General features: G+C 40.7%; 48 protein-coding genes, 1 tRNA gene and 2 pseudogenes (1 of these 51 running past the window's edge). 24 read left to right on the top strand and 27 right to left on the bottom strand.

Annotation, left to right across the window (positions count from 1 at the left end):
- Positions 1-1,899, bottom strand: partial view of a copper-translocating P-type ATPase gene (locus CL667_13425; protein MAL18698.1) — the 5' portion only. Its footprint begins 696 nt before the window's first position; the window shows 1,899 of its 2,595 coding nt (coding positions 1-1,899); the start codon lies at positions 1,897-1,899; the stop codon falls past the left edge of the window.
- Between the two features lie 112 nt (positions 1,900-2,011).
- Positions 2,012-2,380 carry a hypothetical protein gene (locus CL667_13420; GenBank protein MAL18697.1) on the bottom strand — a complete coding sequence of 123 codons (369 nt, stop codon included), beginning with the start codon at positions 2,378-2,380 and terminating at the stop codon, positions 2,012-2,014.
- A 189-nt stretch (positions 2,381-2,569) separates the two neighbouring features.
- Between CL667_13420 and CL667_13415 the strand changes: the two genes are divergently transcribed.
- Positions 2,570-3,190 carry a rhomboid family intramembrane serine protease gene (locus tag CL667_13415; protein ID MAL18696.1) on the top strand — a complete coding sequence of 207 codons (621 nt, stop codon included), beginning with the start codon at positions 2,570-2,572 and terminating at the stop codon, positions 3,188-3,190.
- A gap of 18 nt (positions 3,191-3,208) precedes the next feature.
- On the opposite strand, the gene CL667_13410 is transcribed toward CL667_13415, so the two are convergent.
- The 10 genes from CL667_13410 to CL667_13365 form a co-directional block, all read right to left on the bottom strand.
- A complete protein-coding gene (locus tag CL667_13410; protein ID MAL18695.1) occupies positions 3,209-3,862 on the bottom strand; it encodes a hypothetical protein in 654 nt (217 codons plus the stop codon).
- A gap of 43 nt (positions 3,863-3,905) precedes the next feature.
- Positions 3,906-4,343, bottom strand: coding sequence for a hypothetical protein (locus CL667_13405; protein MAL18694.1), 438 nt, complete (start codon positions 4,341-4,343; stop codon positions 3,906-3,908).
- Between the two features lie 122 nt (positions 4,344-4,465).
- Positions 4,466-5,032, bottom strand: a complete 567-nt coding sequence (locus tag CL667_13400) for an AraC family transcriptional regulator (protein ID MAL18693.1) — start codon at positions 5,030-5,032, stop codon at positions 4,466-4,468.
- 153 nt (positions 5,033-5,185) lie between these two features.
- Complete coding sequence (locus CL667_13395) at positions 5,186-5,506, bottom strand: P-II family nitrogen regulator (GenBank protein ID MAL18692.1); 321 nt, start codon at positions 5,504-5,506, stop codon at positions 5,186-5,188.
- Positions 5,507-5,571: 65 nt separating this feature from the next.
- Positions 5,572-8,676, bottom strand: coding sequence for a CusA/CzcA family heavy metal efflux RND transporter (locus CL667_13390; protein MAL18691.1), 3,105 nt, complete (start codon positions 8,674-8,676; stop codon positions 5,572-5,574).
- Between the two features lie 43 nt (positions 8,677-8,719).
- Positions 8,720-9,979 carry an efflux transporter periplasmic adaptor subunit gene (locus tag CL667_13385; GenBank protein ID MAL18690.1) on the bottom strand — a complete coding sequence of 420 codons (1,260 nt, stop codon included), beginning with the start codon at positions 9,977-9,979 and terminating at the stop codon, positions 8,720-8,722.
- A 34-nt stretch (positions 9,980-10,013) separates the two neighbouring features.
- Positions 10,014-11,384, bottom strand: coding sequence for a transporter (locus CL667_13380; protein MAL18689.1), 1,371 nt, complete (start codon positions 11,382-11,384; stop codon positions 10,014-10,016).
- 118 nt (positions 11,385-11,502) lie between these two features.
- The gene (locus tag CL667_13375; GenBank protein ID MAL18688.1) at positions 11,503-11,967 is read right to left on the bottom strand and encodes a hypothetical protein; all 465 of its coding nucleotides are present in this window, start codon (positions 11,965-11,967) and stop codon (positions 11,503-11,505) included.
- 166 nt (positions 11,968-12,133) lie between these two features.
- Entirely contained in the window at positions 12,134-12,376 is a 243-nt protein-coding gene (locus CL667_13370; GenBank protein ID MAL18687.1) for a hypothetical protein, read from the bottom strand.
- Positions 12,377-12,515: 139 nt separating this feature from the next.
- A complete protein-coding gene (locus CL667_13365; GenBank protein ID MAL18686.1) occupies positions 12,516-13,127 on the bottom strand; it encodes a hypothetical protein in 612 nt (203 codons plus the stop codon).
- A gap of 83 nt (positions 13,128-13,210) precedes the next feature.
- On the opposite strand from CL667_13365, the gene CL667_13360 reads away from it, so the two are divergent.
- The 5 genes from CL667_13360 to CL667_13340 all read left to right on the top strand — a co-directional run bounded on the left by CL667_13360 (position 13,211) and on the right by CL667_13340 (position 19,900).
- Positions 13,211-15,370 (top strand): hypothetical protein, encoded by a 2,160-nt coding sequence (locus tag CL667_13360; protein ID MAL18685.1) that lies wholly within the window; start codon positions 13,211-13,213, stop codon positions 15,368-15,370.
- A complete protein-coding gene (locus tag CL667_13355; protein MAL18684.1) occupies positions 15,367-17,616 on the top strand; it encodes a hypothetical protein in 2,250 nt (749 codons plus the stop codon). The genes CL667_13360 and CL667_13355 overlap by 4 nt, the downstream gene beginning before the upstream one ends.
- Before the next feature lie 514 nt (positions 17,617-18,130).
- Positions 18,131-18,664 carry a hypothetical protein gene (locus CL667_13350; GenBank protein ID MAL18683.1) on the top strand — a complete coding sequence of 178 codons (534 nt, stop codon included), beginning with the start codon at positions 18,131-18,133 and terminating at the stop codon, positions 18,662-18,664.
- A 39-nt stretch (positions 18,665-18,703) separates the two neighbouring features.
- Positions 18,704-19,180, top strand: coding sequence for a hypothetical protein (locus CL667_13345; GenBank protein MAL18682.1), 477 nt, complete (start codon positions 18,704-18,706; stop codon positions 19,178-19,180).
- A gap of 75 nt (positions 19,181-19,255) precedes the next feature.
- On the top strand, positions 19,256-19,900 hold the full coding sequence (locus CL667_13340) for a hypothetical protein (GenBank protein MAL18681.1): 645 nt from the start codon (positions 19,256-19,258) through the stop codon (positions 19,898-19,900).
- A 956-nt stretch (positions 19,901-20,856) separates the two neighbouring features.
- On the opposite strand, the gene CL667_13335 is transcribed toward CL667_13340, so the two are convergent.
- Complete coding sequence (locus tag CL667_13335; protein ID MAL18680.1) at positions 20,857-21,303, bottom strand: DNA repair protein; 447 nt, start codon at positions 21,301-21,303, stop codon at positions 20,857-20,859.
- A 141-nt stretch (positions 21,304-21,444) separates the two neighbouring features.
- Here CL667_13335 and CL667_13330 point away from each other — a divergent pair, with 141 nt between their 5' ends.
- The 5 genes from CL667_13330 to CL667_13310 all read left to right on the top strand — a co-directional run bounded on the left by CL667_13330 (position 21,445) and on the right by CL667_13310 (position 25,087).
- On the top strand, positions 21,445-22,086 hold the full coding sequence (locus CL667_13330) for a hypothetical protein (GenBank protein MAL18679.1): 642 nt from the start codon (positions 21,445-21,447) through the stop codon (positions 22,084-22,086).
- Between the two features lie 137 nt (positions 22,087-22,223).
- On the top strand, positions 22,224-22,532 hold the full coding sequence (locus CL667_13325) for a hypothetical protein (GenBank protein ID MAL18678.1): 309 nt from the start codon (positions 22,224-22,226) through the stop codon (positions 22,530-22,532).
- Between the two features lie 41 nt (positions 22,533-22,573).
- Positions 22,574-23,380 carry a hypothetical protein gene (locus CL667_13320; GenBank protein MAL18677.1) on the top strand — a complete coding sequence of 269 codons (807 nt, stop codon included), beginning with the start codon at positions 22,574-22,576 and terminating at the stop codon, positions 23,378-23,380.
- 136 nt (positions 23,381-23,516) lie between these two features.
- Positions 23,517-24,560 (top strand): hypothetical protein, encoded by a 1,044-nt coding sequence (locus CL667_13315; GenBank protein ID MAL18676.1) that lies wholly within the window; start codon positions 23,517-23,519, stop codon positions 24,558-24,560.
- 11 nt (positions 24,561-24,571) lie between these two features.
- Positions 24,572-25,087, top strand: coding sequence for a hypothetical protein (locus CL667_13310; protein ID MAL18675.1), 516 nt, complete (start codon positions 24,572-24,574; stop codon positions 25,085-25,087).
- A gap of 91 nt (positions 25,088-25,178) precedes the next feature.
- Here CL667_13310 and CL667_13305 read toward each other — a convergent pair whose 3' ends face one another.
- From CL667_13305 to CL667_13295, 3 genes are read right to left on the bottom strand one after another with little or no spacing between them, the layout of a single operon-like run.
- Positions 25,179-26,576 carry a nuclease PIN gene (locus CL667_13305; protein ID MAL18674.1) on the bottom strand — a complete coding sequence of 466 codons (1,398 nt, stop codon included), beginning with the start codon at positions 26,574-26,576 and terminating at the stop codon, positions 25,179-25,181.
- On the bottom strand, positions 26,569-28,344 hold the full coding sequence (locus CL667_13300; GenBank protein MAL18673.1) for an SIR2 family protein: 1,776 nt from the start codon (positions 28,342-28,344) through the stop codon (positions 26,569-26,571). Before CL667_13300 ends, CL667_13305 begins: the two co-directional genes overlap by 8 nt.
- A 32-nt stretch (positions 28,345-28,376) precedes the next feature.
- The gene (locus CL667_13295) at positions 28,377-31,109 is read right to left on the bottom strand and encodes an SAM-dependent methyltransferase (GenBank protein ID MAL18672.1); all 2,733 of its coding nucleotides are present in this window, start codon (positions 31,107-31,109) and stop codon (positions 28,377-28,379) included.
- A 129-nt stretch (positions 31,110-31,238) separates the two neighbouring features.
- Here CL667_13295 and CL667_13290 point away from each other — a divergent pair.
- Positions 31,239-31,736 (top strand): annotated as a pseudogene (locus tag CL667_13290) (hypothetical protein).
- A 444-nt stretch (positions 31,737-32,180) separates the two neighbouring features.
- A pseudogene (locus CL667_13285) lies at positions 32,181-32,327 on the top strand (hypothetical protein).
- A gap of 536 nt (positions 32,328-32,863) precedes the next feature.
- On the opposite strand, the gene CL667_13280 reads toward CL667_13285, so the two are convergent.
- The 3 genes from CL667_13280 to CL667_13270 form a co-directional block, all read right to left on the bottom strand.
- Positions 32,864-32,938: transfer RNA gene (locus CL667_13280), tRNA-Asn, on the bottom strand.
- A 96-nt stretch (positions 32,939-33,034) separates the two neighbouring features.
- A complete protein-coding gene (locus CL667_13275) occupies positions 33,035-33,769 on the bottom strand; it encodes a tRNA pseudouridine(38-40) synthase TruA (protein ID MAL18671.1) in 735 nt (244 codons plus the stop codon).
- A gap of 38 nt (positions 33,770-33,807) precedes the next feature.
- Positions 33,808-34,287: a hypothetical protein gene (locus CL667_13270; GenBank protein MAL18670.1), complete on the bottom strand. Its 480-nt coding sequence runs from the start codon at positions 34,285-34,287 to the stop codon at positions 33,808-33,810.
- Between the two features lie 129 nt (positions 34,288-34,416).
- On the opposite strand from CL667_13270, the gene CL667_13265 reads away from it, so the two are divergent.
- Entirely contained in the window at positions 34,417-36,870 is a 2,454-nt protein-coding gene (locus tag CL667_13265) for a penicillin acylase family protein (GenBank protein MAL18669.1), read from the top strand.
- 180 nt (positions 36,871-37,050) lie between these two features.
- On the opposite strand, the gene CL667_13260 is transcribed toward CL667_13265, so the two are convergent.
- On the bottom strand, positions 37,051-37,359 hold the full coding sequence (locus tag CL667_13260; protein ID MAL18668.1) for a GIY-YIG nuclease: 309 nt from the start codon (positions 37,357-37,359) through the stop codon (positions 37,051-37,053).
- A 369-nt stretch (positions 37,360-37,728) separates the two neighbouring features.
- On the opposite strand from CL667_13260, the gene CL667_13255 reads away from it, so the two are divergent.
- Positions 37,729-40,566, top strand: coding sequence for a peptidase M16 (locus tag CL667_13255; protein ID MAL18667.1), 2,838 nt, complete (start codon positions 37,729-37,731; stop codon positions 40,564-40,566).
- Between the two features lie 107 nt (positions 40,567-40,673).
- Here CL667_13255 and CL667_13250 read toward each other — a convergent pair whose 3' ends face one another.
- Complete coding sequence (locus CL667_13250) at positions 40,674-41,480, bottom strand: peptidase M23 (GenBank protein MAL18666.1); 807 nt, start codon at positions 41,478-41,480, stop codon at positions 40,674-40,676.
- A 57-nt stretch (positions 41,481-41,537) separates the two neighbouring features.
- Between CL667_13250 and CL667_13245 the strand changes: the two genes are divergently transcribed.
- From CL667_13245 to CL667_13230, 4 genes are all read left to right on the top strand, one after another.
- Positions 41,538-42,143: an RNA polymerase sigma-70 factor gene (locus CL667_13245; protein MAL18665.1), complete on the top strand. Its 606-nt coding sequence runs from the start codon at positions 41,538-41,540 to the stop codon at positions 42,141-42,143.
- 1,129 nt (positions 42,144-43,272) lie between these two features.
- The gene (locus CL667_13240; protein MAL18664.1) at positions 43,273-43,473 is read left to right on the top strand and encodes a hypothetical protein; all 201 of its coding nucleotides are present in this window, start codon (positions 43,273-43,275) and stop codon (positions 43,471-43,473) included.
- An 81-nt stretch (positions 43,474-43,554) separates the two neighbouring features.
- Positions 43,555-44,517, top strand: a complete 963-nt coding sequence (locus tag CL667_13235; protein MAL18663.1) for a hypothetical protein — start codon at positions 43,555-43,557, stop codon at positions 44,515-44,517.
- Positions 44,514-47,156 (top strand): hypothetical protein, encoded by a 2,643-nt coding sequence (locus CL667_13230; GenBank protein MAL18662.1) that lies wholly within the window; start codon positions 44,514-44,516, stop codon positions 47,154-47,156. Before CL667_13235 ends, CL667_13230 begins: the two co-directional genes overlap by 4 nt.
- Positions 47,157-47,581: 425 nt before the next feature.
- Here CL667_13230 and CL667_13225 read toward each other — a convergent pair whose 3' ends face one another.
- Together CL667_13225 and CL667_13220 are read right to left on the bottom strand one after the other, a co-directional pair.
- Positions 47,582-47,962, bottom strand: a complete 381-nt coding sequence (locus CL667_13225) for a hypothetical protein (GenBank protein MAL18661.1) — start codon at positions 47,960-47,962, stop codon at positions 47,582-47,584.
- Between the two features lie 439 nt (positions 47,963-48,401).
- Positions 48,402-49,070, bottom strand: a complete 669-nt coding sequence (locus CL667_13220) for a hypothetical protein (protein ID MAL18660.1) — start codon at positions 49,068-49,070, stop codon at positions 48,402-48,404.
- Between the two features lie 302 nt (positions 49,071-49,372).
- Here CL667_13220 and CL667_13215 point away from each other — a divergent pair, with 302 nt between their 5' ends.
- The 5 genes from CL667_13215 to CL667_13195 all read left to right on the top strand — a co-directional run bounded on the left by CL667_13215 (position 49,373) and on the right by CL667_13195 (position 53,538).
- On the top strand, positions 49,373-50,152 hold the full coding sequence (locus tag CL667_13215; protein MAL18659.1) for a hypothetical protein: 780 nt from the start codon (positions 49,373-49,375) through the stop codon (positions 50,150-50,152).
- 96 nt (positions 50,153-50,248) lie between these two features.
- Positions 50,249-50,638, top strand: coding sequence for a hypothetical protein (locus CL667_13210; GenBank protein MAL18658.1), 390 nt, complete (start codon positions 50,249-50,251; stop codon positions 50,636-50,638).
- A 553-nt stretch (positions 50,639-51,191) separates the two neighbouring features.
- Positions 51,192-52,028 carry a hypothetical protein gene (locus tag CL667_13205; GenBank protein MAL18657.1) on the top strand — a complete coding sequence of 279 codons (837 nt, stop codon included), beginning with the start codon at positions 51,192-51,194 and terminating at the stop codon, positions 52,026-52,028.
- Positions 52,029-52,417: 389 nt separating this feature from the next.
- Positions 52,418-53,125 carry a hypothetical protein gene (locus CL667_13200; GenBank protein MAL18656.1) on the top strand — a complete coding sequence of 236 codons (708 nt, stop codon included), beginning with the start codon at positions 52,418-52,420 and terminating at the stop codon, positions 53,123-53,125.
- A 185-nt stretch (positions 53,126-53,310) separates the two neighbouring features.
- Complete coding sequence (locus tag CL667_13195; protein MAL18655.1) at positions 53,311-53,538, top strand: hypothetical protein; 228 nt, start codon at positions 53,311-53,313, stop codon at positions 53,536-53,538.
- Between the two features lie 811 nt (positions 53,539-54,349).
- Here the strand turns inward: CL667_13195 and CL667_13190 are convergent.
- The 4 genes from CL667_13190 to CL667_13175 form a co-directional block, all read right to left on the bottom strand.
- Positions 54,350-54,775 carry a hypothetical protein gene (locus CL667_13190; protein MAL18654.1) on the bottom strand — a complete coding sequence of 142 codons (426 nt, stop codon included), beginning with the start codon at positions 54,773-54,775 and terminating at the stop codon, positions 54,350-54,352.
- 398 nt (positions 54,776-55,173) lie between these two features.
- Complete coding sequence (locus CL667_13185; protein MAL18653.1) at positions 55,174-56,061, bottom strand: DNA methyltransferase; 888 nt, start codon at positions 56,059-56,061, stop codon at positions 55,174-55,176.
- Between the two features lie 7 nt (positions 56,062-56,068).
- Entirely contained in the window at positions 56,069-56,386 is a 318-nt protein-coding gene (locus CL667_13180; GenBank protein ID MAL18652.1) for a hypothetical protein, read from the bottom strand.
- A 58-nt stretch (positions 56,387-56,444) separates the two neighbouring features.
- Positions 56,445-57,332, bottom strand: a complete 888-nt coding sequence (locus CL667_13175; GenBank protein ID MAL18651.1) for a hypothetical protein — start codon at positions 57,330-57,332, stop codon at positions 56,445-56,447.
- Between the last annotated feature and the right edge of the window lie 339 nt (positions 57,333-57,671).

Below are 57,671 nucleotides of genomic sequence, written 5' to 3'. Positions count from 1 at the left end.
ATCTTTAATCGTTGCTTTTACTCCCCGCCCTGTAATGGATTCAAGATCTTCGGCTTCGGGAAAATCAGTTTCCCCTAACTTCTCTTTTCCATCACGTACTACGGCAGCAGCCAGCGGATGGTCGCTCAAACCTTCAACCGCTACAGCCGTTTGCAGCAGCTCCCGCTCTTCGACGCCTTCAAAGGTGATTACATCGGTCAGTTTGGGCTCGCCTTCGGTGAGGGTGCCGGTCTTGTCAAAAGCCAGTGCTTTGAGGTTGCCCAGGTTCTCCAGCGGACGGCCTCCTTTGATGAGCACCCCGCCGCGGGCTGCCCGGCCTACACCACTGAGCACCGCACTTGGTGTAGAAATAGCCAACGCACAGGGACTGGCGGCAACAAGTACAGCCATCGCCCGGTAGAAGCTGGCGGAGAACGGTTCATCAATGATTAAAAAAGCAAAGTTCAACAATATCGCCAGTGTTAATACAGTGGGCACAAAATATTTTTCAAATTTATCGGTGAACTGCTGGGTGGGCGATTTCTGAGCTTCAGCCTCATTCACAAGTTTGATAAGCCGAGAGAGCGTGGAATCTTTGGACAGTTTAGTCACCTTCACCTCCAGGCTGCCGTTGCCGTTAATGGTGCCGGCAAACACGCGGTGCTTATCGTCAATAGAATCTGCGTCTTCATCGATGGATTCAGGATCGTCATATTCCATCTTGTCCACGGGCACGCTTTCGCCGGTGATGGGTGCCTGGTTGACACTGCTTTCGCCATTGATAACTACCCCGTCGGCGGAAATTTTGCTGTTCGGTTTGATAACAATAACATCCCTGACCTGCAACTCCTCAACAGGTACCTCTTCGGTGGTTCCATCTTTTTTTCGCAGAGCGGTTTTTGGCGCAAGGTCAGCAAGCCCTTTGATGGCATCTCGTGCCCGACCCATAGCATAGTGTTCCAGGGAATGTCCAAGGCTGAACAAGAAAAGCAGAAGCGCCCCCTCAGCCCACTCCCCAAGGATTGCAGCTCCAATCGCGGCAACCAGCATCAGGAAATCAATCTCGAAATTTCCGGCTTTTACTTCGGTGTAAGCTTCCTGCACCAGGTAGAATCCACCAAAGAAGTAGGAGCTCACATATAGTGCAAGCGATACCCAGCCGGGCACCGTGCTCACATAGGAGAGGCCGAATCCTATGCCAAGCAAGCCACCGCATATCAGCGAGAAGATCAGCTCGGTTTTTTCGCCAAAGATGCCACCGTGATCGTGGGTATGATCGTGCGATTCTTCGTCTTCATAATCCGAATCGTGATCATGCTCATGGCTATCATCTTCATGTTTAGCCTCACTTTCCTCATGATTCTCTTCATTTTTGGCAGGTGGTTTTTCTATATCATTATTCATTTCATAGCTTCTATCCCGTGACTTAGATTCCTTCTTAAGAAGAGTTTCAACCTCTTCATTTCGGTGTTTGATTGATGCGGGCTTAATGCTGAGCCCCATATCTTGAAGAGAAATTATCAAATCTTTAATTGTAGTCTTGCTTTTGTCGAATTCCATTCGAATCCATCCGCTGGACCCGGCAAAGGCATCAACTACACCCTCCAATTCATTGAGCATACGGGTAATGCTTCGGGCATGACGGGCATGTCTGTTTCCAACTACTTCAACCAACAAGTGGCCGAATTTATCGTGCAGTTGAGCCCCGGTCTGTTCGGCAATACTTTTTATTCGATGCAGTGTAATGAAATCAGGATCAAAATGAATGCAAAGCTGGGGCGGATTTTCTTCGCTTTTGACATGCACCCGAAAAATACCTTCCCGCCCCTCTAAGGTTCCGGTTAACCGGGACACACATTGATCTTTTAAATCAGGTATTTCAGGCAATAAAACAGGTAAATCAAGTTTAAGTTTTTCCATAATGTCCTAATTTGAGTTGAAAAAGCTGAACCAGGATTCAACCTAATCCAGCTTGTGAATAGCTGTAACGGTGCATTCTTATGTACTATTCACATAATTTTGCATAGGTACTTTATTCGTGTGTATTGTTAATCCACTTCCATCCCTTGTAGGCTTCTTCTGTATAAAAGTATTTAAGTTCTTCTTTGCTTATTGCATCGATCAATTGTGTTCCCCATTCCTGCCATTTCTTTTCACCAACAATAGCAATTCGGTCGAAATACCCAATGTAGTCCGCATCAAGATTTAAATCTTTCCAGGCAGCGGCTACACTTTCCCACCCTTTAAAGCCCTGCATACTAATATAAAGATGAGGATCGTCAGATTGAGAAATATGATTTTTTAGCATGGGAATAAGTTCATCAAGATCCTGCATTGTCAATTTTCCTGAAATATTCAAAACCAAAACAGACGAATCACTAAGTTCACTAACTTCTATCATAATAGTTTTCGATCATTCCTGTACCGTTGTTAATTATTTACCATAATGTACAATACTACCTCTGTTGAGTCTTGCAGATTTATGTGGTACTTGTGCAGGATTTTGCTGTTAAGCTGACTTCACGAAACTTAAAGAGACTACCACAGGTTTAAGGTTTACAAGAAAAAGTTAACAGTAAAGACTTCAACTTTGAATTATCAAAACGATCAATATCAACCAAACTCACAATTTTCTGTATTCCCAACCGCGGTTAAAAACTTACTTATCATAAACGCGTTGGTTTTCATAGGGTTGAATATTCCGGGTTTAGGTAACTTTCTATACCAATTGGGGGCACTTTGGCCTCTCGAATCCGGAAAGTTTGAAATATGGCAGCCGATGAGCTATCTCTTCCTGCACGCTGGGTTTGCACACATCTTTTTCAATCTCTTTGCACTATGGATGTTTGGTCAAGCTATTGAAAACTATTGGGGTTCTAAGCGATTTACTATCTATTATTTTATAACAGGAATTGGGGCTGCAATTATTCAATTGATATTTGTAAATGCCAACGTTCCTACTGTTGGCGCATCGGGGGCGGTTTATGGAATTTTGCTTGCCTTTGGCATGATGTTTCCAAATCGTTATATCGTTCTTCTTATTCCTCCTATACCCATTAAAGCCAAATATTTTGTAGCCATATTTGGAGGCATTGAGCTAATGAACGGAGTATTTGGCACACAGGCCGGAGTAGCCAATTTTGCACATCTGGGTGGAATGCTATTTGGGTACGCCTTAATTAAATTTTGGGGACTAAAGAGGCCAGGGTAATAGATAAAGCTTTTATATTCAAGCTGTTCCGGAACAAACATAAACAGCTCCGAAGTAATACTCCTTCATTTCTGATTGCTGAAAATGCTGTTCCATAGATTTCCATGGAGTTCTTTTCGTGTGAGCCTTTCGTACTCCATAGGTTTTCAGTAATGAAAGAGTGACATCTACTAACCATTCAGGCCACTTTTCCGGTTTTTTGAATTCAAAAATAGACATCCGTTTGCCCGGTTTTAATTCATTAGCAACGTACTGTATGATTTGATCATATTTTGGCGACATAGTTAATGCAGCAGTAGAAAGCACAGCATCCGTATGTTCTGGAATAGCAAAATCAGCCATATCTGACTCAACCAGTTGCACATTTTTCCAACCGTGTCGTCTTACCCGTTTCTGTGCTTTATCTAACATCGATTCCGATAAGTCAACTCCAATGATCGTGCCTTTGTATCCAACCATTCGCTGGAGTATGGAAAAATTTAGTCCTGTACCACATCCCAAGTCAATAACAGTATCTCCCAGTTTTAGCGATAATCCTTTAATAGCTTCTCTTCTGTAAAACTGATACTGAAAACCAATCAGGTTGAACAACCAAAGTGAAAGATCGTATCGGTCCGCCCAATCACTGTAGATTTCTTTTATTTGTTTTTTTGAAAGTATTTCATAGTCCATGATAATTGTGCCTTTTGTTCACAAAAGTACCCACTCATTAAATTTAGCTTAGTACATTTAAGTTCTTAATTATCTCATTTAGAATAGACTCTTGGGTAATATATTTATTGAATTCAACAATCAGGCTGCCGGTTGGTACGATCAAAACATTCATAACTCCTTTCATATTTTTCAGAACAGAAGTAGCAGCCTTAAGTTTTTCGGAATCTGTGAATTCTTTTAATCTAATTTGAAAGTGGCCAAAGGTTTGATCGAGCGAATTGGCAGTTTCCTGGACCATCCTTTTTACCTGATGTTCACTAATAATTTCTGGATCAAAAGAAATGGTGAGTTGAGGCTTATCTGTAACTGATTCACTTTTTTTTATGTTTAAAATTCCTTCCCGTTTTTTTAGGCTGCCTAACAGCCGGTCAATGCAAAAATCTCTTGAGTCAGAAACACTTTTCAATAATTTTCCAAGTTCGATTTTCATTATTTCCATAGAATTTATTGCTCCCTTTTTAATCAGTAATGATATTTTCTTATACCAATATTCAACCCATATACTATCTATTTCCGCCAATAAAATCTTGCAGATGTATGATATCTATATGCAATTTTATGTTACAAGCGATCAATGGAAGTTCTTTTTTGTTCTTTAATTTCTTTGAAGTGAGATGGTGATAGTCCTGTTTCCTTTTTGAATTGACGAGAGAAGTGCTGTTGACTGCTATAACCAAGCTCGAAAGCAATCTCACTTAAATTTTGCTCTCCATAAACAATCAATTCTTTAGATCGCTCAATCTTCTGTAAAATAAAGTATCGTTCTATAGATTTTCCCTCTACACTGGAAAACAGTCTGCTAAGATGTTGATAGTCTTTGTGAATGTTCTCCACTATATACTCCGACAGATTACCCTCCAGTTTATTCCGGCCATAAATGATCTCAAGAATCAGATGTTTGATTTGTTCCACCAACTGACTGCTTTTATCACTTATAATTTCAAATCCATTTTGATGAACAATATTTGTTAGTTTGATAAACTGTTGCCGGTTCACCGGTTCTTGGAGCTTTATAGCACCCAACCTCATTGATTCTATTACAAAACCAGCTTCGTTTAATTTACTCTCCAGTACTTCTCCGCAATGTTCACACACCATATTTTTTATACGAAAAATTTGTTCTTCCATGGTCAAAGTTATGTTTAAAAAGTTGCTGTTGTAACAACAATTAAGCGGTGCATTTCAAATCGCAGTTCATTGTTATCACGAATATAATTTCAGATGACTACTGCCACGGTCAAATGGCAGCAATCTTGGGGTATAAAGTGATGTAATCTTAGCCTATCGAATCACTTCATCGTCGATTTCCCCAGTTCGAATTCTTATAGCTTTATCTACTTCGGATATAAATATTTTGCCATCACCCGAATTGCCCGTTTTTCCTTTTTGGATGATCGTATCAATAATTTCAGCAACCCGTTCATCGGGAACAACGGTTTCCAGTTTTATACGGTTGGTGAGCCGTGCTTTATCTTCGGCTTTAACGTGCCCCCATCCCCGCACATCCGATAAGGTTATACCAGGCGGTTCTGGTAAGGCTTCAAGGCCATCAATGACGTAATCAATCATGTTGGTACGAATAAATGCTTTAATCTCTTTCATAGTAAGTTGGTTTTAATGAAACCTCCAAGGTTTCAAATACCTTGAAGGTTTGTATCTATTTATAATTACAGTTCAACGTGTTCTACTGGTTCAGCGAACCACTTGTAGATAGTGGGTAATACCACCAGTGTAAGCAGAGTCGATGTTACCAGACCACCAACTACCACGGCTGCCAGAGGACGTTGCACATTCGAGCCGATATCGTTTGCCAGTAGCAACGGAATCAGTCCGAGACCGGTGGTCAAGGCCGTCATGAGTACAGGGCGAAGACGTAATAACGCCGCTTTAACAACGGCCTTGTGGGTTTCAAGTCCTTCCTCCCGAAGTTGGTTGATGTAGGAAACCAGCACCACGCCATTGAGTACCGCGATACCAAAGATGGCGATAAAACCCACGGCTGCCGGCACGGACAAGTAGAGACCGGACACCCAAAGCGCTACAATACCACCGATAGTGGCAAAGGGTATATTCAGGAAGATGAGCACAGCGTATTTCCAGCTACTGAAGGTGGAAAACAGCATGAAAAAAATGAGTCCCAGCGTAATGGGAACCACTACATACAACCGCGCCATCGCCCGCTGTTGATTTTCAAACTGTCCGCCGTATTCGGTGAAATATCCTGCCGGTAGTTCGACCTGCTCAGCCACCTTTTGCTGAATTTCACTGACTACGCTTCCCATGTCTCGTCCTCTCACGTTAAGCTGTACATAGGTTCGGCGACTGGCTTTATTTCGGGAGATCTGCTTTGGTCCGGTAAAGACTTCCACATCGGCTATTTGTGACAGCGGAACCAATGCTCCTTTAGCCGTACGGATGGGTAGATCGCGAACCTGGTCAATGTGGGTTCGCTGAGATTCCTGTAGGCGAACAAAGATATCGAAGCGTCGGATGCCTTCGAAGACTTGCCCGGATACCGATCCACCGATCCCGGTTTCTACGGTGTTAAGGAAGTCATCCATGCTAATTCCCAGCCGGGCCAACTGCTCACGATCCGGACGAACCAGGATTTGCGGTTTGCCGCCTTGTTGCTGGGCGCGGACATCTACAGCTCCTTCCACACCTTCAGCAATGGCCTGGATTTCACCTGCTTTTTCAGCCAGCACATCCAGGTCATCGCCATATAAACTCACAACCACTTGGGCCCGAACGCCGCTTAGCAGCTCATCAGTACGAAGCTGAATAGGTTGGGAGAAATTGGAAGAAACGCCGGGTAGATCCTCGGATAGTTTTTCTGCCATCGCGGTCTGAAGTTCTTCGTAATCACGTCCCCATTCCCATGCGTCCAACGGTTTCAAATTCACCACGTTGAAGACCACGTTCACCGGCTCAGGATCTCCACCAACTTCAGCACGACCAACACGCGAATAGACGCTTTCTACTTCAGGAAAGGTTAGCATCGATTCCTGAAGCCGCTTGGAGTATTCGGTAGTGGTTGGAAGATTGGCCCCCGGTGGTAATACCGAACGAACGGCGTAGGTACCTTCTCGTAAAGTGGGCTGAAACTCGGTTCCTAAAAACGGAAAGATGGCCATGCTTCCGGCAAAGAGAACAAGAGCGGCACCAAATACCATTTTAGGATATTTGGAGGTCTTCTCGATCAACGGTTCACTCCATTTTTTGAGCGTACGTACCAACCAGGGTTCCTTGTCCATGCCTTTTTCGGGAAGGATGAAGCTGGAGATAATAGGAATGTACGTCAGCGCTAAAAAGATGGCTCCGAACAGCGCAAAGGTAATGGTATAAGCCAGCGGTTTGAACATCTTTCCTTCCACACCTTCAAGCGAGAAGAGTGGCAGAAATACAATGATGATAATGCTGGTAGCGAAAAAGACCGGTCGAATGACTTCACGCGCGGCTTCACTCACAATCCGTGTTAGGGACACATTTCCTTCTTTTCGCTCCTCAAGCAGCCTGTACGTGTTTTCCACAATTACCGTGGCGCTGTCACCAATCATCCCGATGCTTATTGCCAGTCCACCAAGACTCATTAGGTTGGCCGATATACCCAGCCATTTCATCCCTATGAAAGCAATCAAAAAGGCGATGGGAACCGTGGAAATAATGATCAACGTGGATCGGATATCTCCCATAAAAAAGTACAGCACGATGAGCACCAGAATGGCTCCGATGTAGAGGGCATTGGTAACTGTACCCACGGCTTTTTCTACGAGTTCACCTTGAGAATAAAAGGTTTCCATGATCATCCCTTCGGGGAGGGCGCTATTAATGGCATCCACTTTATTATCCATTTCGGCCAGCAAGTCCTGTGTGTTGGTTCCGATGAGTTTCAACACAAAACCGCCCACCGATTCTTCCCCGTTGGCAACCAGTGTTCCTCGCTTGATTTCCGAGCCAAATGCCACTTCAGCTACATCTTTCACATACACCGGAGTGCCGTTTTCGTTAGATACAATCACATTCCTGATGTCGTTGATCCCGGCAGAATCGGGTTGAATCCAGCCATAACCGCGCACCAGGTATTCTTCTCCTCCGCGTTCCAGAAAAGAGGCTCCAACTGTACGATTATTTTTATTGAGTGCGCCTTCGAGATCTTCAAGGGTAAGACCGCGGGAAACCAGCGCGTTCATATCAGCTTTGACCTGGAACTGTCTAACATCCCCGCCAATTGACAGCACGCCGGTTACGCCAGGTACTGTTCGCAGCTGCGGTTTTACGATCCAATCCTGAGCGGTACGGATATCCATCAGGGAGTGGTCGTAGCCTTCTTTATTCTTGACCTCATACATCAACACCGTTCCAAGGCCGGTGGTGATAGGGCCAAGTTGGGGTTCACCAAGTCCGTCCGGTATCTCGTTTTTGGCCTGCGACAGTCGTTCGTTGACTAATCGCCGGGCAAAGTAAATATCGGTTCCTTCCTCAAAATAAATATTCACTCTGGAAAGCCCGAAAATGGAGGTGCTTTGCACCCGGTCCAGCTTCGGCAATCCATACATGGAGATCTCGATGGGGTAACTGATCTGGGTTTCCACATCTACCGGAGAAAGTCCCGGACTGGAAGTAAACACCTGCACGAGTGTGGGTGAAACGTCGGGAAAGGAATCTATGGGTACATCCCGAAAGGAAAAGTAGCCATAGAGCGCTACCGCGGCTACCAAAATAAAGATGGTTAGCCGGTTCTTTAATACTTTATCAATTATTTGTTCAAGCATAGGTCAAATATTCAGGGTGATAATTTTGTTGATCTGATCTGCATTAGTGGCCATGATCTGCACTCCGGGTTGCGGCGGTAAGAGCTGATTTCAGGTCAAAAGCCCCGGAAACTACGGCTGCTTGTCCAGGTGTTAAACCGGAAAGCACTTCCACGAAACCATCTCGTTCATTTCCAAGGGTTACGGCTACCGGACGAAAACTTCCGGGCTCTTCACCAGGCACAAAAACACGGTCGGTGCCTTCGATTTGCTGAACAGCACCCACCGGAATGAGCGCAGCGGTTTCCTTTGAATTGGTGTAGATGCGAGCGGTACCAAACATACCGGCACGGAGCTGTCCCTCAGGATTATCAAAAAGCGCACGTACGGGCATGGTTCGGGTTTCTTTTTCCAGCTCGTACGAGATCCAGTCGGTCGTTCCCTCAAAGGTGGTTCCAGGAGTGCTTCGTATGGAAAGCTCAACACCCTGTCCGGTTTCCAGATAGCGAATATCTTGCTCATATCCGTCTATCATCACCCAAACCTTAGACAAGTCGGCTACATGAACCGGCGTTTCACTGGGGCTGATAGTCTGTCCGGGAGAAAGGTCTCGCTCCTGAATGGTACCACTCAAGGGACTGCTCAGGTAGAAATAAGAAAGCGGAATCTCACTTCCGGCCTTAATATTTTGGATATCATTATGGGATAATCCGTATAAACGCAACGCTTCAGAGGCGGCATCAAGCTCTGCTTTCGCTTGTTCATATTCCAATTCGGCCTGCAACAGCTCAGCCTGACTGGAGATATCCTGTTCATACAAATTTTGCTCACGCTTAAAGTGGGCTTCCTCCTTCTTCATGGCCGCTCTGAGACGAATGTAATTGGCTTTGATCTTGCCAAGTCCAACGCTGCTCATTTGTGCAATGGGCTCGCCTTCTTCCACGTAATCCCCCAAATCTTTAAGCACTTTAACCACTTTGGCCTCAATACGCGGACCCACTTTTGCAATGCGATCCATATCGTACATCACACTGGCAGGCCGTTGAATTACGGAGCTTGCACTTCCGGCTTTCAGGGTATCTACATTTATATTGAGGGAAGCCATTTGCTCTTCAGAAAGGTGAACTTCACCGGGTCCTTCACTCTCTTCCTCCGAATGTTCACCTTCTTCCTCTGTATGTTGTGTTTCTTCACTACCGTGTTCATCAGCAGTGGCATGGTTTTCTGTTTGAGGAGTGGATTCATTTTGAGAACTACAGCCGCTTATAACGACTCCACTCAAAAGCAACATCCACACCGGAAGTAATACGTTAATGATCTTCATTGTTTTTAGTCTCTGTTTCATGGGGTTCAAATAATTAGTTGGTAGAAATTTCATTCAAAGGCGTGCCGATTAGTCGCTCAACTTGTGCGATGGCACGGTTCAGTTCAGCCAGCGCTTGTACGTAGCGGGTCCGGCTGGTAAATAAAGTTCGCTGGGCATCCAGTACTTCCAGAAAATCAAACTTGCCCTGCCGGTAGCCGGCTTGGGCAGCTTTATAAGCCGTTTGGGCTCCGGGCAAGACTTCAGCTTGAAGTTGTTCGGCCTCATATAAAGCAGCTTGTAACTTGTTATAGCTATTTTGAAGGGCTTTTTGCACCTCAATCCTGGCAGACTCCCGCACCGTTTCCGCAAGGTTGAGCTCATAACGAGCCGCCTTTACATTCCCTTGGTTGCGATCAAAAAATGGAAGAGGGATAGAAACACCAACCAAAGCAGCTTCAGCTCCAAGATCTTCCATCCAGCGATACCCGCCGCTGATTTTTATATCAGGAATGGCTTTGGATCGCTCATACGAAAGGGAAGCTTCCCGTTGCTGAATCTCGGTAGTCCAGCGAGCTACATCCGGGTTTTGCTCTATAAATTCGGCCACGTATTGGTAGTCTGGAATAGAATCCGGCATCCCTAACTCTCCTGACAATACTGAGAATGATACCTGATCACTTCCCCAAAATGAGGCCAGTGTGGTAAAAGCGGATTGCATCGAATTGCGCCTGTTTTCCAGATCTATGCGTGCACGAGAGAGTTCCACTTGGGCTTTGGTCTGCTCCAGTTTTGAAACTTTCCCGGCTTCGACTTGCGCCGACACGCTTTCATAAAATTGTCGGGCAACATCTAATAACTCTTTTTGTTGTTCCCATTGCAGTTGGGCTTCCAAAGCGGACGTATAAGCTTGTGTGAGTCCGGTGAGCGTATTTAAACGCTGGGTTTCGTAATCCCACCCGGCGAGCTCAGTGCTTAAACCGGCCAGTCGTTTCCGTTTCATCCGATCAGCCCCTAAGAGAACTTTTTGGCTGAGCCTTATTGTGGTTTCCCTGGAATCATAGCCTTCAAAAGGGCCGGTTCCTCCAAAGTTTTCCATTTCGGCTTCCAGTTCCGGATTGGGCAACAAAGCAGCTTGAATGCGCTCGGCTTCCTTAACCCGAACTTGCCAGGCATAACTTTGCAGACCGGGGTTTTCGAGGAGCGTTTTAGCCAGTGCCGTTCGATAGCTCAGCGTGTCGCCAATAGTAATCGAATTGGCCGAAGAGTTTAAATTTCTGTTTAGAATCTGAGAAGAATAGTCCTCGGATTCATGTTCTATAAGCGTGCTTTCAGATGGTGTTTGAAGTACCGTTCGTTCGCTGGCGCAACCGGCAGCAAGCACGAGCGTGCCGATGAGCAGCATCGTTTTGATAAATTTTGACATGTAGTATTCAGCCTTTTAGCTGTTGTAGATTGATGAGAAATGCGCACGGGATACTATGATCCTGTGAAGTATGAAGGGCATTCTCAATGTGAATTAGGTATAGGAGGGGCTGTATGGCCTAATTCAGAAGTACTACGGTCTGTAGATTGGTGGTGATAGAATTTTCTATAACCGGCGGTAAGAAAATAGTTTGCTGAAGGGAACGGGAGGCCGGAGTGATCTCACTTTTTTGAAAAACAGCTCGTTTAAGATCAGCAACTGTCTTTTGTTGGTCAAAGCGATTCAGCTTGTCTTCTTTGGCACAGAGTAACGAAATAGGAACATCTCTGTGGTGATCACCATCTTGGTGAAATATGGTTTCTTGTTCGTGATCATGACCATCATTTTCGTGAACTTCAGCCTCACTATTGAAGAATAGTCCAAGCTCTGCCTTTGATTCAACATTTACATCGCCATTATCTTCAAAACAATACACCAATGACTCTGCCAGACTATGCACACTTAACACATGCATAGCAAATATGATCAGCAGAAGTCGGGCTGAGATTTTATAAATCTTTGTTTTGTGGATTTTTTTAAGCAAAGCTAAAATTTTGTGAATACTAATAATAGACTATCAGCTACAAAACATCTTACATAATTATGTTTTAAAGATATCAAATTTTGCAGTTAAACTTAAAAACTGAACCTTAGGTAGTTATTGCCCATAAGTTTTAGAAGCTTGTTTATTGTTTTATACACGTGAAATTTTAGCTTTGCTTTGAAGCAAGGTAAATGCTCAGAGCGGGAAGAACCGTAATTTGAACAATCGGCGATAAGCCAACCTCATAAGAAAAAATATTTAGCACAGGCATCGCAGAAGTATATTCCCACAGGTTAAGAAAAATGGCAACCCATTCAAGAAAAATACTTGCTGCAAAGCTCAAGCCGAAAAGCACAAAATATCCTTTGCGACCAAGATGAGGTTCCAGATGCACGGATGAAGTCAGCATTGAGGAGGCTCTCCAAAGCCCTAATACAATGATGATATCTTGAAAACATTAGGCAAAGAAATGCAGAAGATTATGGACTCAGTAAAAGTAAAAAAAGCTGCTATTCCCCTAAAATTTGGCATGAGACGGGCTTTTGTCACTAAGCTTTTGAGTTCATAATTATTTGAACTGCATGGTCGAGAGATTCTTCATCAGATAAAAATCGATAAAAACTATTCATGAACTCGTCTACAAATACTTTCATTACTCGCTCTTTCTCATCCGATGCATGAAAAATTTCATACTCTATCTTCTCAATCATAGTCTTTATACGTCCTACTGTCATAGCATCAGAAGAGTACACTTCGAGATATTTTGATTGCCTGGTTAGTATTTTTTTAAATGTTTCCCAATCTGCTTTAACCATCAAGTCATTTCTTTCATCCAATATTCGATCTATTAAATCCAAATAATGAACTCTCTTATGGGTCCGCAAATCTTCGACATCAAGTGATTTTAAATATCTCTTGCCTTCTTTTATGAGTTCATTTCTACCTAATCTATTTTTTTGGGCCTGAACGATGAGAAAACGATATATATGCAATTTGATAATTGAATCATCAGTTTCATCTTCAGCAGCATTCTTTGGATCATCTTCCGTTGAAAAGCCGGACAGATCTGGAAATCTTGAATGATCCAGCTCCTCTATTAAATCCGATACAACTGAAAAATCTAGTCCATATAAATCTTCCGGGTTTTTTGGCTTTGACATATACCTGAAATGATAGAGGTGAAAAATTCAATTTTAAAATAGGTTAAGATTCTTTACTCTGCTCAAAAACTTTTTCTAGTTATATGCAAAACATACGATTACAAGTAGATTTCGATCCAGACATCGATGGCATTGGTTCTCCTCCAAGACTTATTAAGTATCTCGGATCAGAATATGGAAAAATCTTACAACTTGAATTTCCAGATAATACGGTACTCTCTGATCGGCTGATTCCAGTACCCGCCAGCTTTCATGGAAGCTCTAAACTCGTTCTTCCTTCCGAGTGGAAATCCCTTTATATCATTACCTCTGATCATGCTATCTGTACTGTAATTGAACCTGAATTTGCACGATCGATTACCATTGCTCGGGTAAGAGAAGAAGTAACGAAGCACATACCTCCAATACAGAGTGTCATTGAAGATAAGTCCGTGCTTTTCTCGAATAAATACATTCGATTTAAAGACGACCATATTTATCAGATTACAACCATTGGCAAGGGCAACAAGATTGCCATTGCCACCAGCGACACAATTATTGATCGATCTTTGGACAAAGGTGATACTGACGGAAAAAGCATAACGGTATCTCAAATGAATGATCATGTTGAAGAAAATGGTGACCCGCTAGAAAGTGGCTCATCTGCCAATAGTAAGCAGCAAATTGCGAAGGTTTCTTTTAGCAACTTACACAAACTAAAAGGTATCGATGAGGTAATAGACCGGCTTAAAAAAGAGGTGATCTTCCCTTTTATACAGCAATTAAATGGACAGAATACAAATCCTATCCATACCGGAGGAGTACTTCTTTATGGCCCACCTGGAACTGGTAAAACAGAACTTGCTCATGCCGTTGCGAAAGATCTTAAGATTAAATTTAGCCCTGTAATGATTGGTGAATTGGCATCTCCCTATATTCATCAGTTTTCAAAAAATCTCACTATCGCCTTCAATAAAGCTGCCAAGGAAAAAAATGGAGCCCTTATCTTTTTGGATGAATTTGACTCCTACGCAGGAAAAAGATCTGAACGATCTGATAAACATGACAGAGAAGAAATAAATAATCTGCTACAACTTCTGGATCCAAAAAATATCCCATCTCATGTTCTTGTCATTGCTGCAACTAATTATATTTCTGACTTAGACTCCGCCGTAATCAGATCAGGTCGGTTTGATACAAAAATTCCCGTATATCCACCAGATAAAACAGGTCGAGCTCAAATTTTAAGGCAGAAGATCCAAGAAACCGGTGTTGAACTACGTGGTATTACAGATGCCTTTGTTAACGAAATAGCTTACGAATGCGCTGGTTATGTCGGTGGTGACCTCAATACACTTGTCAAAAAAGCACATAGCTTTGCCCGAATAAAAGCTCTTGACCTAAAGACCTCGGTAATCCTAGAAAAGGCTCATATCAGGCAAGCAAAAGAAACGATCCTTCCTTTATGCCACACTGAAATGGATATCAAAAAACCTACCCTAAAAAAATCCGATTTACCTGGCTCAGAAGGCGTTATTGATGCCATTTGTCAAGAAATTTCATTTTTACTTAACCCAGACACCTTTCGAAAAGACTTGAATTATAATCCCGATCAAGGCTTTCTGCTTTATGGCCCCCCTGGAACCGGAAAAACCAGCATAGCTAATGCAATAGCAAATGAACTTGGGGTACTGTTTAAGGTAATAAACAGTAATGAACTGGTCTCGAAATACTCTGGAGAATCGGGGGCAAATATTAGGTCTTTGTTTGAACAAGCCCGTCTTTTCCGGCCAATACTTTTATTCTTTGATGAGATTGATAGTATAGCTACTAGTAGAGACCAAACCTCCCATTCAATTGAGAACAATAGTCTATACGCACTCTTAAATGAGATCGACAGTGGAAGCAATAACGATAACGTAATAGTGATTGGTGCTACCAACCGACGTGATGCCGTTGACCCGGCCCTACTTCGTCCAGGCAGATTAACCCAACAATTTGAAGTCGCTCCCCCTGACTTAGATCAAATAAAGCTTATTGTAGAAAAGAAGCTTGAAGAGATCCCTCATACCCTTAAAGCAAAAGATATTGAGAGCCTTACTGAATTAATCCACGATAGGAGTTCAGCAACCGCCAGTAAAAAGGCGTTAGCTCAAACTGATATTGCGCGAATTTTTAATATGGCAACACGTCAATTAGTCCTTCATACTAACACCGGTGACAAAGCTGACCTTAATCTTTTTAAAACTATTATAGCGCAATGAAGAAGGCAGACACATTAAATTTAGACAGTTCCAGATTCAAACAGCATAAAATACTGGCTCTTGAATTGAACGTACCACAATTTTCAATTACCGAGTTTCAGGATGAAAACTTTCCTCTAACATTTGAAGTTCCTACTTGGAACGGGAAACTCGTGCCTATACAGGTTGAAAGTGATTTAAGTGTACAGTTTGGACCCAAAAAGAAGAAGGGTGAATTTAGTCAGCTTTATACGTTGATGTACAACATAGACACTGATTTTGGTGCTCAGCAGGCTTTTTCCTTTGAATCAAACCTATACGGGGCTGCTAAGCTTGATGTCCTTTCAAAGCCTTCCACTACCTCCGAATTAAAAGATCATCTCCACTCGTTTTCTTTTGACTACACGTTTAATTCCATACGAGTTGAATGGCTGCCTCATCTCAATATCCTTAGATATCATTGCCTATCTCCAGCCGGCCACTCTGTTGCTTTAAAAGACTATGCTATTTCGGGAGAACGTAGTAGTTGGGACAGCAGAGGTGTGTTCAGGTTGGATAAAAGGCTTTTTAGCGAGAAAACAGAGCAGGTGCTAGTAGTAGACAATCCGCTTATCGCAGATTACCTAAATAGTCGGGATATAACAGCTATTAGCATGCCCTCTGAATCTGAGTTAAAGCATTATGACTACCCTAAATTATTAGCCGACAAAAAGATTTATCTGTGTTTAGGTAGTTACGGAAAAAACTATGCGTTCTCCATGTATCCATTTGTGGTTACCATGCTTAATAACGGGGGTGAGCTCTATAAAATAAATCTCCGAAATGCCCTTAAAAATAAGAGCCTGCCAGACTGGGTACATGAGAATACCCCATCCGATATTGGCAACGTACTCGATGAATATTCGATGCGTGTGTATGCCAGCGATATACCCTCCCAAAGCGTGTATAACGATGGGATTTCTGAAGATTTCACCATGTATTTTCACCCGGCTCAGGACTTTAAAAATATGTCCATGATCTACTCCACCGAATCTAATGACATCCTATTTACTAACCCCTCTCGCTTGTTTCCAAGAGATCATGTAGAGAACATGGAAGGAATGACTCCCAATCATGTTCAGGTTATTGAATCTCCCCTTTCCAATACGTATCTGGAAAAAATTCGTAATAATGATTACCTATCTCCCCCCGTGTTATATACGCAGATACGATCTTTTTTGAAGCAGTTTATCTACTTCAGGAAAGACGCATACTATGATATTCTAACTACCTGGATCATTTGCTCCTATTTCTACCGTATATTTAATGCCTACCCATACATTCACTTAGCAGGGGAAAAAGGCACCGGAAAAACCACCGTATTAGATATCGTCTCTAAGCTCGCTTTTAACGGGTTCTTTTTAACAAAAGCAACGCCATCTACCCTTATCGAACAAGCCCACGTACATGGAAGTACGTTATGTGTAGATGAATTTGAAGACTACTCATCATCACGTAAATCACACGACGAGTTATCAAAGTTCCTCAACGGCGGTTACAATTATAGGGGCTCGGTAACTAAGCGGGCGGGCACTAAAAGTACAACCTACTCTACATACTGCCCGAAAATTTTTGGTGGAACCGGAAATATAGAGCTGGAAACATTGAAGTCGCGAACCATCCCATTACAGACCTTCAAAAAGCCCGATCATATTGATAAAGATCAATTTTTAGAATTTGACCAACAAATATTGTCCTCTATGCAGCTCTTTGAAGTTTCTTGTTACGCAATAGGAATACATAACGCAGAACAAATTTTTAATCTGTCTCTTAGTTCTTTTGAAAATATTACCCTTCCCGTTTCGAAATCAAGCTTGAATAACAGACAATTAGAACTATCCAGACCTCTCCTGGCCTTTGCAGAATTCCTGGATGATGAAACCATAAAAACCTCCCTCCTTAAAGGCTTAGATATATGCTGGAATCAACAGGCTGCCTTCCAAGATGAAAGGGAGAAAAAATTATTCGCTATGCTTCACTCTTACTTTAGTTCTACAGAACCTGTGAAGACCGCGAATGAACCCCGTCACCTTGTCTATGAAGCTGAACATGTATTGGAAGACGCGAAAATCAAGAAATTCATGAGTAGCTTAAGTAAGTCATCTTCGGGAAAGCAGATTTTTAATCGTTTATTGGCCGACTATTTCAATATTGAACGTAAAGATCTTTATTTGCCTGAAAAGGGAAATACTAGTTGCTACCTGGTTCCAAAGAGTTTTCTGGAATAAAAATATGCAATGTTTTGAAGTTATGAATCCTTATTACCTCTACATAAAAATCAGTAAAAATACGTCATTAAAATCATACTGACACCTTTTTTACGAATTATGCATTTTTGAAGTTTTCAAAGTAATTTACATTTATTTTAAAATTCACTTGATTTTCCCCACGTAATAGTTTAGAATTTAAGCGGACGTGTAAACGCCCTTAAATGAAATCTAAAATTCAATATAGGAGAACACTCAAATGAAATGAGTACATATTCCAACGACACTACAAGACAGAGACCAGTGGGTACTCTGAAAGCTCGCCGAACGTGGCGGGAAACCCACCAAAATTCCTTTCCAAATAAACGGCTCTCCTGCCAAGGTTAGCGACTCTGCAACCTGAACCTCTTTCCAGGCAGTTAAAGCCCATTACGAAAAACAATCATCCACGTATTCCGGTATTGGGTATGTACTATCGGGTGATGACGGAATCGTAGGCTTTGATTTCGATTATTGTATTTCTGGTGACGGCGAGTTGTCCAAAGACATCGAGGCCCTGATACAAGAAATCGACTCTTACGGGGAAATATCTCCATCCGGGAAGGGCATTCGTATTATCGCCAAGGGTGCTATTGCTGAAGGCATTAAAAACCGACGCAATGACATCGCCGGAGCCAAAGGAGTAGAAGTGTATGACAATGGCCGCTACTTAACCATTACCGGCGAGGCGTTATACGGGGAGGCTAAACCAGTCAAGGACCTTTCTGATGGATTCTGGAGCTTTTATCAGCAATTGGGAGGTTCTACGGCGACCACTACCCTTTCGGGAATTAAGGGCGCAGTAGTACTAACCGATAACGATCAGTGGGTCATAACCAAATTACTGGAAGACGACCAGCATGGCCCGGAGTTCCGGCGATTATACGTTTATGGGGATACCTCCAGCTATGAAGGCGATCAGTCGCGGGCTGACCTGAAGCTGGTGCATTTCATATCCTACTACGCCGGATTTAATGAGGAGCAGATAGACCGCATATTCCGGTCAGGTAAACTATTCCGAGCGAAGTGAGATACATCACATCGATTAGATGGAGCTACGTATGGGCAGATGACCATTGAAAAAGCACTCGAAGGGCGGTTTATACGCGGTAAAAATGAAACCGAATCTTTTCTGGGGTATCACTACGACTTCCGCTATAACGTAGTATTAGGACGAAAAGAGTACCACAAGCGAGGTAAAGCCGAGTGGAAAATAATCGACCGGCGAGCCTTTGCAAGTATTCTAAGGCATATTAAGAATTCTAAGGGGAGTTGCGGAGAACAGTTTCTTCATGTAATACTGGATTCCGACTTCTGCCCTACCTTTGATCCCTTCAAGGAGTACTTTACTAGCCTGCCTTCTGTAACCGGCACGAAAGAGCTACAAAAACTCATGGATACCGTGCAAACAACGGATAAAGCCTATTGGGAATGGACGTTTCAACGGTGGCTGATAGCCATGATTGCTTGTGGGATAGAAGAAAAAATAAGCAACCATAGTGTACTTGTATTTGAAGGTAAACAAGGAATGGGTAAGAGTACCTGAAATTCGAATCTTCTTCCCGAACCTTTAAAAGAGTATACCTATCCAGGTGAACTGGATCCATCTAATAAAGACACGATGGTGTACTTAAGTGAGTGTTTGATCATAAATCTGGACGAATTAGCCTCCCTGAATAAAGGGAAAGAAAGCGCACTAAAAGAGGTGATTACAAAAGGGAAAATAAAGGTGCGTAAAGCGTACCGCCGTGATCCAGAATCCCTTGTTCGCCGGGCCAGCTTTACCGGATCCGTCAACGATCCCCAAATTCTTACCGACACAACCGGGTCCCGAAGATTCCTTATCCATGAAGTCACACATATTGATTATCAAAACGAAATCGATATGGATCAAGTCATGGCCGAGGCGTATGGATTATACAAGGCTGGAGAAAAGTACTGGTTTGATGGGGCAGATATTGACCGCATAAACCTTCACAATAATAGGTTCAGACAAGTGACCGCTCTGGAAGAAATCCTGCTTCGAAACTTCGGGCCAGCTGATGATACTACACCCAAGCATTCGTTGCTACAATGGACATCCACGGAGTTGATGAATCACATGATGGAACGGAAGTTACTGCCAAAAGCATCCTCGGTATCGTATCTGGGTAAACTGCTTCAGAGGCATGGGTTCACCTACAAAAATCCACAAAACATAAAGGTCTATAACATTGCAAAAAAAGAAGCAAATAGTCATAGAATGCAGCTTTTAAATAATAACTAACCAATCAGGTTGGAGGTAGTCCATTTTAGACTAAAAAAACCCAAAAAGACTTTTTAGAAAAGAATTTTTGCAAAGTTTGGGCTGAATTTGACTTACCTCCCACCTAAAATACAGGAGAAATAAATGATTAAAATTAATGACATACATACCGGGCCACGCGGATGGATGAACAAACTTATAGAAGTTCATGGAAAACAGCAGGTGTTTGAATTCTGATATGAACACGGAATACGAAAGACAGCCTCGCATTTTGGCGTGTCACCGTGGGTAATTCACTATATGGCTACAAAGTTTGAATGAATACGGCCGGCTGAAAAAGCCCCCAACATTCAAAAAGCTGTGTCATCAGGAAAATTAAGCCCTGATGACTTCAAAACACTAAGCTTTACAAATAACAATAACGCAGGGAATGACACCGAACCCGGTGCTGCCCTAGAAACTAATAACAAGAAAGAGGAATCATATAATGAGCTCTAATAATAAAGCAAAGAAAATGACAAGAAACGAAAGCGAATTTTTACTCTGGATTAAGAATAATCCGGATGCTAAATGAACCTACAATCGTGAAATAGCAGAGTGGCTGGCAGAATTTCCACAAGTAGATAGTCTGAGCAGCTTGTTTCAGATCATGTATCAAGACGGGCATTTCGAAGACCGGCATTATGTGCAGGTGATGACTACCTGAGAGTATTACTGAAAGCACATTTCTAATTAAATTCGTGGCTAAAGAGCTCTGAATACATCAGGGCTCTTTCTTTTTAATAATTATTCTGATTCTTTAGGATTAAGGTTCCATAACCCACTCCCCGGCAAAAGACCTACTCCAAACACGAATTAAATTCAATTTCAGGGTTTTTCAAAAACCAGGCTCAAATCCAACCCTGAATATTTTTTGTCCAATTTTTTGAAATCTGCCTTATAGGATTTTGAGCTAAAAAGAGAGCGCACTGCCCTCTTTAAAACAGTCCAAGCTCCTTCATGGACGTGTAGGATTCTTTAGTCAGGATAATGTGATCCACCAAGTCAATCCCCAAAAATTTTCCAGCATCTCTAATCCTTTTACTGAGATTGATGTCTGAATTTGAAGCCCTCAAGCACCCTGAGGGGTGTGAATGTGAGATCAAAATACTGTGGGCGTTCCCAAGAATAGCTGTTTGGAAAACCGTTATGGGTTGAACTAAGGTACCGGTCATCGTCCCAATCGAGATCTTACTATAGCCAAGTACTTGCTTGGTATTGCTAAGAAGTACGACAAAAAACTCTTCTCTAAGTTCAATTGTGTCGGGGTCGAAAATTCCACGAAGAAACTCGGCTGCTTCCTCTGGTGAGGTTATTGTTGGCATCTCGTCATAGGACTTCTGGGAGGAGTATCTTAAAGATACTTCTGCTACGGTTGCTTGCATGTTGGTAGGGTTGGTTAAGATTTATGAGCCTTTAAAGGCCTTCACTGTTCTTATACCCAGATTTGCTTAATTTATATCCTAAAATATAGAATGTTTATTCTGCTTCTATAATATTTCGTCATTCATAGTAATACAATCTCAATGACCCCAGCTCACTATAAAAATGTTCATAATGGATTTTGGAGTGACAACAGCTTTGAAATATCTAAGAGTGCCCAAAAAAATTTAAGTATCGTTGCAGATCACTTTAGTGAATCTGTCTATCACGCTAAGCGGGCAATATCATTTCGTCCAGATAAAGAAAACCTGAAATTTGTGAACTGGTACAGCAGTGCTCATATTGTTGCATATATAAGTGCAATTGATGCTATAAGAATAGAAGTTAAACAGAAATACCCGGATGTTAACTTTAAACATACTCCATTAGGAAAAGAATTTGTTGCCTCAGAAACATCAGAAGATCCTTTTTACAAAGATCCACTCAATGCAAGTCATCTGTATAGGGTGAGAAGAAATATGAGAGTGCATCTTGGAGAGTCTATTATAGTTTTTAAGAAATCTGATTTTTTACGTTCGAAGGAGTCTCATTTTTTATTCAAAGAAATTGAGTTCAAGAATTATGAGCAAACAAGAAATCGACGTTTAAATAAGGACCAGATCAAGAAATATAATGGAGATCTTCAAATGGATACTATAATTGATGTATTTGGAAGAATGCTGGGTATTCTGGCAGAGAATATCGAAGAAACCAATAAGGTCATATGTAATAAACTATCAAAATAACCAAGGTATTAGCTAATGTACTCTATGAACTTTACCCTAAAATAGGTATTCTTGTGCATTCATATTGTGTTTTAGCATTGCAGGATACAAACTTGCAAATGCAAGTTTGATTAATTTCAAACTAAAAATCACATAACATGAATCAAAAAAACATTTCAATTCTAACTGAAAGCCACATAAGTTTACCCTCTATACAGGATTTACTACTGTATATAGATTTGTTTGCTGACACCTATGATAATAGGTTTCAGCTTTATAATTCTGATTACAGTTCACTTCCGATGGTAGGGGAAAGACTACTGAAATCTATAGATACATATCTAAATGATGAATCAGTTTGGCCGAATGGAGAAATTGAAGAAGTTCCATACTATGATCTCATCATCTTTAAATGCAAACTGGGTTCTATATTAGAACTCCTTGAGCGTGAACAAGGTGTTGGGTAAATGTATGACAAATGATTTAATTCGTTTGGAGGCAGAGCTAAATGCTCTGCCTTTTTTGGTATAAGAATAGTGTTAACAAAACACTAATTCTTAATCCAAGACCAATGACCAATCAACTACTCACCCAATGCGGCTCCAAACACTGTTCCCTCGAGCAGCTCTTAACTATCCCAGAGCCACAGAAAACCAACACCTATACTCCGCTTAATCATTACGATTTTGCCCTTAATGTCTATACCGTAGCCTCTGATATTCTCAAAGGATACCGGTTTGATGGAGACAGCTATGCCCTCAGCTCTGATGGGCAAAAGATGTTCGGAGTCATTACCTACCTCAAAATCAATCCCAATGCTGACGAAGACCTTAAGGTCGCTATCGGCCTGCGTAATAGTTACGACAAATCAATGTCTGCCGGGCTAGTTATCGGAAGCACCGTTTTGGTGTGTGATAACCTGGTCTTTTCTGGCGATATCAAAGTCATGCGGAAGCACCAAGGGGACGACATGCATGAAGATCTCCATGATCAGATTGTTACGGCAGTCTATAAAAGCCAGCATAACTTCCACCAAATACAGGAAGACGTGCAGGCCATGAAAAGCCGTCCCATGAGCCAAGATCAGAAGTACGAGTTCATAGGTCGACTTACTGGTGAAGGTGTGCTCTCAGCTACACAATCAACAGCTGCTTTTAAAGAACTCTGGAAACCCTCTCACCAGGAATTTACAGAGGACACTTTATGGGCAGGATACAACTGTGTAACCGAAGCTTTAAAAAGCTCACCGGTTCATCAGATCATCCAGCGCCATAATAAGCTTCATACCCTCACTAAAAATATATATCTGAACTAATATGTGTCTATCAAAACTCGTCGTAAAGATAATAGTAATCATAATGCGAGGACCGGCACCATGAGTACGAAAACAGAACTCATAGAAGCCGTCACCGAATCCATCAAGCAAGGCCTGAAGCTTTGGCTCTTGGGAGATGATCCGGATGACCCGCCTCCTCCACCACAATACGAATCAAACCACAAGCCTGCCGGATAACCGGTGGGCTTTTTTATTACTACCAACCCTTAAAACAACCAATACTATGTCTATGAAACTATTAGATAACATTCCCACCCAAGAGTGGGTAGATGCCCGACAAGAATACCTGGGCGGAAGCGAAGTTGCAGCAGCACTTGGTAAGTCTCCCTACCAGACACCCTTTCAACTCTGGCTGCTGAAAACCGGTCGTAGAGAGCCTCAAGGCTCCACGCCCATCACAGAGATGGGGCATATACTAGAGCCCGTCTGCGCGGAAAAATTCACCGAAATAACCGGGCTGAAAGTCCGCAACATTTCTGAGCCCTATGAGCATCCGGAATATCCATTTCTGAGGGGTAATATCGACCGGCAGATCGTAAGCTCCGACAAGCATCCGGGGCCAGGTGTGCTCGAAATCAAGACTACAAATTCGTTCCGTTTACGCAATGAGCCTAACGAGTACCCTATTAGCTGGCATTTTCAGCTGATGCATTACCTCATGCTGACAGGCTACTCCTATGGATATTTAATGATTCTAGAAAGGGACACCGGCTACTTTCACGACCCGATATACATCGAACGCAACGAAGAGCTGATCGCCATCAACACCCAAAAGGTGATTGAATGGTGGGAAGATCATGTGATTGCAGATGTACCACCGGATGCAATGACGGATGAAGATCTGCTCATACTCTACCCGGACGCGAAAGAAGGAGAAACCGTAGAGGCCAACCCTAAGCTCTATGCCTACTTCCAGCAGCTCCAGAAAGTAAGAGACCGCCTGAATGAGTATAAAACCCATAAGGAATCCCTTGAGCATTTGCTCAAAGAAGAACTGGGCAATGCGGAGCATATGACATTAGCTGGCCGGAGGCTCTTAAGCTGGAAGAACTCTACCCAACGCCGGTTCAATACCACAACTTTCAAGAAAGAGCACCCGCAGCTCTACAAGGAGTTTCTAAAGGAAACCACAACCCGACGTTTTACCATTAACACTTAAACCCAATAATCATGGCACTAATTATAAAAGAAGAAAAAATCGAATACCCCCTTGCGCCCGACGGCCTTTTGGATGCCCTCCTTGTGGATGTGGTAGATCTAGGCGAGCTGGACACTCCTTGGGGACCAAAACACAAATTGTCTCTCGTCTTCGAACTGGAGGACACCGACTCCGAGGGAAAGCACTTCATCGTTACCAAACGATATACGTGGTCTCTCAACGAGAAGTCCAATCTTCGCAAGGACCTCGAAAGATGGCGCGGTTCTAAGTTCTCTGGAGATGAGTTGGAAAGCGGAGTAGACATGGAGGCCTTCATAGGTCTGAATGCCACGCTGTTTATCAGTCATAACGAATCCGAGGAGCACGGCAAAACATTTGCCAACATCGAAACCATCCTTCCCCGGAAGAAAAATAACAAGGTCGTCTTCTACGACCTTAAAGCATCTGGTGATTATACCCGAGTAGTAGAGCGGGAGAATTATAAAGAGCCGGAGGAGTATGCTGCGGAAATGAATGGGGCTTCCTGAGCCTAAAAGGGAAGCTTATGCTTCTCTTTTTAGGTTAATTTTGGGAGTGTAATTTTAATCAGTCCATTTTTTATGGAGTCTAATAATATGCTTACATAAAAAATCTATAATCATAAATTCTTTTATTGATATCTGGAACATTCTTAACAACAGATGCAAATAATTTTGAATAAACAATAGTAACAGGCATTGATTTATAAATCGTATTATTGTTCCAATCCATTTTGCTCAAACCTACTATACTTGAGCATGTTTCATGCCAACCTCCGTCCCCTGAGAATCTTCTTAATAAAACTGGTTTAGGCATGGGTTTTAGTCCCCCTTCTTTAAAAAGCTCTTTTCCACTTTTAGTAATTCCTTCGAGAGTACCTTGTATCCATAACAAGCATTCATTTTTGCTTATTGGGAAATAACTACCTCGCTTACAAGGATAATTTGCAGCCTTTTTATTGTCAAAGCGCACTCCTTTTATTTTAGGATGTCTTACTATTTGTAACAATTCAACTTCAGTATTTTGACCAAAAGCATCATAACAACCTTCGATTTCCTGATCTGTAAAAGGTGTAGTTTTATGGACTGTTATTTTGTTAGGTATATTCCCACCATGATTATCTTGGTAAATTTTTAGACTTTGAGACATGACCGCATGCATTTCATTGTAAGTAAGATAAGGGTTTCTCTGTCTATCTTGAGTGAACTCATGAGTATCAAATGCTATGAATTCAAATCCAGTACCCTCGGGATCATATACTTGACTACAACATGTAGTGTATTGAGTGCCATCTTCTTTACTGGTTTTCATTGCATAGCTTAGACCAATATAGGCATGGTCTTCATTTAAGGCCTCGACTTTCCAAGGAACTCCTCCCGCTTTGGAATAAATGGCTACACTTAATCCCCACATTACATTTGCTCTACATTTTGTTTGAATTGAATTGTCATTAATTATTTGTATAGGAATACCTAGAGGTGCGGCTTTGGCTTTTAATTGATCATGAAGATCAAAGTTCTCGTCAGTAAAGCATTTTTCCCAACTGGAAGGCAAGTATATAAATACGACACTAATACTAGATTTATGGGCTACTAATTTTGATATTGCGTGTAATAAATATTTTGTAATGGTCTTGTAATCACCCGATTGAGCAAATTGATTAGCTTCCTGTGGTAATTCAATTGTAAGGTCTGACTTAGGAGTTAAAAGTTTAGTCTCAAATAAGTTTTCAAAGCCAGGATATTCTGGATAGTAATCAGGAGCAATTTTTGGACTGGCGGATTTATTTAACTCGCCAATTAAATTGATCAATTTAAAATTGCTTTTGAAAGGAGAAATAATCGCTACCTGAATATCTTGCAGGTAATTTAACGATTTACTAAATGGTCCATGCTCACATAACCCTCTTAAAGGATGAATGTCTCTCTTGTTATTTGCAAATATTAAGCTAGGCTCATTAATTCTTTTGTGGCCAGATAATGTTGATAATTCACGCATTTTTGATTCTTTTGCTATAGGCAGTCGTTGTCACAATTTCAAATTCAGGGTTACAGCTTATTTCCTCTTCATCATTAAATGATTTTAAAATGACAGTATCGTTATTACCTAATAATACTTTTTTCCAAGCATCAATCAAGCTATTTTGAACGCTATTATATCTATTTTTCTTCATATTTCTAATAAAATCAGTAACGTCTTTTCTCTTAGAACTTGGTTCAATCCAGACATCAGGTCTTATTGCCAACCAACACATTTCATCAAAATACTCCAGTGAAAGTTCAATTGATTCCATATAAAATATACCTCTTGCGATTCTTTTAACGATATGTTTTGGAGGTATGTGTTTTCTTTGTTCAAAGTTATAGCTCTTTAAGGAATTTCTAAGTATTGACTCTATTCCCTCAAAACCATCGCTTTTTTTACTAATTACAGCATAGTAATCTCCAAATCTACGCTTTAATACCAAAGGCTTATTGTTTAATAAAGAATAAATGAGAGCCCTTGTAATAAAAGATTTTATAAGTGAATTTTTTGAAAGATCATTTAAATAATTATCAAGCTTTTCTTTTTTTATGGAAGCTATTTCTTTCTCAGGTATTATTTTAAAATAATCCTCCTTAGATCCCCAAGCTAAGAACTCATTTTCGTTTATATGTGTAAGTATTGCTCCTGAGCTTTTTTCTCTTAAACGGCGACTAAAATCAGATACTGAAATTTTTATATTCGTAGTAATCAAATCGCTTTGATTGGGAAGTGATTTGATAGGAAATAAATTTGTTCTAATCAATGGATAGGAGTTTCCATTATCAAATTTGGAAATATTTGGTTTAGAAGAAATTGATTTACGTATTTTTCTGTGATGTTCACTTGGTTTATTTTCAACAATCTTCCAAATTCGACTCAACAGCGAATCAAATGTTTCAATTTCAACTATTTGAGCATTGACACCTTTCTTTTTTGCTTTTTCTAAAAATGTTTCAACACCTGAAAACAAATTTCCATTAATTGGTTTTGTCCAATAAATTCCTTTTGGAAAAGGATTGGTTTCTTCTAAAACTTTATTAAAAGCGTTCATCACGTTTTGATCTCGTCCACTATATCCACATACTACCATGCCAAATCTAGTACATGCAGATATAAAGCTTTTCTCAATTTCTTGATCATTCTCTATTAACTGGTCAGGCAGGTTTTTTAAACTTGTATATTTAAAGTCGCCATGCATTTTGGCATAAATTGGATATTCTTCATTAACTAATGCATTCAAAACTGCATGTGAACCTTCTAAATTAAAAGCGTGTAGACTTCTTTCATTTATGAATGAAAATGCATTTTCTAAAACATGGTCAAAATTAGTTGTATAAACTATTCTTGCAAGATTCTGTCCCATAAGAGATGCAAGTATTTTAGAGCCAGAAGTGAGTGAAATATTGGATTCATGCAACTTTTCTTGCAGATAACTTTGATGCATTTCCTTATCATTTCCAAGAACCAAATTAAAATAATAGCTGTATTCATTCTCAGACCATAATTCTGGAGCGCCTGTAGAATTAAAGTAATTTTGTATAGTCTCCTTCACACTTTTATTACTTAAATCATTATCTGTGATATCTCTTTTTTCTTTGAGGCAATAATATTGCCTTTTCAAATCCCAAATTATATCGGTAGCCGATGGCATATTAGCTGATCTAGATGCACCAGCACCAAGAAACCACCCAATTTGTTTTGCATTTTTAATATAAAATTGAATGAATTTATCTTGTTCCATTATTGGTCGATTTATTCAAGATATTTATAAGACTATTTCTTCCCATTCAATAAAGGCTCCGTATATTCCTTATACAGTTCAAAGAGAAACTCAATCCGATTGGTTTCAGTGGTGAAGGGTTGTGGGCGGTAGCAAAGATCTACCGCTTTATCTAGTTTTTGGTGGGCTTTTACCAATTTTGGTGGCATAGTTAACGGGTCGTATAAATCTGCCAAACTACTGTCTTTAAATTCCGCCCTAATGTCTATTACCTTTTGTGCCCGCTTCTCTACCAACTTCTTATTTTTTGTACTGGGTTCTCTAGGCCAGGGGAAATTATTGTAGACAATAGTGTTTGAATAACTAATTCGTGATTCTAATCGCCCACAAACTGATTTTGTCCATACCATGTGCATTAAAGAAGTCAATACTCCAAACACATATGAACTTGCATTTGGAACCATTTGAATTTTATTACTTGCAATAACCTTAGAGGGCATATAAGCCATAGGTATATAAATTCTATTCTCTGAAGAAACTTCAGGAATTGCAACATACTTGGTATCGGGTTGAGCTATTTGGACAAAAAGTGTTGGGGTTTGCGCTTTTTTCCTTGTAATGGCTGCTTTACTACTTAACCGACTTTGTTTTACAGCTTTAACTCTTTTTAATACGTGTGGGAGTTTTCTCAATTCAGACGGACTAATATCTTTCAACCACAGACAATATCGATAATGATTATTAAGAAAGTCACGGCCACTTATATAAGGGCGAACCCATGGCTCAGCTGCGGGTTCAACCTGTAAAAATTCATCTCTTTCTTTTTTATCGGAAAATAGTAAATGACCTCCATCCGTTGGTTTATTTCCCCAAATCATTCTTGGTACATCACAAATTGGGTTGCTCATATTAGAGATTATTAGGTCCGGCCCTTCAATCAAATAAGGGTTTATGTTTTTCACTTTCCGGGAAAGAGGATCACCATCAATCTCATTGTATTCATACAAAGTTTTAGTTGAGACATCATAATTGGAAAAACCAACAATTACCACATGAACTCCAGCTACACCTTTAGCTGCATTTCTCCATTTAAAAGTCTGATGGGCAAAATGAATTTTTATATTATACTTTTTAATAAGATCAGACCATAACAATGCCACTTGTTCTCCTTGTACAATCGAATTTGTAGAGACAAAGGCTGCAACAATTTTTTTATTCTTTTTACCTTCTAAATAATGTGCTGTTTTCATGTACCAACAGGAGACATAATCTAAAACTTTTATACCCTTCTTACCTCTAAAAACTAAATCCATATCCTCCTTTTGTTCTTCACTTTGGTAATGGTGACCACTAAATGGAGGATTACCTAAAATAAAATTTAGTTTCTCTTGTGGTATCACATCTTCCCACTTTATTCGCAACGCATTTCCATATACAATAGTAGCAGATTTTTTTAATGGAAGTCGGGCATAGTATAAACCAAAAGCTTCAGAAACAGCCAAGTTCATTTGATGGTCCATAAGCCATAAAGCTACTTCGGCAATTCGGGCTGGCCATTCATCATATTCAATTCCATAAAACTGGTCCACATCTACATTTACAATAGCCTCAATCGCTGTAACCTGTTGGTTCTTATATAATGCCTTTAATACTTCCAGTTCCAGCAGGCGCAGCTCCCTGTAAGTAATCACTAAAAAATTTCCACATCCACAAGCGGGATCTAAAAATGTAAGCTCGGCTAGTTTCTTATGAAACTCCTTAAGCTTTTTGGAGTTTCCTTTTACCTTCTCAAATTCTTCTTTCAGTTCATCGAGGAAAAGGGGATTGATAAGCTTTTGGATATTTTTCTCAGAAGTGTAATGCGCTCCAAGGTTTCTCCTCTGTTCCGGGTCCATAACCGACTGAAACAATGAGCCAAAAATGGCCGGAGATATTTTTCCCCAGTTAAGACCACTACATTCCAGAATAATGTTTCTCATTTCAGAATTAAAAGCAGCAATCGGAATGGCCTCTTCAAACAATTTGCCATTTACGTAAGGAAAAGCCCTCAACTGTTCATCCAGAGTTTTTAGCCGGCTTTCTTTCGGCTCATTCAGTACCTGGAAAAACTGGGCGAGAGCACTGCCAAGGTCAGAGCCATCCTCTTTGGTTTTAAGCTCTATATATTCTTTAAATATGTCACGTTCAAAAATTCCTGTGTCATCTGCAAACAAACAGAAAAGAAGTCGTACCAAATACATTTCAAGATTATGTCCGGTGTATCCACTTTCTTGCAACTCATCATGAAGCTTACCCATGAGTTCAGCAGCTTCAATGTTTACAGGGTCCTGCTCTTTAAACTCCCGTTTTTGATAACCTGCTATAAACCCGAACAGCTTGATGTATTTATGGAAATCCTTGAGCTCAAATTCCTGTTCATCGCCTTCTTCTAAATCATAAAACTTAAAATGCTGGAAATCAGAGGTGATAATGTAGCGGGGGACTTCATGTTCGCTTAAGCCAAAAGTATAGTCAACGGCCTGTTTAAAAGCTTTATCCAGACTTTTCCCCAAAGATTTATGTTCCGCCACTAATTGTCCGGGCCAGAATAAATCAATAAAACCTTTATTTTTATCAAGCTTTTCCACCTGTTGTTCGAAAGTAGCTACTCTCCTGCGGCTGATGCCAAACACATCAAAGAAGTCATTCCAAAAGGTTTGCTTATCCGATTGCTCACTCTTAGCATCTTCCCATTCTTTGGAAAATTTCAGTGCCCGATCCTTTATTTCATTCCAGCTTAATGCCATCTGTGTATCTTATTTTATTAACAATGGATTATAGGAAAAGCATGTAAGGATTGCTAAGCGAATCTAAGTGAATTAGTCCTATTAATTCTGTTAATTGCAGGAAAGAAAAATTGATTTTATTTCGCTCATATGCCCAAAAAGAATAAAAAGAAATCCCTCAAAGCCGCCGTCTATATCCGTGTTTCAACCGTAGAGCAATCTGATAACGACTTCAGTTCTTTGGATGGTCAACTAAGCCAATGTAAAACATGGATCGACCAAAAAAATACGATGGGTGGTATTGAGGGCAAAAAGATCAATGACTATGAAGTGTATAAGGACACAAAGTCTGGAAAAGATCTTAAGAGACCCGGTATAGCAAGACTTATGAAAGATGCTTCTGAGGGTAAATTTGATCTCCTCATCGTTACAAAGATTGACCGGGTTTCCCGGAGCCTTCAAGATTTTTTGAATTTTTTAGAAACACTTGAAGAACATGATGTAAGTCTTGCTGTAGTTACACAAGATATTGATACGACTTCCCCAGCCGGAAAAGCACTCCAAAGAATGTTGCTGGTATTTGCAGAATTTGAGAGGGATATGGTTTCAGAACGAACAAGTGAAAAACGACTTGAAACAATTAAAGCCGGCTTATGGCCCGGTGGTTATCAAATATTAGGGTATGATCTAAAAGATCGGAAATTGGTTGTTAATGAAAATGAGGCTGGAATAGTCGGAGACATTTACAAACGCTATTTAAAAATGAAATCAGCAAGTAAAGTAGCGAGAAAACTGAATAAGGACGGGTTCAGAAATAAAGAGTGGATTACTCTAAAGGGAAATAGTCGTGGTGGAGGAAAGTTTCATAAGAAATCGGTTTTGACCATTCTTAAGAACCACACTTACTTGGGTAAGTATGAGTTTGAAGGGAAAGTATATGAAGGGAAGCATGAGCAAATTGTAGATCAGGAAGTTTTTGATCAGGTTCAGACAATCATAAGTCAAAACGCTGCAGAACCGAAATCTAACATAACAAGTGATACCCCTGCCGTTCTAACTGACCTTTGTACTTGTGGGTTCTGTGAAAGTGGGATGACCGTCTCCAGCACAACCAATCGACACGACAAGAAATACTATTACTACAAATGTGTCCAGAAAAATAACGAGGGTAAAACCAAAGACCACAATCCAAAAGACCTCCCGGTCCATACCCTTGATGAATTTGTATATAAAACCTTAGTCGTACTACTCGAAGAGCCGGAATTGCTCAAGGCAATGAAGAAGAGAATTAAGTATGAAGGGGAAGATCGAATCAAAGAGATCGAGAAAAGGATTAAGCAAATTCAGGACTTACTGAAGTCCAAAAAGAAAGATAAAGTCAATGCCCTTAAACTTGTCACAGATAACGCAGCCTCTTCCCTGAAAGAAACCTATGAGTCACAGCTTGAATCAATAGTGCTCGAAATTGAAGAAAAGGAAAATGAAATAGAATTCCTGAGCGAGCAATTAAAAACCCTGAAACAACAAAGTCCGATTTCAGCATCGGAATACAAAAAAGTGCTCAAAGGTTTTGTGAGCCTGTATGATTACAACGATGTCGATACCAAGCGTGATTTAACAAAAGTTTTGGTAAAAAATGTTGAGTCTCTAGTTAACCAGAAGACAAATGACGGAACTATCGAAGTTCAATATATAGCCGACAAGGCCCTTGAGATGGATTGGCTGGACATAAAAAAAGCGAACCCGAAAGGTCGGGTTCGCATGAAAGGAACGCTTGGCTCCCCGGGTAGGATTCGAACCTACGACCAATTGATTAACAGTCAACTGCTCTGCCACTGAGCTACCGAGGAATGTGTGTAGCTTTTGCTAACATCAATAAATAAAAAACCCTTCTTGAAGGGGCGACAAATATAAACACATTGTTAACCTACTTTCAACACTTTTCTTCAATTTTTATAGAAAACTTTCTGAAGCACTAATCCCTGAGCAGGAGCTGTAAAGGTAGGAATTTTTGAATCAGGGTTTTGCAGCACCTCCTTAAATTCTTCTATTGTAATCTTTCCTTGTGCTACGCGCACCATAGTGCCTGCTAAACGACGGACCATATTTCGTAAAAAGCGATTTGCCCGAACCTGATATTTTATAACCTCGCCTTCTTTTTTAAATCTGGAAAGCTGGATATCACAAAGAGTAGTATAGTTGTCTTTGTTGAATTTCGAAAAGCCTGCAAAATCAAATTCACCACTTAGCAATTCAGCACACCTTTCGAGTTTATCATACTCAAGGGGTTGATTCAGCTGCCATGAGTAGCGCTCTTTTAGCGGCATCCACCTCGTAACGATGGTATATTCATATTGACGACCGGTAGCATCAAATCGGGCATGAAAGTCATCAGATATGGCTTCTGCTTTTGTTATCTGTACTTCCTTTCCAACCAGCTTATTGGTTTTATGGAGCAATTCCCCAACATCGACTTCTTCAGGTAAATCGACATGAGCAACCTGTCCGGTAGCGTGTACTCCGGCATCCGTTCTACCCTGTCCTATTAAATCAATTTCAGACTGAAGAACCGTGGACATTGCCTTCTCAAGTTCTTCTTCAACAGTTCTGTCGGTGGGTTGAATTTGCCATCCGGAGAAATTGGTACCGTCAAATTCAATGGTAAGTTTATATCGGATCATTTATCAATATAAAAATCATACTTGTTCGCAAAAAACTATTACTCATTCTTTAGCAATCTGAAGATAATAGCCAGCTGACCAATGTGGTATGCGTTATGTTCCAGAACCAATAAAGCTTCTCTAAAGAGTGTTTGTCCATCTCCATGCGGTATTTCTTCTTGCAAATTGTTCTTCGGATCCAGAATGAAATTCATGAACTCATTACGTTCATCAAAAAACTGCTTTTTCAGGGATTCCCACTCCTCTTCACTTTCAGGAGCCTGCTCTACCGGCCAGTAATCTTCCGGCCATTGCTTTGGCTCGTATTCGGAGTTTCGGGAGAAATCAAGGATATCAAACTGAGCTACACGTAGGTGAAAGAACTGCTCATAAAATGAATAGGGCAAACCAGCCGGTCGGACACCCAAATCTTTAAACTCAATTTCATTTAGCAAATCCTCAACTTTAATAAAAGCTTGTCCGCCTTCCAGTTGATGTATCAGTTGTTCTCGTGTAACTCTTTCGGAGTGCTGTTCCATAATTTTCTTTTCTTATAATTCACCATCATAAACATAGCGAAGTTAAAATCATTCAATTCAAAATTTTGCAATTTATATGGCCTGCAGATTGTTTAATTTCCATCTCTAACACAAAACGACTCATTCTGCATGAATACCTTTTTTAAGCTGCTTCTCTTTCTAGTGATTTTGTTCGTTGGCTTCGCTGGCCTGGCCTTTTATTGGACCTTCTACAAACCTCTGCCAGATTATGAGGCTACCATCACTTTAAACGGAATTTCGGAAGATGTCGATATTAACTGGGATACATACGGAGTTCCCCATATTTATGCCTCTAATGAGCAGGATTTATATTACGCATTGGGTTATGTGCATGCACAAGATCGCCTGTGGCAAATGACTCTTACCCAAATTGCAGCTGAAGGTCGTTTTGCTGAATTTTTTGGGGATGATCCTGAACTTATCAATCTGGATAAATACCAACGCACGCTTGGCTTCTGGAAAATTGCTCAGCAGCTTATTGATACTCTTGGTCAGGAGGAACGGACGGTTTTAGCAGCTTACTCAAACGGAGTGAATGCCTATATTGCCAACAATGCCAATCGGTTACCGGTGCAATTTTCTTTAGCTGAAATCGAGCCCATCAAATGGACGCCCGCCCGTTCACTTGCCGTAAGCCGACTGATGGGATGGGAACTGAACATGGGTTGGTGGAGTGAAATCACCTACGGCTATCTCAAAGAAGTTTTGCCTCCCTCCCAATTTGATGATCTCCAGCTCCGATTTCCCGACACCGCTCCAACCTCACTTGATGATGCTGAATCCTTGGGATATTCCTCTGCGTTGATGCCCATGCTACAACAAGAAATTAAGAAGCGTGAGCTAATGGAAATGGAAGGAACCCATGTAGGAAGTAACGCCTGGGTTGTAGATGGTTCAAAAACAGAATCAGGATATCCCCTTTTAGCAGGAGATCCTCACCTCGGGCTTGATATGCCCGGCAAGTGGTACGAAGTGCATTTAAGCCTTAATGGGAAGAATGTATCCGGAGCTACATTGGCAGGTGTTCCTGCCGTCATTATTGGCCAAAATGATCACATGGCGTGGTCTTTCACAAGCATTATGAGCGACGATACTGACTTCTTTTTAGAGCAAGCAGATCCTTTGGATCGGGGCCGATATGTGGCCGACTCATTGAGTGATTCAACAGCTTCTTATGAGCAATTCACTACTATCAGGGAAATCATTAAAGTGAAAGATGCTGATGATCAATCCTTCGAAATTCGTTATACCAAACACGGCCCGGTTATTTCTGACATCTATCCTGTTCCAGAGCTTACAGAAGATAAACTCATATCCATGCAGTGGACTGGATTTGAGCAGACCAACGAGATGAGAACATTGTATAACATCAACTGGGCTGAGAATTTTCAGGATTTCAAGGATGCTCTCCCTACTTTCGGTGTGCCAGGTCTGAATTTTATGTATGGTGATGTGGAAGGAAACATCGCAATGTATTCAGTGGCTAAGCTTCCTATCCGAACCGGAGACCCCATCACCCTAAGAAGAGGCTGGGATCCGTCACAAGACTGGCAGGGTTTCATTCCCCACACAGAAATGCCTCGCCTGATTAACCCTGATGATGGATGGATCGCAAACGCGAATAATAAAATCACCACTGATAATTATCCGTATTACATCGCGACATTCTTGGAGCCGCCATCAAGGATCGAACGAATTGAAGAAATACTAACGGCTAACCCTACCCTTGGCACTGAAGAATTTCAGGAGCTGCAGAACGATTCTTATTCAGCTTTTGCGGCAAAAATGACCCCAAAAATTCTAAGCATTATCAGAAATCAGGATGCCTATAATTTTGAGCTTCCCATATCATATCTGGAAAACTGGAACTATGAGTATGACCTTAAGTCAACGGCCGCTTCTATTTTTGATGTATTCTTCCTAAAGTTCTCTGAGAATACCCTCCAAGATGACTTTGGTGATGTGGCGTATTCAAATTTCATTCACCACGAGAATATTCCAGTTCGGACATTGACTTCCCTCATCGATTCCGAAAGCACTTTATTCGATAATGTGATAACCGACTCTGTTGAGACTAAAGAAGATATGGTGGTTAAAAGCATGCAAGATGCTATTCTCTTTTTGAGTGATTCGCTTGGAAGTGAGCCTTTTGAATGGAGATGGGAGCAGTTACATACCATCTCTTTCGAGCCTCCACTTTTCTCCCGGGCTGCAAACGCCCCTGATGCACCCAATGCTCTGAAAATGATTGTCGAAAATATTCTAAGCAAAGGCCCTTATAAAGTCCCCAGCCACGGAATGAGTGTAAACAATGGACAGTACCGCTGGAATAATGCGTTTGAAATGGTGCTTGGGCCATCCATTCGTCGTATTTCAGATTTATCTGATATGAGCAGAAGTAAAAGTATTCTCCCAACGGGGCAGTCTGGCAATCCTCTTTCAGATTACTACGGCGACCAAACAGAGATGTGGCTTAACGGTCAATACCGATGGCTCTATCAGGACTCTACTTTATTTGAAGATGCTGAAATTCGCACTACGAAATTGGTGCCCGGGGAGTGATTGTTTGTATGCTGAGAAGGTAGTTCTTTCCTCTGCGGGTAAAGGCATTATAGGCTCTATGTTAGAACCAGATTCCCGCCTCCGCGGGAATGACATCTGTTGTTATTATTTATTTCGATCTCCACTAAGTCATCCCTGCGAAGGCAGGGGTCTGGATGTGTTTTTAAGCTCAAAGTAATTTTAAAAATGAAACCTACCCGGAGGCAAAATATCATCCCAAAGATCTTTCAGCTCCGGATTACTTTTTCTTATCAAGTTTAACTTCCAGTCTCTTTTCCACTTCTTAATTTGTTTTTCCCTCGTTATGGCCTGATACATATTTTGATGCTCCTCATAGTACACGAGATAGTAAACACGGAATTGTGAAGTAAACTGAGAACCTTCACCCTGTTTATGTTGATAGACCCGATTGATTAAATCGCTGGTCACACCGGTGTACAGCACGGTTCTCTTGCTGTTTGACAATATGTAAACGTATCCTGTTTTCATTACGGGTAAGAGGCTTTGGAAATGACTTCCTTACAATAATATTTTTAACCTATAGTAAATCCAGATTCCCGCCTGCGCGGGAATGACATAATGATCGGCTTCGTATAGATTCTATATTTGGATTGTCATCCCTGCGAAGGCAAGGATCTGGATGTGTTTTTAAGCTTGAAGTATTTTTAGAAACAAAATCTATCAGACAGGCAAAACAACCCTCCAAAGCTCTTTATGAGATTGAATAATTAGATACACTTGATTCAAAGCTGTTGTGTCTTAAATTAATTTCTACTCACCTCACGAAACAAGAATATTTACAAAACCGTACCTGCCCCGAGGTTATATTCCTTTCCAAACATTTTAAAAACTACCTCCATGAAATCACGCTTTTTCTATCTGCTTTCTGCATTCGTATTGTCTTCATTCATCCTCACATCTTGTTCACAAAAAGAAACTGAATTTTCCGTTGATTACGAGAAATTCACTCTTGATAATGGACTCGAAGTCATTTTTCACAAAGATGATTCAGACCCAGTAACCGCTGTTGCACTTACATTTCACGTGGGTTCTGCCCGTGAGATTGAAGGCCGAACAGGTTTTGCTCACCTATTTGAGCACCTCTTATTCCTTGAATCAGAAAATCTCGGGAAAGGCGGATTGGATAAAATGAGCAGCCGAATTGGAGGTTCCGGAGCAAACGGTTCTACAAGCCGTGATCGCACTAACTACTTCCAGACGGTACCCAAAGATGCTCTCGAAAAAATGATCTGGGCTGAAGCGGATAAACTGGGTTATTTCATCAATACGGTAACTGAAGCAGTTCTTGCCAAAGAAAAGCAGGTGGTTAAAAATGAGAAGCGTCAAGGTGTTGATAATCAGCCTTATGGTCACGCCAGTTACGTGGTTGACAAAAATATGTATCCTCAAGGTCATCCTTACAATTGGCAGGTAATTGGTTCTTTGGAAGATTTACAGAACGCAACTCTTCAGGACGTGAAGGATTTCTACAACCGCTGGTATGTGCCGAACAATGCTACTTTGGTTATTGCAGGTGACTTCGACTCAGAGCAAGCCAAAGAATGGATCTACAAATATTTTGATGAAATTCCTCGTGGGGAAGAAATCGAACCTCTTCCCGATATGCCGGTTACTCTTTCCACTACCAAGAAAAAGTACTACGAAGATAACTTTGCCCGACTACCTGAACTCCGCATGGTTTGGCCCGGTGTCGATCTTTATCATGAAGATTCGTATGCCCTCGACATTCTAACCCAACTGCTTGCTGACGGTAAAAAAGCACCTCTGTATAAAGTATTGGTTGAGGAGCAGGAATTGACCTCAAATGTATTTATGCGAAATGGAAATTCTGAACTGGCTGGTGAAATTTCCTTCATCACCAGAGCGTATCCAAATACCAACCTTAACGATGTGGCCGGAGCTGTAAATGAGGCTTTTTTACGTTTTGAAGAGGAAGGTTTTACTCAATCTGATTTAGACCGCATCAAAGCAGGAATCGAGACAAATTTTTATAACGGACTTTCCAGCGTACTTGGAAAAGCTTTTCAGTTAGCTCAATACAATATCTTTGCAGATGATCCGGGATACATCAACAAAGACATCCAGAAAACGCTGGCAGTTACCAAAGAAGATGTGATGCGGGTGTATGAGAAATATATCAAAGACGAAAACTTCGTAGCCACGAGTTTCGTGCCTCAGGGAGATGCAGAACTTGCCCTTGAAGGTTCTGAAATGGCGAATGTGGTGGAAGAAGAGATTGTCCAAAATGCTGAAGGAGAATCATTTACCCTTCCCGAAGAAACCACTTACGAAAAAACTCCTTCTAGTTTTGACCGTTCGGTAGAACCTCCATATGGAGAAAGCCCCGATTTAAAAGTCCCACAGGTTTGGGAGACCGAACTCGCCAATGGATTAGATATCTATGGAATCGAGAACTACGAGTTGCCACTGGTTGAATTTGAGATCTCCATCAAAGGTGGATTGATGCTTGAAAGCACGGACAAAACCGGCGTCTCTAATCTCCTTGCAGAACTTTTAACTAAAGGAACCGCAAATAAAACTCCGGAAGAGCTGGAAGAAGCCATCGATGAGTTGGGAGCTTCTATAAGGGTTAATTCGGGCAGACAGAGTATCACCATTCGCGGTAACTCTTTGGCTAGAAATTATGAGAAAACCATCAAGCTTGTGGAAGAAATCCTGCTTGAGCCCCGATGGGACGAACGTGAATTTGAACTTGCCAAACAAAGCATTCTAAGCCAAATAGCTCAGCAAAGCGCAAATCCTAACAGCATCGCTTCTAACACCTACAACAAATTGCTTTATGGGGATGATCACATTCTTTCCTTCAATACAATAGGAACTACCAACAGCATCGAAGTCATCACCCTTGAGGATTTAAAAGCGTACTACGAAAATAACCTCTCTCCTTCTGTAGCTGATATGCATGTAGTGGGAGCTATTGACCAGGGTGAAGTTGTCGCTTCTTTAGAGGCCATCAGCGGAAGATGGGAAGCCACTGAAGTAAATATCCCTGAATTTGAGACTCCTGAACAGCCTTCCGAATCACAAGTCTATTTCTATGATGTGCCTGACGCCAAGCAATCTGTATTACGATTCGGGTACCTTGCCATGCCGGAAACCGATCCTGATTTCTACCCTGCAACGGTTATGAACTACAAGCTTGGTGGTGGTGGATTTGCATCCCGATTTACACAAGAATTGCGTGAAGGCAAAGGCTATACCTACGGAATCGGCTCCGGTTTCTCAGGCTCTGATATTGCCGGATCCTTTACCATATCCAGTGGTGTGAGAACTAACGTGACGTATGAGTCAGCGGCTTTGGTTAAAGAAATCCTGGAAGAATATCCTAGTACATTCACTAATGAAGACCTTGAAAACACTAAGAGTTTCTTGCTCAAAAGTAACGCCCGTCGGTTTGAGACCTTAGGTTCAAAACTGAATTTACTCGAAAATATCAGCTCTTACGGATGGTCTCCTGATTACATCAAACAAAGAGAAGAAGTCGTCAAGAATATTACGCAGGAAAGAATTCAGGAACTTGCCCGAACGTATGCCAATCCCGATAGAATGATTTGGCTGGTAGTTGGTGATGCCAAAACACAAATGGATCGGCTGGAGCAGTTAGGTTTCGGTAAGCCCATTTTGGTGAATGAAGACTTTAAAGAAGGGAATTAGATTATTAGATGTGAGATGTGAGACTATAGATGTAAGAGGTAACGCTTGAGATTAGAGAGCATCTTTAATCTTTAATCTCAAATCTTTCATCTATTATCTCACATCTACTAATATCCGATATAACTCTGACCTTCTTGCAGTTCCATGATACCGTCTTTGGTGGTAAACTTAACCGGGATGGATAAAAAGCCTCCGCCTCTTTTTGTTTTCTTCACCACAAAGTGTAGATGAGGACCGGTTGCATACCCCGTAGCGCCGGAGTAGCCAATAAGTTGCCCCATGCGGACTTCCTGTCCTAAGCTTACCTGAACGCCCCTGTGTTTAAGATGAGTATAGTCTGCAAAAGTGCCGTCATCATGCAAAATGGTTATGAAATTGGCGTACTCCATCATTTCTTCCGATGGTCCGCCCTGATTGTGTTTTTCCTCCATCATCACAACGGTGCCTCCTCTTGCTGCATAGATTTCAGTTCCGGTAGGCATGTTAAAATCCAGCGAATGCCGTAAATCACCCTGATGTGAAAATGCCCCGCCAAAGCCCTGATCTATTTTATAGGTTTCTCCTTTCGGGAATGGCAACTGATAGGCAAAAGAGTCTTTATGTTTCGCAAAAATACTCCCCATATAAAACCGATACATGCTGCGCATATTCCAGCCTTTCTCAATATCCGTAAAGGTAAGATCAAGCATTTTTTTATTCTGATTTGCAGGCAGGTAGTCAATAACCGGCAACTTTCTGCTTGGCTTCAGGTGCTCTAATTCCAGGTTAAGTTCTACCGTAACCGGAAAGAGGTTTGAGTTTTTAGCATGCAGCTCAATATAATCCTCCTTCTCAACCCGATACATTTCTACTGAGCCCTCGTCCTGAATCAACAGACCTAAAAGAAAAACTATTATCAACAAAAATGACTTCATACAGATTTCTTATTCTGTCTTATATTGTTACAATTCCGCCTGAACAAACTCCAAACTATGGACTTTCCCATTATTCAACTTTTGCTGTTTTTAGGCGCTTCGCTTGAAGGTGAGTCTAACGATACCCAGCTTTATTTAAAAATAAAAAAAGGGGATCAAAAAGCATTCAAGACTTTTTTTGAAACGCATCATGAAGAGTTGTTTCGATTTCTGACCCGCAAAGGAGTTGCAAAACAAGCAGCCGAAGACCTCATTCAGAAAGCTTTTATCTACATTTGGGAAAACCGATCCGGTATTGAAGAGCATAAATCTTTGAGGGCTTATCTGTTCCGGATTGCCTATACCCGAATGCTAAACCTCTTCAGGGATACTGAGAAGTTTGACCAGAATAAAAGCATTCCCGATTTGCAGTCAGTCGACTCTGCCAACCAGCCAGATCAGGATATCCATCAGCGGGAGCTGAACAGGACGATTGAACAAGCAATATCTTCGATGCCGGAAAAAAGGCAGCAGGTATTCCGCTTATGTTTCATTCAGGAATTCACCTACAAAGAAGCTGCAGAATTTATGGAAGTATCAGCTAAGACTATTGAGAACCACATGAGCCTTGCACTCAAAGATCTTCGAAAATCCCTTTCAGAAGCCGCTGAGGAGTATTTATAAATGAAATTAAAAAACTTCACTTTTCCATTAGGGGAACTTCCCACTTAATGTGTAATACTAGTGAACACATAATTAACACAACACCATTATGAAATCACTAATCAACAGAACAAACGGATCTTTATTCTTGATAGCCTGTGTGGCCGGCTTACTTTCGGCCTGTACCCTCGGCGATGTTTCGGACGAAATTAATAATCAGGAACTATCAGCAGAAGAAATTGAGGCAGCAAGTCAGATTCTCGGAAATTCTCTTTCTGACGATAATGACGGTATTTTCTCCAGCCTTAATGATGCCCTCTCTACCATTTCTTCATCTGGTTTTGAAGATGATGATCGCCAGAAAATGCACGATGATGATGACCGGCGTGGTGATCACAGAAGAAACGACTATTCGGGCCGTGGCGGGGAACGTAACTATCAGTACGAATACGACCCACAAACGGGTACTCATACCCTCAGTTTTGATCGGGAAGTAATGAACGAAAACTTCGAGAAAACCATGTCGGCCGTACTTACCTATATTTTCACAAATATGGATGGAGACTTTATTGCCGCTCCCCGCATCAATTCTGAAAGGATTGAGAATATTGATTTCACTTCTTCTAAATCCGGTTCGGTAATGAGCCGATTCAGAGATTCCGAATTCAGCCGCTCCGACACCTTCTCAATTACCGGTGTAAGCGACGCCTCTACCTTCCTGACTATCGACGGAAACCATTATGGAAACGGAACCTTCAGCGGTGTAACCCGTGATGGCGATACTTTTGAGCGCTCCTTCGTTAACGTAATCAACTTCCTCGATATCGTGATCAATAAAGACACCGTAGCTGCCTATGGAAATCTTTCCCAGGGCGTGACCGGCACCCTTACTTACGACCTCAATATCTTCCGAACCAATAACGGCGAAGAAACAGGGAAAAACGTAAGCGGTACTATCGAAATGGAAGGAGACGGAACAGCTTTGCTGCGTTTCAAAAACATCAACCGATTATTCAAAGTTAATCTGAGATCAGGATTTGTTACAGATGATGAAGATGAACTTGAGTCAGCCGTTGCTTCTGTAGACACACTCAATCAAACCGTAACACTAAGAAATGACATTGTAGTAGTGATTACAGACCGTACAGAAATTGAAGGCGACGATGGCCTCGAAACCCTGGAAGATGTACTCCGAGCTTTAGAAAACAATTTCACCGTGAAAGCTGAAGTTGAAGGATATCGAAACCCTCAAAACCCTTCTGAATTTATTGCTGACGAAATCGAATTTGAGATGGAAGGAGATGATGATGATGACGACGACGATGATGATGATGATGATGATGACGACTAATACTTAGCTAACCCAATAACTCAAACATAACCGGGTAGGTTCTGAACCGACCTTCCCGGCTTTCTTTCTTCATAAATAAAAATGGCCGACAACAACAACATATCACCAGCTAACAACGATACTGAGCTCGCCCGGCTTATTGGTGAAAGTCTGCCTGACCTCTCCAAGTTAGACCAAACTCAGGACCCGCTCCTTCCCCATTTATTCAGCTACAAAGAAACAGTCACTTCGCAAACAGTTTCTATTAACTCAGAAGCTCTTTGGGACTCCATTTCTGGCGAAATGAACAACCCTGCTGAAAAAGCCCGAGTCCTTCAGTTGTCTCCTGCAGTAAAACGCTATTTGATGGCCGCAGCTGTGCTTATTATTGCGTTGGTCGGAAGCTTTATGTATCAAAGTTACTTATCACCAGTTCTGATCGGTGAAAGTTTTGCTTCTGCTGAAGTTATTGAACTACAAGATGGCTCCACCGTCACGCTTCGTCCCTATTCAAAGCTTTTTGAAATTGATAACACGAATGCCTCTGCCATGTATAAACTGGAAGGCGAAGGATATTTTGAAGTCACACCTAATCCTGACCGGATATTCTCAGTCCAAACTGTAATGGCTGAAGTTCAGGTTTTGGGGACTAAATTTGTTTTAAGTGACTGGGGAAGTACTTCCTCCGTCTACCTTCAGGAAGGACGTATTCGCTACACGGCTTTATCCTCTAATCAGGCCATTGAGCTCGAGCCCGGGGAGTCTTCTTCCGTCACAGAAAATGTACAGTCACCACAGATACAATCAGTAAACGAAGACGTATTCACAGACTGGCTGAATAATGAACTGGTTTTCAGAAATGAATCGGTAGAACAGGTATTTAGTGAACTTGAGCAGCATTACAATATTCAGATTCAAACAGCACCTGAAGTTGCCGGAGAATTTCTAAGCGGAACTATTGGACTGGATAGCCTTTCTACTGTTCTTCGTGACCTTGAGCTTGTTTTGGGTGGTACTTTTACACAAACAGGACCAAATTCTTATGTATTCAACCCGGGTGAATGATGCTTATAAATAAGCTGACATCATTGCTTTGTCTACTCTTCATTCTGTTTTCAACGGAAGCAACAGTTGCGCAATTTACTTTTGAAAATAGCCCTGCACTTGATGTAATTAATACTCTTGAAAAGGAAACCGGCTACCGCTTTTTATATCGCGAATCCCAGCTTGCCGATATCTCACTTTCCTTTTCTGCACAAGAATCTACTTTTATTGATTCCCTGACTGAAAACTTATTCCCCTACAACATTTCTGTAGAATCCGACTCCACACGGAAACAAATTGTTCTTTTTAAAAGGGAAAAAGCATCCAGCCAAACCCTTTCTATCTCCGGGCAGGTAGTGGATGCAGAAACCGGAGAACGACTTCCTTTTGCTACTGTTTTCTGGGAAGAGAATGGGGAGAAACGTGGGGTCGCTACCAATGCCTCCGGGGTTTTTAGCATCAGGAATTCCTTTCCCTCTAAGCCATTAACCCTGAATTGTTCTTACTTGGGGTATGAAAGCAGAGGCATTGAACTAGATCCTCGGGAAGGAAATTCCTACAAAGATTTGACGATTCGACTCAACTCTACAAATGTCCAAACCAGCGATATTGTGATTACCGGTTTTACCTACCCGGCTGGCTCGGATAGTATTTATCGAAACTTTGTGAATGCAGGAGTTTTGAATCCACTGGGTGAAAACAACACGATTAAGGCTTTGCAGAGCCTTCCATCTGTATCTAACAAAACAGCACTCAATAACGGTATCAATGTTCGCGGAGCTTCAGCTGATGCCACTCACGTTCTCCTCGATGGAATTACCATTTATAACCAAAGTCACCTTTTTGGCCTGCTCGATAGTTTTAATCCCAATGCCCTGCAAACCTCAGGTTTCTTCTATGATGTTACGCCAGCCCAATTTCAGTCTTCTCTTGGCGGAACACTTTCTATGCTAACTAAAACAGGATCTTTAAACCGTTTTTCTTCGTCAGCAGGCATCAGTAACACGGCTTTCAATGCTACGCTTCAAGGACCAATTATTCCGGGTAAAAGCAGCTGGCTGCTTTCCGGCCGGACTTCCTACATGAACTCCCTGAACTGGTTTCAAAATGACGACCTCATTGCTTTTGGGCTGAACATAGACCGACCCAGTGAACTCTCAGGCGATGGACTCAGTAATCTGGAATCCCGATTGGTTTTTCCCGGCGAGTACGATGCCAGTTTCTATGACTTACATTCCAAATTATATTTCGAATTTGAAAACGGGAGTCGCTTAATTGCCGGAGCCTATCTTGGCGCAGATGATGTATCCCAAAATTCAGAGCGGCTTGTAAGACGGTTCACTCCTAATAATTCCGGACAGCGATTTGGTCGTGAAGAGCAACAGACCCGCAACAATTGGGGGAATGTTAGTACCAGCCTTACTTACAAATCTCCTCTTTCAAACAACCTTTATAGCAGTTCACTGGCAGCCATCAGTATTTATGATTCGGAGTTTCGAAAAGACGACTTTGTGTACAACCGTATCGAGCCTGACGCCGGACGTATTGAAGTGTTTACCTATCCCCTTCAAAACGAAAGTATTTTTAATGAGGTGAAGCTGGATCAGTCTTTTGACCTGGTGTTGCCAACAACACAATGGACCTTCGGCGCTTCCTATCAATATTTTTTGGGAGAGTATTTTGAACAGTCTTTTGACCGTCCCGGATTCTTCACTTCTTTTGAATCTGGCCTGACCGATTTTTATGCACAGCTTGATTACACCCAACTCGCACTTGTAGATCTCCACCTGGGCTCCCGGCTTCACTATTACACCAACGGCGATTATCTGTATTATTCACCACGGGTAAAGCTTAGATTTTTGAGCGATCAACAGGTTTCTTTTTCAGCGGGATATAGCCGGAATTACCAGTTTACGCATCGGCTTTCTTTCTATAACGTCAGTAGTCCTGATGTCTGGATTATTTCTTCTGATGAACAGCCTCCCACTCAGTCCGATTACTTTATAGCCGGTACCTATTTCAAGCTTTTTGATCATGCTCTTTTTCAGGTTGAAGGCTATCATAAGTCGTTGGAATATGCCCGCCTGTTCGACTTCAATGCCCAAACGCTGACCAACAGTTTTAATGCTCCACCCTGGTTCTACAACAATAATGGCATAGCAAAAGGACTTGAGTTTCTGCTTCGTCACCAATTTGAAAAACTATCAATAACCAACTCTTACACCCTCTCTGAGGTCACTTTCAAGAATCCTGATTTACTTCAGGGCGAATCATTTTATGCGGATTGGGACCGAACCCATAGCTTTAATTCTTCCCTGGAATACCGCATCATTCCTAACCTGAAAACTTTTCTGAACCTTACCCTTTCATCCGGCTCCCCAAACCGACTCTATTTCCTTGGGGTTGAAGAACAGCAGCGATTGGATAGCTACCAGCGTGTTGATGTCGGTGTGGAATATGAGACTGAATTTGAGGGCATGGAAATGGAATTCAATTTCTCCATCTTCAATTTGTTTGATCAGCAGAATACCTGGTACCGGGAACTTAATCTCGTAATCGACACTTCGGCCCCTGTTTCCCAGCGGAGACTTACTTCCCAGGCAGTCAACGTCTATGATTTAGGAATCCAGCCTTCTTTCAATATTAATATTAGGTTTTAGGTGTTAGGGGCAAGGTGTTAGGTTTTGGTGGTTTTAGAGTCATCCTTGTAGAAGTTAGATAATTCGATGACACTATTTAGTTAACTCATCTTAGTAATTCTGAGTGATTACATATTTTTCCTTTAGGAGCTCAACAAGCTTTCGACCTCTTCTGTCTTCTCCTTCAACAAGGAGAAGGACTCTTTGATAAGGTGTCTATTCTTTAACTCGACATTTAACCTTTTAATAGGCTAAGACAAGTCTCTCCTTGAGAAGCAGTCCCGATTCTCGGGAAGAGAGGTCGGAGTATAGGACTTGAAATAGTTATCAACTGACAATGAATGTTAACCCAAGAATAGAGAACGTTCAAAAGTAATATCCAGCAAAATGTTCAATTTCACTCAGATCGATAACTAAGCTCCCCACTAAAACCTAACACCTTACCCCTAGACAATAGCTTCCGCCTCAATTTCCACCAACAATTCCCGATGGATAAGCTTCGAAACCTCCACCAGCGTAGCGGCCGGTTTAATGTCCCCGAAGAACTCCTGATGAGCTTTTGCGAATTCTTCCCATCGATCGATATCCGTAATAAAAGCTCGTGTCCGAACCATATCCTCCAGCGAAGCACCGGCCTTTTTCAGTGCCTTTTCAATATTAAGGATGCATTGTTTGGTTTGAAGGTAGATATCATCCTTCCCTACTACTTCCCCGTTTTCATCAATCCCGGTAGTCCCTGATACAAAAATCTGATTCCCAACTTTTACCGCCCGGCTGTATCCAACTTTATCTTCCCACTCCGCCCCGGAGGATATGTTTTTGCGCATGGTTTTTCTCTAATGTGATATGAATGAATTGCTTCAAGTTCTCTAATTATGGAAAACCTGGCAAATTATAAAAGCAGTCATCGCGAGGAGGAGTAAAAGCTAAATTAGGTTTCTACATTTTATTCGACGAAGCGATCTCCTTAAACTACTTCAGATACCTTTTCAGCGAGATTGCCGCGTCGGCTTATCCCCCAACCCTACTTTTGATTTTCTGGCTCCTCGCAATGACTGGTTTTGAACTTAAATAGCCTTTTTTAAACAAAAAAAGCCATCACACTCTTTCGAATATGATGGCTTAAAATAAGTATTGTGGAGGTGCGGGGATTCACGATTCATCCTCGCTATATGGTCCTAAAAGCCTTATTTAAACTTTTTGAGTCACGGTTTTTCATGTTTTTTCACACTTTTTCATAGCATTCGTCTTGTTTTCGTCTTGTTTTTATGGCTTCAATTCGTTTATCCAATCGACTAAATCTTGATACTTCCATCTCTTACTACCGCCTATTATCACAGGATCAATTATCTCGCCTTTTGATAATTTATTCTGATAGGTTCCTTTGCTCATTTTTAAATATTCAGCCATCTCATCAGCAGTAAGTAAATCATTTTGAGAATAAACTGGTTTTGTTTTTTTAAATTTACTTCTTTCAAACAATATGTGTCTAATTCGAGGATCAGTGGGAGAAGTACTAATTAGGCTTTCAATATAAGTGCCTTTTACCTTACAGCCCTGAATAACAATGTCTGAGCTTCCAGTCATATAAAAAGCATAGATCAATCTACCCATATCAGAAACAAATATATTTTTTAGCATTCCTGAGTCTTCTAAAATCAGATCCTGAAATTCGTACCCCTTCTCTAATTCTATATATATTGCGGTTGGCACTTTAATTTTCCTACTAAATACAAAGTGCCCATGTCTGTCAAAAAATCCTGATAGCTCTTTCTCATCAACTATTTGGGAACCTGATGGATTTTCGCCCCACAATTTATTGTTCTCAGCTAACTCAACATTTATATCAACCTTTTCCGGGAATTTTATATGAAGAAGAAACACACTATCTACGTGATCGCGTATTGAAATTATATGTTTTGCTTGATATATCATTTTTAGAAGTTTATATGTTAACTGCCTTCATAACTCCTCAAAATCAACGACTCTGATTTTTCGAGATCTTCATTGCTGCGAATAGTGATTTCGAGATCCCCGGTTCCGTAATGCCCAAATTTCTGACATCTCAGGTAAAACCATCTTCTAAATGTATCTCTTCGGGATTTAATTTCAATGAATGTTAAATTAGGAAATCATTATTCCCGGTTTTCTGCACATTTGCTAACATTTTATTTGATATTGTTACCGACAAATTTGATTATTTTTTTTATAAAACGAGCCATAAAATTGCAATTGTAATGAACATTGAGTTAAAGCAACACAGTCGTATACAAGGTGAACTTTATTCTCCCCAAATGGAATATGTGTATTCAGGTATCAATACCACCGAAATTATCAACTCACCATATTATAAATTTAATAAGAATAAAGCTGGTTACGACAGCTTCTCAAAAAATATCAATATTTATGATGAGCATGGAAATTTTCATTACTCACGGAAAATCCCAGCAAAAAGTGTCATCGAATTCCTGATACCTACAAATTATTGCCTTAAGAATGTACTATATGATCATGAGCGCATTGATTTTCTGTTATTATACAGTACAAAATCAGATAAATTAAGGTATATATTCTATGTCAAGGAAAATATGCAGGTAGAAATCAAAGCTGTTTGCCTAAAAGATGTATACGAAATACTACAAAATATTAAAATAGCAGATATTGGTTCCACTTTACGAAAAAAGATTGAAGGTAGTGTGGTTATTAAACTAGCTGGTAAAAAAGAACGATTACGGAAAAATTTTGGAAATTTTATTCGCGCAATCGAGAAAGGTGAAATAAATACGATAACTGACTTTGAGACTGAGCTCAAGAAAATCTCAAAGCATTATACTCTTACAAAACGTTCAAAGACTTATTTGTTTAAACAAAAAACAAATAAAATAAATAACACTAAATACTGGACCTACAATCAAAGTAGTATGTGTTCTGAGATCGCATATGCATTTAGCAGAATGTATCGAGATACAGTTACTGACTCTACGGTAAAAAAATACTGGAATCATATAAAAACTTAGTTTGGGACAGTTTTTTAACTGAAATCCCAGTCCCACATTATAGTTTCCTTACCATCTCCTCACAGTAAAATGAAAATCTCTTTAAAAAGGAGGAAAATGGACAAATCCATAAAAAAAATAACTTATAAATCCCAAACAAAAGTATTCACTCACCATAAAGATCCCGAAATAGCAGATCAACACCTAGCGACTATAACTGTCACACATGGCAAGGATAATCCAGAATATCATTACGACATTATTGAAATGCTTCATAATGATTTAAAGGAAAAATACCCTGATCAAGTACAGTCTATAGATCTTGAATCCCATAATGAGGAGGAGCTTTATTTCAAATCTGAGCACATCATGGTTGTAGAGCGAGATGAAAAAGTTGAGCACATCTACTTGGATGGAAGATATACCGGAAATGAGCAGGAACTCGAAAACAAGCGATTTACTGCGGCATTAGAGGAATATTGCTGCTCAGAAGATAAGATGGCTTAAACATAAATATTAACCTGAAAACCCCTGGTAAGCGCGCTATTGGGGGCTTTTCTAAATTAATCTAAAATAGGCTTGACTTCTGCTTTTTTTAAGAATAGTATTAAATATAACAATCAAAAATTACGAAACTATGAAAGAAACAAACAACAGGTCGTGAGATTCCTACCCATCTAATTTTGGAACTTCAGATCTACTCAAAAAACAAACAGTCATTAACCCTAACGACTTAAGAGCTTACCTAAACCATTTATATGATTTCCGGTATAACATTATCAAGGGATATACCGAGATCAGGGTGAATGGAGGCTGACACCAACTTGATGACCGGCGCTTCAACAGCATTCATCAAAAACATAAAAAGGACGGCGGGAAAACCACAGAAGCTAATTTAAGAAGTCTGCTTAATTCGGACTTTGTAAATGAATTTGATCCCTTCCAAAATTACTTTGATGATCTCCCCTCTAATGATCACGCCAGCGATTACATTACCGAACTGGCAAATCAAGTCTCCACTACCGACCAAAACTATTGGCAGCTATGCCTCAAAAAGTGACTGGTAGCAACGGTCGCTTGTGCATTAGAACGGCGCACTGTTAATCATACCGTCCTAATCCTGAAAGGTAAACAGGGGTGTGGAAAATCGACATTCCTTGGTAACCTAATGCCAAAGCTATTGCAAGACTATTACTATGGGGGAAGCTTGGACCCAAAGAATAAAGATACCATAGTACATTTGGCGGAATGCCTCATTATCAACCTGGATGAGCTAGAAGCGCTGACCAAGTTCAAGGAAGCTGCGTTAAAGGAGATTATTACAAAAACGGATATCAACGTCCGTCGTCCATATGACAAATTTCCTCAGAACCTTACACGTCGTGCTTCCTTTGTAGGTAGTGTTAATATTGATCAGATCCTTAGTGACTCGACAGGCTCCCGGCGGTTTTTAATTCACGAAGTCGTTTCCATGAATTATCAACACCATGTTGATATGGATAAGGTCTGGAAACAAGCCTATGACTTATATCAATCTGGGTTTACCTATTACTTCGATCAAAAAGAGATTGATCAAATTAACGAGCGTAACAGCTCCTTTGAAATTATAAAACCAGAAGAGGAGCTCCTATGGAAAACATTCCGACCCTATAAAAAAGGTCATGGAGGAGTAATTAAGAAGACGGCCACCGAAATTTTAAAAGCAATTAACGATGACCGTCTTCCAGGTAATTCCCGGGGTGAGGCCATTAAGCTGGGGCTTGCATTGGCAAAGTTTGGCTTTGAATACGTGAAGATTAAAAACGTAAAGTATTATCTACTTCGTAGACCTACTTATCATGAGAATCTTCAATCCAGTTATAGTGATATAGACATCGAACAGGACCGAGATGAATAGTTTAAGGGATAGATGAAGGGAGTTGGGTGGGTACTTTATGAGCGTACTACCCACCCTCAAAATCATACTCAATTACACCCTTAAGGAGGTTTTTACTCCTTGGGTGGGTAGTTATGTATCTACTTTACTAAAAAAAATATATAGTAATAATAGAATAGTTTGACTCCATACAACCTACAACTACCCCCCCCTTTTTTTAACAAATAAATCAACACTGAAAAATCATGAAAATACATCCATTATTTAATACCCAAGTTAGTTTCCTGCCTAAGTACTGAGAACCACCCCAATCAATACCACTGTATGATTGGGTTCAAGAATGCAAGAAGGGAGAGCAGTTCGGGCAACTGGTCACCGAATACCGCCGTTCTGGTGATGACTCGAAAAAGATGCTCCTACCGCAGCTATGTGCGGGGGCTGTATTACAAGGAGGGCACGCCAAAGAGCATATTGTAAGTAAAACAGGTTGGCTTATGTTCGATATCGACGACGACCATAACCCTTCTATTTCTGATTGGCCAGATGTGAGGGAATTTGTCGCACAGATTCCCCACGTAGCTTTTTCCGGACTATCTGTTTCCGGTAATGGCGTTTGGGGTCTTATTCATATTGCCCAGCCGGATAAGCAAAAAGAGCACTTCGAGCAGCTGAAGGCAGATTTCCAAGACTGTGGAATTATACTGGATACTACCAAAGGAAAAAACCCAAATGATAAACGGGCCTACTCCTATGACCCGGATGCGTACATTGCGGAAGAGTTTCAGGTATATGACCGGCTCCCTGAGTCGCGTATCGTTTTCAAAAAGTCACCTCCTCCTTCTTCAGCAAGTAAAACCAGAAAGCAGGTAGAAGAGAAACTATGCCAGATTGAACGCTACAGCATTCCTTTGGCTCCAGATTACCCAACCTACCGAGACATAGGCTTTGCTATAGCTTCTGAGTTCGGGGAGGCCGGAAGGGATTATTTTCATCGGGCGGTTAAACACCATCATAAGTATGATAAGAACCATGCCGACCATCAATATACCAAATGCTTAACGCCTGGTCCTATAGGTATTGGCACCTTTTTTCACATTTGCAAACAACATAACATCTAAACACAACCATTATGACATACAAAAACACGAAAGCAACTCGACTTATTAACCAGCATGGTGAGAAAACCATACGAGATATCTGATATATCTTAGGCCACCAAAAAACCGCTGAGTATTTTAACACAACAATCCCGGTAATTCGGGGCATTGTAGAACGTAAAGGCTGAAAGCGCCCCATTGAATTCATGCCTATCCTACAAAAAGCCATTGATAGCGGGAAGCGGGAACCTGAGGAGTTTACCCACATTGATTTCTCTGGAGACTTTACAAGAAAACTGATTAATACCCTGAATGGCGAACATAACTGTATTCAACTCAGGCCAGAAAACATCATCGAACTTGCCTTAAACATTCAACAAGAACTTAATAAACAAACAATCACTAAACTAAAGGAGAATAACTCATGCAAATAAGCATCGTAAAATTTAAAGTAACCAATAACCGTTGATTACAGCGGCCTTATCAATATCGAGAATTAAACACCCCAGACTATCTGGGAGTTTTCTGCTCACTCTCACCTCAACTTGTAGGACCTATGGGCCAACAAATATCCTTGTCCCCCTATTTTAGTTGGTACCTAGTAATTGACAGAGAACATGATGAATACAATGACGGCGAATATCTACAATCCAGGCTACCGCTAGTTACTAAATGAGATCTAACCAGGTGTGTAGACTTAATAAATGAAGCTCATTTCAACGGTAACGCCGTGGATGGTGTCATTCACAGTAAAAGGAAAGCCAGGAGAAATATCATAGCCGCTAATGCTAACATTGATGGCATTGGAGATATTGTAATGATCAATAAAGTTCACCTTTACTCCTACCGAATTTCTGAAAGGTTGAAAGAGGGGCTAAAGATTCATGGTGACACATCAATGGGCTGATGTTATGCTCATGACGCTGAAGACTTTATGCTCGAGTTCCTGCATATATAATAAATAAGTCCCCAAAGATGGGGGCTTACTTTCTTTATTATGGAATACCTTACCTGCTCAGAAACAATCAATCACCTTTTTTATGCTTATGTTTCTTCAGTGAGGGTGTATTTCCAGGTGTTTTTTTATTGTCACGCTGACGCCTGTCGGGTTTACCGGTAGACTTAGCTTTTCTTTTTGGTCCGGGTTTGATTCCCATATGAGCCTCCTTTATTACGTTATTTGTTCTACAATTGAAAACGAATTAAAGTCTCTACTTAATATCCATGAATGGACTTAATATCTTGTTATTCGTCTTCTCCTAGAAAATATATCCTGCTTCTAATAGGAACTCCATGTGCTTTATAATGATCACCTTTTACAAACATCCATTCCTCCTCCCTGAGATCTGCTAGTGTAAGCGAAACAAACAAACCAAATATTTGTCCAGCTTTCTGTTGAATCTCTTCTTCAGAGAACCCTTCCATTAAGGATGAACACTCTTTGTATATAGGCATCAATGGTGTTTCTTCCCATTTAAATTTACTTCCCAGCCACCCTGATGGCTGTACTTTTTCTGTACGATTCGCAACCTTATCAAATTGGTCGTTTACCCACTGGATTATCTCTCCTTCCTCCTCTACTGAAATACCCGATGTGTAATACTCCCAATCGGATTGTAAAGGTTTGGGTATTGCAGGTACCCCTATATTCTTTATGGGATCTGATAGCATATATACTATTTTTATTACAGTTTAAATCCTGCTACAATATTAATACTAAGACGCTTTTCGACTGCCTGGCTATTATTGGAGACATTTTTTCATTAAACCTGATTTGGTAAATTCCAAAACGCAGGAAACATTATGTAGCTCCCCTTCTCCCTCTACAGTTATTTTATATCATTGTTTAGCAATTTCTCATTTGTTTAGACTGTGTAATAAGGGACTATATCTCTAACACACCTAAAAATCACCACATACTCATGTCGTATTGAGTTGTTCTACTACTCAGTTTCCATTTATACCGTACAACGCTGGCTAGGCTCAGGTGTTAAGACCATTCAGCGGTTCACGGATTTGCTGAATAAGGATATTAGCAAGCAAGTTGGAAGGTACTTAGATAAATAACATTAGGAATTTGGGAAACTAAGTATTCTATCAGCTGGTACATGAAGTGGGGTTTCTATGTCTGGCACATTTAACTGATCAGAAAAAAAGAATATTTCTGAACCTTTATATTTTTTTTGAACACTATAACCTAGTTTATAAATGATATACGGATGTTTTTTGTAGAATTTTTTTATTGAAGGGTGATAGTCATACGATACGATCCATGGATAATTCAATTTATCTACAGTTTTTGCAACTGATTTATGGTCTTCATGCTCATAAAAGTTATCGTAAAGACCTTGCCCTTTGACATAATAAGGTGGATCTAAGTAGGTAAAAAGTTTAGAATCCGGACAGATTTTTTCAATTCCAGACAGTAGTATTTCAGCATCTTGATTGTAAAGACTTATTCTACTTCTAAAGCGTCCAATCTTTTGAATTCGATCAATCAAGTTTTCTTTGTTAAATCGTGCATCTAATTTCCATTTACCTGATTGGTGTTTCCCCCCTATGGCACCAGCTTTAAGAATCCCTGATCTATTAGTTCGATTTAAAAAGAAAGTTGCAAAGCCTAATTTTAATAAATCATCCGGTTCATTTTTTAGAATTATTTTCTGGGTTTTCCATACTTCAATGGTTATATCTGTATCCATTATTAATCTACATAAATCCTCCGTGTAATTTAGTACTGAATACCAGAATGAATAGATGGGAAGGCTTAAATCATTTATATGAATTTGACTAGCAAATTCTTCAAACAATAACTCGAGAGCTACACTTGCCCCACCTGCATAGGGCTCAATATAATCGCAGCCTAATAAGTTATTATCTTTTAAGATTAACTTAACATAATCTGCTAACCTTGATTTTCCACCTGGGTATCTAAGAGGAGAATAATAGATCGACATTAGTTAATTACTCAGACCAAATTGTTATTATTAGTGGCTCAAGTCGATCCCAAGTAGCTAATAATTCCGATGGCTTTGGAATATGATTATGAGAATGAACATAACTATGTAAGGTATCAAATGAAATTAATGAATCTACATTATTAGCTTCGACTCTTATTGGTTTTATATCAGCAGAATCCATTAAGCCTTCCTTATCGATATGATCAACCAAAAATAAAACTCGTTTATGGATAGATCTTTTTTGTTTGTCAGTAAGATTCGATTCTAATCCATTTCTCTTAATATAATGGTCAATGCTCCATTCCATGAACACCCTCATCATGACACCAGTTACATTATTAAAAGGTTCAACGTGTAAACTTTGTAGTTCTAGATATACATCATTGATTTTTTTTTTCGGAAATGTGAAGAGAAGTTTCTTTAGGTATTAAAGAATCGCGCGATAACGAGGGTTTTGTTTTCTTTTTGTTCTTTTTCTTTTTTTTATCATTCGTTTCTTCTTCCCCTTCTCCAGGGTCCTGCCCTAACTTACGTGTTGATCCTGATTTAGATTGATCTGGAAGTTGGCCCTTATCAAAATCTCCAATGTATTTTAATCGATCTTCTTTTACCTTAACATCTGAAACAGTGGTAGTACCTTTTGCCAATTCAGTTATAATTTTTTCCCAGGGTTTTAAAACTTCATCATCAGGCAATCTAGTGTAGACGATTCCTTTTCTCACATCAATACCGGTAAATGTTCGTATATCGGGATCTCTTACAAGTCTTTCTAAGGTAGTAATCGGGAAGGAAGATTTGATAGAGGATTTGATATTATCACGCAAATTTCCTTTGTCAAGCACAAAATTTAGCAAGTCTAAATGGGGCGTAGCTTCACCTCTTCGTTTATCATATCGAGCACCAGCCTCTCCATCCCACTCAACAAGGCCGGCACCACCAGATTCACCCCTATGCCTTAGTTTTATCCAAGGATCAGCCTCTTCCCGAGTATCAGCCTGGACTGTCCAGATGGTTTCAATAGGTTCTTTTAGATATTTTTTCGATAGATCTTTTAATTTCTTGAAATTCCGATTACTAATAGCTCCTTTTACTAGATTTGGTGTTTCAAGTCCGCGAAGGGCGGTTAAACGCCTGTTACCATCTAATACACTATAACGATCTGCTTCATCCTTTGCCTCAATAATAATTGGCAAATCAGATAAATTGATACCATGACTAATTATATGGTCGGCAAGAACAATAATCTTTTTCTCTTGCAATGATGCCATTAGCCTTATTGCATTTCTTTGGGAGTCTTGTACTTCAGGTAGCCTTGGGTTTTCTTGGTCGACTAACAGTTTTGAGACTAATACTTCTCTTCTTTTCATTTAGTAAAACCCGAAAATTATGTTAACACTTAAGTGACATATATTACAAACTATTAGGATGATATATAATGATTATTGCATTAATAAAAAAGCTAAGCTCAGTAATTTTCCTACTTAGCCTCTTTAAAAGACCTTTATTCCGACTGCTCTTGAACTCTCTTTAACTGACTTTTCCAGTTATCCATCAGCATAAGTTGCAATGTATCTAACGCAGATGTTTGTACTTCTACTTCCAAATTA

The sequence above is a fragment of the Balneola sp. genome (assembly GCA_002694685.1).
Classification (GTDB): domain Bacteria; phylum Bacteroidota; class Rhodothermia; order Balneolales; family Balneolaceae; genus Gracilimonas.
This window is presented reverse-complemented; position numbering and strand designations above follow the sequence as displayed.

What these genes read in the sequence shown, in the direction of transcription:
- CL667_13420 (MAL18697.1), bottom strand. Translation starts at nt 2,380, where the DNA reads ATGATAGAAGTTAGTGAACTTAGTGATTCGTCTGTTTTGGTTTTGAAT.
- CL667_13410 (MAL18695.1), bottom strand. Translation starts at nt 3,862, where the DNA reads ATGGACTATGAAATACTTTCAAAAAAACAAATAAAAGAAATCTACAGT.
- CL667_13405 (MAL18694.1), bottom strand. Translation starts at nt 4,343, where the DNA reads ATGGAAATAATGAAAATCGAACTTGGAAAATTATTGAAAAGTGTTTCT.
- CL667_13400 (MAL18693.1), bottom strand. Translation starts at nt 5,032, where the DNA reads ATGGAAGAACAAATTTTTCGTATAAAAAATATGGTGTGTGAACATTGC.
- CL667_13395 (MAL18692.1), bottom strand. Translation starts at nt 5,506, where the DNA reads ATGAAAGAGATTAAAGCATTTATTCGTACCAACATGATTGATTACGTC.
- CL667_13390 (MAL18691.1), bottom strand. Translation starts at nt 8,676, where the DNA reads ATGCTTGAACAAATAATTGATAAAGTATTAAAGAACCGGCTAACCATC.
- CL667_13385 (MAL18690.1), bottom strand. Translation starts at nt 9,979, where the DNA reads ATGAAGATCATTAACGTATTACTTCCGGTGTGGATGTTGCTTTTGAGT.
- CL667_13380 (MAL18689.1), bottom strand. Translation starts at nt 11,384, where the DNA reads ATGTCAAAATTTATCAAAACGATGCTGCTCATCGGCACGCTCGTGCTT.
- CL667_13370 (MAL18687.1), bottom strand. Translation starts at nt 12,376, where the DNA reads ATGCTGACTTCATCCGTGCATCTGGAACCTCATCTTGGTCGCAAAGGA.
- CL667_13365 (MAL18686.1), bottom strand. Translation starts at nt 13,127, where the DNA reads ATGTCAAAGCCAAAAAACCCGGAAGATTTATATGGACTAGATTTTTCA.
- CL667_13360 (MAL18685.1), top strand. Translation starts at nt 13,211, where the DNA reads ATGCAAAACATACGATTACAAGTAGATTTCGATCCAGACATCGATGGC.
- CL667_13355 (MAL18684.1), top strand. Translation starts at nt 15,367, where the DNA reads ATGAAGAAGGCAGACACATTAAATTTAGACAGTTCCAGATTCAAACAG.
- CL667_13345 (MAL18682.1), top strand. Translation starts at nt 18,704, where the DNA reads ATGACCATTGAAAAAGCACTCGAAGGGCGGTTTATACGCGGTAAAAAT.
- CL667_13340 (MAL18681.1), top strand. Translation starts at nt 19,256, where the DNA reads ATGGTGTACTTAAGTGAGTGTTTGATCATAAATCTGGACGAATTAGCC.
- CL667_13335 (MAL18680.1), bottom strand. Translation starts at nt 21,303, where the DNA reads ATGCAAGCAACCGTAGCAGAAGTATCTTTAAGATACTCCTCCCAGAAG.
- CL667_13330 (MAL18679.1), top strand. Translation starts at nt 21,445, where the DNA reads ATGACCCCAGCTCACTATAAAAATGTTCATAATGGATTTTGGAGTGAC.
- CL667_13325 (MAL18678.1), top strand. Translation starts at nt 22,224, where the DNA reads ATGAATCAAAAAAACATTTCAATTCTAACTGAAAGCCACATAAGTTTA.
- CL667_13320 (MAL18677.1), top strand. Translation starts at nt 22,574, where the DNA reads ATGCTCTGCCTTTTTTGGTATAAGAATAGTGTTAACAAAACACTAATT.
- CL667_13315 (MAL18676.1), top strand. Translation starts at nt 23,517, where the DNA reads ATGATCCGGATGACCCGCCTCCTCCACCACAATACGAATCAAACCACA.
- CL667_13310 (MAL18675.1), top strand. Translation starts at nt 24,572, where the DNA reads ATGGCACTAATTATAAAAGAAGAAAAAATCGAATACCCCCTTGCGCCC.
- CL667_13305 (MAL18674.1), bottom strand. Translation starts at nt 26,576, where the DNA reads ATGCGTGAATTATCAACATTATCTGGCCACAAAAGAATTAATGAGCCT.
- CL667_13300 (MAL18673.1), bottom strand. Translation starts at nt 28,344, where the DNA reads ATGGAACAAGATAAATTCATTCAATTTTATATTAAAAATGCAAAACAA.
- CL667_13295 (MAL18672.1), bottom strand. Translation starts at nt 31,109, where the DNA reads ATGGCATTAAGCTGGAATGAAATAAAGGATCGGGCACTGAAATTTTCC.
- CL667_13275 (MAL18671.1), bottom strand. Translation starts at nt 33,769, where the DNA reads ATGATCCGATATAAACTTACCATTGAATTTGACGGTACCAATTTCTCC.
- CL667_13270 (MAL18670.1), bottom strand. Translation starts at nt 34,287, where the DNA reads ATGGAACAGCACTCCGAAAGAGTTACACGAGAACAACTGATACATCAA.
- CL667_13265 (MAL18669.1), top strand. Translation starts at nt 34,417, where the DNA reads ATGAATACCTTTTTTAAGCTGCTTCTCTTTCTAGTGATTTTGTTCGTT.
- CL667_13260 (MAL18668.1), bottom strand. Translation starts at nt 37,359, where the DNA reads ATGAAAACAGGATACGTTTACATATTGTCAAACAGCAAGAGAACCGTG.
- CL667_13255 (MAL18667.1), top strand. Translation starts at nt 37,729, where the DNA reads ATGAAATCACGCTTTTTCTATCTGCTTTCTGCATTCGTATTGTCTTCA.
- CL667_13250 (MAL18666.1), bottom strand. Translation starts at nt 41,480, where the DNA reads ATGAAGTCATTTTTGTTGATAATAGTTTTTCTTTTAGGTCTGTTGATT.
- CL667_13245 (MAL18665.1), top strand. Translation starts at nt 41,538, where the DNA reads ATGGACTTTCCCATTATTCAACTTTTGCTGTTTTTAGGCGCTTCGCTT.
- CL667_13235 (MAL18663.1), top strand. Translation starts at nt 43,555, where the DNA reads ATGGCCGACAACAACAACATATCACCAGCTAACAACGATACTGAGCTC.
- CL667_13230 (MAL18662.1), top strand. Translation starts at nt 44,514, where the DNA reads ATGATGCTTATAAATAAGCTGACATCATTGCTTTGTCTACTCTTCATT.
- CL667_13225 (MAL18661.1), bottom strand. Translation starts at nt 47,962, where the DNA reads ATGCGCAAAAACATATCCTCCGGGGCGGAGTGGGAAGATAAAGTTGGA.
- CL667_13220 (MAL18660.1), bottom strand. Translation starts at nt 49,070, where the DNA reads ATGATATATCAAGCAAAACATATAATTTCAATACGCGATCACGTAGAT.
- CL667_13215 (MAL18659.1), top strand. Translation starts at nt 49,373, where the DNA reads ATGAACATTGAGTTAAAGCAACACAGTCGTATACAAGGTGAACTTTAT.
- CL667_13210 (MAL18658.1), top strand. Translation starts at nt 50,249, where the DNA reads ATGGACAAATCCATAAAAAAAATAACTTATAAATCCCAAACAAAAGTA.
- CL667_13200 (MAL18656.1), top strand. Translation starts at nt 52,418, where the DNA reads ATGCTCCTACCGCAGCTATGTGCGGGGGCTGTATTACAAGGAGGGCAC.
- CL667_13195 (MAL18655.1), top strand. Translation starts at nt 53,311, where the DNA reads ATGCCTATCCTACAAAAAGCCATTGATAGCGGGAAGCGGGAACCTGAG.
- CL667_13190 (MAL18654.1), bottom strand. Translation starts at nt 54,775, where the DNA reads ATGCTATCAGATCCCATAAAGAATATAGGGGTACCTGCAATACCCAAA.
- CL667_13185 (MAL18653.1), bottom strand. Translation starts at nt 56,061, where the DNA reads ATGTCGATCTATTATTCTCCTCTTAGATACCCAGGTGGAAAATCAAGG.
- CL667_13180 (MAL18652.1), bottom strand. Translation starts at nt 56,386, where the DNA reads ATGATGAGGGTGTTCATGGAATGGAGCATTGACCATTATATTAAGAGA.
- CL667_13175 (MAL18651.1), bottom strand. Translation starts at nt 57,332, where the DNA reads ATGGCATCATTGCAAGAGAAAAAGATTATTGTTCTTGCCGACCATATA.